The 57,671-nt window shown below is 38.8% G+C and carries 56 protein-coding genes, 1 pseudogene and 2 riboswitches (2 of these 59 only partly in view); of the genes and pseudogenes, 3 read left to right on the forward strand and 54 right to left on the reverse strand.

Annotated features, from left to right (window positions below):
- The 10 genes from IGK01_RS10585 to IGK01_RS10630 all read right to left on the reverse strand — a co-directional run.
- On the reverse strand, positions 1-986 hold the 5' portion of the coding sequence (locus tag IGK01_RS10585) for an amidohydrolase/deacetylase family metallohydrolase (protein WP_438840737.1). Its footprint begins 127 nt before the window's first position; the window shows 986 of its 1,113 coding nt (coding positions 1-986); its start codon is at positions 984-986; its stop codon lies off the left edge, out of view.
- 9 nt (positions 987-995) lie between these two features.
- Positions 996-2,084, reverse strand: a complete 1,089-nt coding sequence (locus IGK01_RS10590; protein ID WP_023520146.1) for a DUF871 domain-containing protein — start codon at positions 2,082-2,084, stop codon at positions 996-998.
- Positions 2,085-2,108: 24 nt separating this feature from the next.
- Positions 2,109-3,449 (reverse strand): PTS sugar transporter subunit IIC, encoded by a 1,341-nt coding sequence (locus IGK01_RS10595; RefSeq protein WP_409173556.1) that lies wholly within the window; start codon positions 3,447-3,449, stop codon positions 2,109-2,111.
- A gap of 278 nt (positions 3,450-3,727) precedes the next feature.
- Positions 3,728-4,429 (reverse strand): GntR family transcriptional regulator, encoded by a 702-nt coding sequence (locus IGK01_RS10600; RefSeq protein ID WP_438840738.1) that lies wholly within the window; start codon positions 4,427-4,429, stop codon positions 3,728-3,730.
- A 289-nt stretch (positions 4,430-4,718) separates the two neighbouring features.
- On the reverse strand, positions 4,719-6,164 hold the full coding sequence (locus IGK01_RS10605; RefSeq protein WP_010734697.1) for a glycoside hydrolase family 1 protein: 1,446 nt from the start codon (positions 6,162-6,164) through the stop codon (positions 4,719-4,721).
- Between the two features lie 16 nt (positions 6,165-6,180).
- Positions 6,181-8,052 carry a beta-glucoside-specific PTS transporter subunit IIABC gene (locus IGK01_RS10610; RefSeq protein ID WP_438840739.1) on the reverse strand — a complete coding sequence of 624 codons (1,872 nt, stop codon included), beginning with the start codon at positions 8,050-8,052 and terminating at the stop codon, positions 6,181-6,183.
- Between the two features lie 118 nt (positions 8,053-8,170).
- Positions 8,171-9,019, reverse strand: a complete 849-nt coding sequence (gene licT, locus IGK01_RS10615) for a BglG family transcription antiterminator LicT (protein ID WP_010734695.1) — start codon at positions 9,017-9,019, stop codon at positions 8,171-8,173.
- A gap of 516 nt (positions 9,020-9,535) precedes the next feature.
- Complete coding sequence (locus IGK01_RS10620; RefSeq protein ID WP_010734694.1) at positions 9,536-10,249, reverse strand: class A sortase; 714 nt, start codon at positions 10,247-10,249, stop codon at positions 9,536-9,538.
- Between the two features lie 28 nt (positions 10,250-10,277).
- Positions 10,278-10,610, reverse strand: a complete 333-nt coding sequence (locus IGK01_RS10625; RefSeq protein WP_010734693.1) for a nucleotide pyrophosphohydrolase — start codon at positions 10,608-10,610, stop codon at positions 10,278-10,280.
- Positions 10,611-10,911: 301 nt separating this feature from the next.
- On the reverse strand, positions 10,912-12,105 hold the full coding sequence (locus IGK01_RS10630; RefSeq protein WP_019722476.1) for an MFS transporter: 1,194 nt from the start codon (positions 12,103-12,105) through the stop codon (positions 10,912-10,914).
- 240 nt (positions 12,106-12,345) lie between these two features.
- Between IGK01_RS10630 and IGK01_RS10635 the strand changes: the two genes are divergently transcribed.
- Complete coding sequence (locus IGK01_RS10635) at positions 12,346-13,035, forward strand: N-acetylmannosamine-6-phosphate 2-epimerase (protein ID WP_438840740.1); 690 nt, start codon at positions 12,346-12,348, stop codon at positions 13,033-13,035.
- A gap of 304 nt (positions 13,036-13,339) precedes the next feature.
- On the opposite strand, the gene IGK01_RS10640 is transcribed toward IGK01_RS10635, so the two are convergent.
- The 26 genes and pseudogenes from IGK01_RS10640 to IGK01_RS10765 form a co-directional block, all read right to left on the reverse strand.
- Complete coding sequence (locus IGK01_RS10640; protein ID WP_023520150.1) at positions 13,340-14,176, reverse strand: PHP domain-containing protein; 837 nt, start codon at positions 14,174-14,176, stop codon at positions 13,340-13,342.
- A gap of 42 nt (positions 14,177-14,218) precedes the next feature.
- Complete coding sequence (locus tag IGK01_RS10645) at positions 14,219-15,109, reverse strand: PhnE/PtxC family ABC transporter permease (RefSeq protein ID WP_010734688.1); 891 nt, start codon at positions 15,107-15,109, stop codon at positions 14,219-14,221.
- A 1-nt stretch (position 15,110) separates the two neighbouring features.
- Positions 15,111-15,908: an ABC transporter permease subunit gene (locus IGK01_RS10650; protein WP_438840741.1), complete on the reverse strand. Its 798-nt coding sequence runs from the start codon at positions 15,906-15,908 to the stop codon at positions 15,111-15,113.
- Between the two features lie 11 nt (positions 15,909-15,919).
- Positions 15,920-16,672, reverse strand: a complete 753-nt coding sequence (phnC, locus tag IGK01_RS10655; protein ID WP_224434181.1) for a phosphonate ABC transporter ATP-binding protein — start codon at positions 16,670-16,672, stop codon at positions 15,920-15,922.
- 12 nt (positions 16,673-16,684) lie between these two features.
- On the reverse strand, positions 16,685-17,755 hold the full coding sequence (locus tag IGK01_RS10660; protein ID WP_428221906.1) for a phosphate/phosphite/phosphonate ABC transporter substrate-binding protein: 1,071 nt from the start codon (positions 17,753-17,755) through the stop codon (positions 16,685-16,687).
- Between the two features lie 307 nt (positions 17,756-18,062).
- On the reverse strand, positions 18,063-18,947 hold the full coding sequence (locus IGK01_RS10665) for a diacylglycerol/lipid kinase family protein (protein ID WP_010734684.1): 885 nt from the start codon (positions 18,945-18,947) through the stop codon (positions 18,063-18,065).
- 391 nt (positions 18,948-19,338) lie between these two features.
- The gene (locus tag IGK01_RS10670; RefSeq protein ID WP_409173560.1) at positions 19,339-19,782 is read right to left on the reverse strand and encodes a cupin domain-containing protein; all 444 of its coding nucleotides are present in this window, start codon (positions 19,780-19,782) and stop codon (positions 19,339-19,341) included.
- A 13-nt stretch (positions 19,783-19,795) separates the two neighbouring features.
- Positions 19,796-20,935 (reverse strand): ethanolamine utilization protein EutH, encoded by a 1,140-nt coding sequence (gene eutH, locus IGK01_RS10675; protein WP_438840742.1) that lies wholly within the window; start codon positions 20,933-20,935, stop codon positions 19,796-19,798.
- A 12-nt stretch (positions 20,936-20,947) separates the two neighbouring features.
- The gene (locus IGK01_RS10680) at positions 20,948-21,208 is read right to left on the reverse strand and encodes a EutN/CcmL family microcompartment protein (RefSeq protein WP_010734681.1); all 261 of its coding nucleotides are present in this window, start codon (positions 21,206-21,208) and stop codon (positions 20,948-20,950) included.
- A 13-nt stretch (positions 21,209-21,221) separates the two neighbouring features.
- Entirely contained in the window at positions 21,222-21,830 is a 609-nt protein-coding gene (locus IGK01_RS10685) for a hypothetical protein (protein ID WP_438840743.1), read from the reverse strand.
- 12 nt (positions 21,831-21,842) lie between these two features.
- Positions 21,843-22,475: an ethanolamine utilization phosphate acetyltransferase EutD gene (gene eutD / locus IGK01_RS10690; RefSeq protein WP_034691491.1), complete on the reverse strand. Its 633-nt coding sequence runs from the start codon at positions 22,473-22,475 to the stop codon at positions 21,843-21,845.
- A gap of 3 nt (positions 22,476-22,478) precedes the next feature.
- Positions 22,479-23,054 carry a hypothetical protein gene (locus IGK01_RS10695; RefSeq protein WP_438840744.1) on the reverse strand — a complete coding sequence of 192 codons (576 nt, stop codon included), beginning with the start codon at positions 23,052-23,054 and terminating at the stop codon, positions 22,479-22,481.
- 247 nt (positions 23,055-23,301) lie between these two features.
- Complete coding sequence (locus tag IGK01_RS10700) at positions 23,302-23,586, reverse strand: BMC domain-containing protein (RefSeq protein ID WP_010734677.1); 285 nt, start codon at positions 23,584-23,586, stop codon at positions 23,302-23,304.
- A gap of 48 nt (positions 23,587-23,634) precedes the next feature.
- On the reverse strand, positions 23,635-25,110 hold the full coding sequence (locus tag IGK01_RS10705) for an acetaldehyde dehydrogenase (acetylating) (RefSeq protein WP_409173939.1): 1,476 nt from the start codon (positions 25,108-25,110) through the stop codon (positions 23,635-23,637).
- Positions 25,100-25,639 (reverse strand): BMC domain-containing protein, encoded by a 540-nt coding sequence (locus tag IGK01_RS10710; RefSeq protein WP_010734673.1) that lies wholly within the window; start codon positions 25,637-25,639, stop codon positions 25,100-25,102. Before IGK01_RS10710 ends, IGK01_RS10705 begins: the two co-directional genes overlap by 11 nt.
- A 13-nt stretch (positions 25,640-25,652) precedes the next feature.
- A complete protein-coding gene (eutL, locus tag IGK01_RS10715; RefSeq protein ID WP_010734672.1) occupies positions 25,653-26,306 on the reverse strand; it encodes an ethanolamine utilization microcompartment protein EutL in 654 nt (217 codons plus the stop codon).
- 14 nt (positions 26,307-26,320) lie between these two features.
- The gene (gene eutC / locus IGK01_RS10720; protein ID WP_010734671.1) at positions 26,321-27,226 is read right to left on the reverse strand and encodes an ethanolamine ammonia-lyase subunit EutC; all 906 of its coding nucleotides are present in this window, start codon (positions 27,224-27,226) and stop codon (positions 26,321-26,323) included.
- An 18-nt stretch (positions 27,227-27,244) separates the two neighbouring features.
- A complete protein-coding gene (locus tag IGK01_RS10725) occupies positions 27,245-28,609 on the reverse strand; it encodes an ethanolamine ammonia-lyase subunit EutB (RefSeq protein WP_096081677.1) in 1,365 nt (454 codons plus the stop codon).
- 16 nt (positions 28,610-28,625) lie between these two features.
- Positions 28,626-30,050 (reverse strand): ethanolamine ammonia-lyase reactivating factor EutA, encoded by a 1,425-nt coding sequence (gene eutA, locus IGK01_RS10730; RefSeq protein WP_438840745.1) that lies wholly within the window; start codon positions 30,048-30,050, stop codon positions 28,626-28,628.
- 82 nt (positions 30,051-30,132) lie between these two features.
- Positions 30,133-31,560 carry a sensor histidine kinase gene (locus IGK01_RS10735; RefSeq protein ID WP_438840746.1) on the reverse strand — a complete coding sequence of 476 codons (1,428 nt, stop codon included), beginning with the start codon at positions 31,558-31,560 and terminating at the stop codon, positions 30,133-30,135.
- Positions 31,560-32,132, reverse strand: coding sequence for an ANTAR domain-containing response regulator (locus IGK01_RS10740; protein ID WP_034691823.1), 573 nt, complete (start codon positions 32,130-32,132; stop codon positions 31,560-31,562). Before IGK01_RS10740 ends, IGK01_RS10735 begins: the two co-directional genes overlap by 1 nt.
- Before the next feature lie 26 nt (positions 32,133-32,158).
- Positions 32,159-32,506, reverse strand: coding sequence for an ethanolamine utilization microcompartment protein EutS (gene eutS / locus IGK01_RS10745; protein WP_023520162.1), 348 nt, complete (start codon positions 32,504-32,506; stop codon positions 32,159-32,161).
- A gap of 159 nt (positions 32,507-32,665) precedes the next feature.
- Complete coding sequence (locus IGK01_RS10750) at positions 32,666-33,790, reverse strand: 1-propanol dehydrogenase PduQ (RefSeq protein ID WP_438840747.1); 1,125 nt, start codon at positions 33,788-33,790, stop codon at positions 32,666-32,668.
- 287 nt (positions 33,791-34,077) lie between these two features.
- Positions 34,078-34,227, reverse strand: a riboswitch (adenosylcobalamin (AdoCbl) riboswitch).
- Positions 34,228-34,274: 47 nt separating this feature from the next.
- The gene (locus IGK01_RS10755; RefSeq protein WP_023520164.1) at positions 34,275-34,856 is read right to left on the reverse strand and encodes a cob(I)yrinic acid a,c-diamide adenosyltransferase; all 582 of its coding nucleotides are present in this window, start codon (positions 34,854-34,856) and stop codon (positions 34,275-34,277) included.
- Positions 34,853-35,290 (reverse strand): EutP/PduV family microcompartment system protein, encoded by a 438-nt coding sequence (locus tag IGK01_RS10760; RefSeq protein ID WP_409173565.1) that lies wholly within the window; start codon positions 35,288-35,290, stop codon positions 34,853-34,855. The genes IGK01_RS10755 and IGK01_RS10760 overlap by 4 nt, the downstream gene beginning before the upstream one ends.
- Before the next feature lie 387 nt (positions 35,291-35,677).
- Positions 35,678-35,881 (reverse strand): annotated as a pseudogene (locus tag IGK01_RS10765) (DUF7916 family protein); the annotation flags it as partial.
- Here IGK01_RS10765 and IGK01_RS10770 point away from each other — a divergent pair.
- The gene (locus tag IGK01_RS10770) at positions 35,860-36,102 is read left to right on the forward strand and encodes a UTRA domain-containing protein (protein ID WP_023520167.1); all 243 of its coding nucleotides are present in this window, start codon (positions 35,860-35,862) and stop codon (positions 36,100-36,102) included. The pseudogene IGK01_RS10765 and the gene IGK01_RS10770 overlap by 22 nt on opposite strands.
- 66 nt (positions 36,103-36,168) lie before the next feature.
- Here the strand turns inward: IGK01_RS10770 and IGK01_RS10775 are convergent, their stop codons facing one another.
- The 6 genes from IGK01_RS10775 to IGK01_RS10800 form a co-directional block, all read right to left on the reverse strand.
- Positions 36,169-37,632, reverse strand: coding sequence for a peptidoglycan DD-metalloendopeptidase family protein (locus IGK01_RS10775; RefSeq protein WP_438840748.1), 1,464 nt, complete (start codon positions 37,630-37,632; stop codon positions 36,169-36,171).
- An 852-nt stretch (positions 37,633-38,484) separates the two neighbouring features.
- Positions 38,485-39,024 (reverse strand): hypothetical protein, encoded by a 540-nt coding sequence (locus IGK01_RS10780; RefSeq protein WP_224434193.1) that lies wholly within the window; start codon positions 39,022-39,024, stop codon positions 38,485-38,487.
- A gap of 55 nt (positions 39,025-39,079) precedes the next feature.
- Positions 39,080-39,862: an ABC transporter ATP-binding protein gene (locus IGK01_RS10785; RefSeq protein ID WP_153830160.1), complete on the reverse strand. Its 783-nt coding sequence runs from the start codon at positions 39,860-39,862 to the stop codon at positions 39,080-39,082.
- A gap of 13 nt (positions 39,863-39,875) precedes the next feature.
- Entirely contained in the window at positions 39,876-40,400 is a 525-nt protein-coding gene (locus IGK01_RS10790) for an ATP:cob(I)alamin adenosyltransferase (RefSeq protein WP_062804795.1), read from the reverse strand.
- 13 nt (positions 40,401-40,413) lie between these two features.
- On the reverse strand, positions 40,414-41,412 hold the full coding sequence (locus tag IGK01_RS10795; RefSeq protein ID WP_224434904.1) for a FecCD family ABC transporter permease: 999 nt from the start codon (positions 41,410-41,412) through the stop codon (positions 40,414-40,416).
- Positions 41,405-42,373, reverse strand: a complete 969-nt coding sequence (locus IGK01_RS10800) for an ABC transporter substrate-binding protein (protein ID WP_306795956.1) — start codon at positions 42,371-42,373, stop codon at positions 41,405-41,407. The genes IGK01_RS10795 and IGK01_RS10800 overlap by 8 nt, the downstream gene beginning before the upstream one ends.
- A 188-nt stretch (positions 42,374-42,561) precedes the next feature.
- Positions 42,562-42,733: riboswitch (cobalamin riboswitch) on the reverse strand.
- 618 nt (positions 42,734-43,351) lie between these two features.
- Between IGK01_RS10800 and IGK01_RS10805 the strand changes: the two genes are divergently transcribed.
- Positions 43,352-43,987: a VanZ family protein gene (locus tag IGK01_RS10805; RefSeq protein ID WP_153830158.1), complete on the forward strand. Its 636-nt coding sequence runs from the start codon at positions 43,352-43,354 to the stop codon at positions 43,985-43,987.
- 94 nt (positions 43,988-44,081) lie between these two features.
- Here IGK01_RS10805 and IGK01_RS10810 read toward each other — a convergent pair whose 3' ends face one another.
- From IGK01_RS10810 to IGK01_RS10865, 12 genes are all read right to left on the reverse strand, one after another.
- Positions 44,082-45,494, reverse strand: coding sequence for a family 1 glycosylhydrolase (locus IGK01_RS10810; RefSeq protein WP_438840749.1), 1,413 nt, complete (start codon positions 45,492-45,494; stop codon positions 44,082-44,084).
- A gap of 14 nt (positions 45,495-45,508) precedes the next feature.
- A complete protein-coding gene (locus tag IGK01_RS10815) occupies positions 45,509-47,344 on the reverse strand; it encodes a beta-glucoside-specific PTS transporter subunit IIABC (RefSeq protein WP_409173573.1) in 1,836 nt (611 codons plus the stop codon).
- On the reverse strand, positions 47,334-48,185 hold the full coding sequence (locus tag IGK01_RS10820; RefSeq protein WP_438840750.1) for a PRD domain-containing protein: 852 nt from the start codon (positions 48,183-48,185) through the stop codon (positions 47,334-47,336). The genes IGK01_RS10815 and IGK01_RS10820 overlap by 11 nt, the downstream gene beginning before the upstream one ends.
- A 266-nt stretch (positions 48,186-48,451) precedes the next feature.
- Positions 48,452-49,474, reverse strand: coding sequence for a hypothetical protein (locus IGK01_RS10825; RefSeq protein ID WP_409173575.1), 1,023 nt, complete (start codon positions 49,472-49,474; stop codon positions 48,452-48,454).
- Positions 49,475-50,506: 1,032 nt separating this feature from the next.
- Positions 50,507-50,992 (reverse strand): DUF2247 family protein, encoded by a 486-nt coding sequence (locus IGK01_RS10830; protein ID WP_438748537.1) that lies wholly within the window; start codon positions 50,990-50,992, stop codon positions 50,507-50,509.
- Between the two features lie 12 nt (positions 50,993-51,004).
- The gene (locus tag IGK01_RS10835; protein ID WP_409173577.1) at positions 51,005-51,511 is read right to left on the reverse strand and encodes a hypothetical protein; all 507 of its coding nucleotides are present in this window, start codon (positions 51,509-51,511) and stop codon (positions 51,005-51,007) included.
- 26 nt (positions 51,512-51,537) lie between these two features.
- Complete coding sequence (locus IGK01_RS10840; RefSeq protein ID WP_226075739.1) at positions 51,538-51,705, reverse strand: hypothetical protein; 168 nt, start codon at positions 51,703-51,705, stop codon at positions 51,538-51,540.
- Between the two features lie 240 nt (positions 51,706-51,945).
- A complete protein-coding gene (locus IGK01_RS10845) occupies positions 51,946-52,257 on the reverse strand; it encodes a hypothetical protein (protein WP_019723443.1) in 312 nt (103 codons plus the stop codon).
- A 25-nt stretch (positions 52,258-52,282) separates the two neighbouring features.
- Positions 52,283-53,692, reverse strand: coding sequence for an EndoU domain-containing protein (locus tag IGK01_RS10850; RefSeq protein WP_438840751.1), 1,410 nt, complete (start codon positions 53,690-53,692; stop codon positions 52,283-52,285).
- Entirely contained in the window at positions 53,683-54,030 is a 348-nt protein-coding gene (locus IGK01_RS10855; RefSeq protein WP_438840752.1) for a hypothetical protein, read from the reverse strand. The genes IGK01_RS10850 and IGK01_RS10855 overlap by 10 nt, the downstream gene beginning before the upstream one ends.
- A gap of 1,252 nt (positions 54,031-55,282) precedes the next feature.
- On the reverse strand, positions 55,283-56,509 hold the full coding sequence (locus tag IGK01_RS10860) for a Wadjet anti-phage system protein JetD domain-containing protein (RefSeq protein WP_207462965.1): 1,227 nt from the start codon (positions 56,507-56,509) through the stop codon (positions 55,283-55,285).
- A protein-coding gene (locus IGK01_RS10865; protein ID WP_438840753.1) for an SbcC/MukB-like Walker B domain-containing protein crosses the window boundary here: on the reverse strand, positions 56,499-57,671 show its 3' portion. It continues 1,896 nt past the right edge of the window; only the last 1,173 of its 3,069 coding nucleotides appear in the window; its start codon lies beyond the right edge, outside the window; it ends in the stop codon at positions 56,499-56,501. The genes IGK01_RS10860 and IGK01_RS10865 overlap by 11 nt, the downstream gene beginning before the upstream one ends.

Below are 57,671 nucleotides of genomic sequence, written 5' to 3' on the forward strand. Positions count from 1 at the left end.
GTAAAGTCTGCATCAAAGCCTTCTTTGATGTTGCCTTTTGTCGCTAGGTTGAACTGTCTCGCTGGTGCGCTGGTCACTTTTTCAAGGATTTCTTTCCAAGAATAACCGACAACGTAGAGTTTCTCCATCGTCGTTGCTAAATCATATACCGGACCATTTTTACGATTTCTGATATAGATATCTGTGCTGATCGAATCGGCTTTGATTCCCGCATGGAGCGCAGTTTCTGCCACATCAAAATTGAAACTATCAGTCCCATGTCCGATGTCGAACACCACACCATCAGCAATGGCTTTTTTGACGAAGGATTTGATTTCATTGGTCGCTGGATCAATGATGCCATTAGGCTTTCCATTGAAGCAATGAGTCATCACATCATTCTTTCCCATATGCGCTAAAATTTCATCTAAACGTGGAGGCGCAGAACCGATATGGACCATTAATGTTAATCCAGCATTTTGCTTTTGGATTTCTTTTGCTAACTTTAAAGGCGTAATCCCATTTTTACCCACGACTGTTTTACTCATCCGAGCTTTTAGCCCTACAATAAAATCAGGCAATTCTGTTAGTTTTTGATGAACCAGATCTGTTTGGATTTTTGATAAATCTGCCAACTCATCTTGTTCCACAATCCCCCATTTTGAAATATTCAATAAAGCAAAAACATTTGTCTTTGCTTGCTTTGCATATTCATAAAATGTATGGATGTTCTCCGCACCTGTCGTTCCAGCATCAATGACCGTGGTTACCCCTTTATCCACACCGATTTCATCGGGATAGTCGTAATATAATGTCATTTCTTCAAAACAATGGACATGATCATCGATCCACCCTGCGGAGAGATACTGTTCATCTGAAAGTACCAGTTCTTGTTTCCCAGATTCTTCGATATGCTTACTGATCAAGGCGATTTTGCCGTTCTTCACACCGATATCAACAGGTTCTTTGCCTAACTCCTGACTGTTTCTTATAATTAAATCAAACATGACAAACGCCTACTTTTCTTTAAATTTGAATTTTGACCAAGGGTGGACGAAGGATAGTAACAGTTGTTCATCCGCCACAATGGCACCCACTTTATTTTTTCTTGGATCTTGATGTGGCGTTAATACGATCTGTAACTCATTCTTGTATTTCCCAAAGGAATCATTTCCAATGACGACATCACCCACTTGAAACGTTTCTTCATTGTCATGAGGAGGATTAGCATCTGCTTGATACGTTTTTCTCACTTCTGTTGAACGGATCACTTGCGACGTGATATCTCCTCTGCGAACGTGTTGTTCGTTCAAAACGATTCCTCGTTCGACTTCATGGGTCTGAGGAAGAAACTCAATAGCAAAAACAGTTTGGTATCGATCAACTGTACCTAACGCTTGCAACTCTTCTTCTGAAGCATACGCATTGCCGATAATGACATCATCGATAAGATTAGTCGCAAATAAATGTTTAGCCGCTGGAACGACACCTAACTGGCGATGCATTTCCAATGTTGGTAAGCCATCGTTTACATCCCAAGGGCCGATTGTTCCCGTTTGAGAGGTAATAAAAGCGGCGGTACGGATGCCTTGGCGTTTAAATCGGCAACTGCACGTTTCAAAAAATTCATAAGGAAGTCCAGTTCCTGCTTGAGGATAAAAATTATGACACCCGTATAAAAACGGGGTATTCGCTTGGTGGCTCAAAATATTTTCTAAATAGGCCACATCATTACTCATATTCAATTCAATTGCTAACTGGTAAGGATTGTAAGTCAGTAGCGCTTCTTTTCTACCATCAAAGCCTAAATCTAAACGAATCCCATCTGCACCTAGTTCATGAAAAAAACTCATGTCATCATAAGAAATGTTCAACTGTTCGAAAATCGATGGTGCGACATCTAAAATCGTTTCAAAGCCAAGTGATGAAGCATATTCGATCAATTGTTGAAATTTCTGTTTGATTTGTTCTGTTTCCTCAGTCACTTCTAACATGCTCATAAAAATTCGAGTAAACCCATATTTATGTGCCATTTCGAGATAGGCACGATCTTCTTGCGGATTGCTATGATCAGGATAAAGAGAGATTCCTAGTGAACGTTTCATATTAACGCCTGCTTTCTTTTCTATTTACTCGTTCGTGATACCATCTGTGATCTGGACAGAGGCTTGTTCTGCTTGTTCTGCTTGTTCTGCTTTCTCCTGTGCCAACTGTTGTTTCTCAAATACTTTGAAGAATGGATAATAGATCGCCAAAGTGATAAAGAAGTTGAACACGACTAAGACACCCGCAACGACACTCCAATTGGTACTCATCCAAGCCGCAAATGGCGCTGGTATCGCGAAAGGCAGCCTTGCCACCATCATTGGCACTAAACCACTTACCGTAAGGACATAAGAAATTGTTGTCGTTACTAAGGGTGCGACAATAAATGGGATGCCTAATACTGGGTTCATGACGATCGGTGCACCAAAAATCATTGGTTCATTGATATTGAATAAACCGGGAAGGATCGACAGACGTCCTAAGCTTTTCAGATACTTGGATTTGGAAAACATGAACAGTACGACTAATGCAAGGGTCGTACCTGCCCCACCGATCCAGACAAACCATTGTAAAAATTGTTCTGTAAAGATATTTGGCATATCATGTGCATTGGTTCCTGCATTGAATGCGTCGATATTTTCAGCAATCGAGATATCCCAAAACGGACGAATCACCGGTCCCATGATAGCTGGTCCATGAATCCCTAATACCCAGAAGAAACAAATCAAGAAAACCGTAAGTAGTCCACCAAATAAACTGTTCCCTGCTAACACGCCTTTAAGTGGCATCAACAATTGACTCAAGAAACCATTCAAGTCAAAGCCAAGCAAATGACGGATGACCCAAAAGAAAATCAAGATCACTGCTCCTGGGATCAATGCGACAAAAGAATTCGTCACTTCTGGCGGCACACCATCTGGCATTTTTATCGTGATTTTCTTTTCAATAAAGAAACGATAGATCTCTACAGTCAAAATCGCTGTTACGATTGCCCCAAACAAAGAACCTGAACCAAGATTTGCAATATTGATATAGCGTCCAGCGGTTATCCCTTCAAGATCTTCCAACACTTGAGTTGGTGGCGCAGCTACGATCAGAAAGGACATCAAAGCTAAAATACCAGCAGTTAATGAATCTAAACGATAGCTCTTTGCTAATGAAGAGGCAATCCCAAATGTGGCATATAAAGCTAAGATCCCCACTGTATATCGAAATGGGATATCTAAAATTGCCCGATATGGTTCAATGACTGCTGCGACCGACGCAATCGGGATGTTCAATAATATCGTAAAAAATGAACCAACGATCGTTAATGGCATTGTCGCAATGATTCCTTTTCGAATCGCTGTCATGTGACGCTGTGTACCAATCCGATTCGCAACAGGCATGATTTTTTGTTCGATCAACCCTACAAATTTATCCATTTATTACTCCCCCTCATTTAAACATTATAATGTTTAAATAAAAGATAACATATCAACGATATAATGTAAACATTTTCATTAAAATATATGATTATTCTGACAAAAAGAGACTGAGACACCCAGCCTCTCCCACCTCCTGAAACCGAATAAACGGCGTGAACAGAAGTAACCTCTTCGAGAAACAAGGCGCCATCCACAAAAATTTGAAGAACAATTTTCATGGATGACGCCTTATTTCTCGAGGTTACACACTTCTGCCCCGACCTCATTGCGATTGTCTATGTTTCGTAGTTGATATGATAAGGATGTAGATTCGTATGATAAATTGCCTCTGAATACTCGACCACTTCTCGATCTTCCGTCGTTGATCGACGTACACGCTTGATCCCGATTTCTGAAGTCGTCTTTAATAGTGCTTTTTCTTCATCTGTTAAAAACGTGGCAGAAAAGTCATCTGAAAAAGAGTCGATAATGTGATTATTCTGTGTGAGCAATCGGTACAAAGATTCTTTATCAAATTCTTTTTGTTTCATTTTATTCATGTCTTTTGGTAAATAGTGAACAAAATAGATATATGGTTGGTCATTTAAATAGTACAAACGCTTGAAGCATACCGCAGCTGAACCAAACATCGAATATAATGGATGATCTTTTTTGATACTGATTTTTTCTAAACCAATCGTTTCTTTGCGAACCTCATATTGGGAATCTTTTAAGATCTGAGTAAAACTTTCGGCTTTAGATAAACGATTGTAAGGACGATTGCTTAATACTGTCGTTCCCCGACCACTTTTCTTTTCGACATATTCATCTGTAGCTAATAACTCGATGGCTTTTCGCACAGTGATTTTACTCACTTGGAACAATTCTTCTAACTCATTTTCAGTCGGTAACATACTCCCCACCGGATACTTTCCTGAAAAAATATCCTCTTTGATCTTGTCTGCTACTTCTAAATATAAAACACGCGTTCTTTTCATAGCTTCACCTTTCACCTTTATGTTAGTAAAAGAATAACATAAATAAACAAAAAAAAGAATAGAAATATTGATAATTGGTCTACCTATGTACAAATAATAAGCTTAGACATAACAAAACGTCTAAGCTTATTACCCTACTTTTTTCGTACCTTTGTTATATCCTTGTTTTAATAACATAATTACCGATTATAAAAACAAGGAGAATTTTATCAGAAATTTCAAATAATCATTAAATTTGTAAGGAATTTTGTGGTGAAAGGCCTTTCTATAAAAATGGCCCAGTCGTTATTTATCCTAATTCTTCGCCGTTCGTTTTAATGACTGCCTTGTACCAGTCAAAAGATTTTTTCTTGGTACGTGCTAACGTCCCATTTCCTTCATCATCAAGGTCGACATAAATAAATCCATAGCGTTTACTCATTTCCCCTGTAGATGCACTGACTAAATCGATACAGCCCCATGGTGTGTAGCCCATCAAATCGACCCCATCAGCAACTGCCTCAGCCATTGCTTCGATATGACGACGCAAGTAATCGATACGATAATCATCATTGATTGAGCCATCTTCTTCCACTTTATCGATCGCACCCAAGCCATTTTCAACAATAAACAGTGGTTTTTCATAGCGGTTATATAATTCATTCAACGCCACGCGCAATCCTTCAGGGTCGATTTGCCAGCCCCACTCACTTGCTTCAAGGAATGGATTCTTCACGCCGCCTAGTAGGTTTCCATTCGATGTATCGGCATCTGGATTGGTTTCATCGATAGCTGATGACATATAGTAACTAAACCCGATATAATCTACTGGATACTCTTTTAATAATTGGAAATCTTCTTCTGTTTGTTCTAGTTTTGCGACGTCAACTCCATATTTCTTATACGTACGTGCTGTATAGGCTGGATATTCGCCACGAACTTGCACATCTGTACAGAAGAAGTTGAACTCTTGATTTTGGATCAATGTAGCCACTTGATTGATCGGATTTGCATCAATACTATAGGTCGTTGCATAAATGATCATACAGCCTACTTGGATATCCGAACGCAAATCATGTGCGATCTTCACCGCTTTACTGCTAGCGACAAACTGATTATGCCATGCTTGGAAAATATTTTGGTAGTCACTTGCGCCATTGCTTTTGACCAATCCTTGACTCAATGCTGGGAAATGGAAAGCTGAATTGATTTCATTGAATGTCATCCAATATTTCACTTTGCTGCTGTAACGTTCTAACACTGTACGAGCAAAACGTTCATAAAACTCTATCAACTGACGATTTTTCCACCCACCGTATTCTTTTGCTAAATGTAATGGCATTTCATAATGAGAAATCGTAATGACTGGCTCGATATCATAGCTCAAGCACGTATCGATCAGTTCATCATAAAAAGCTAAGCCCGCTTCATTTGGTGTTTGCTCATCACCTTGAGGGAAAATTCGTGTCCAAGCAATGGAGAAACGATAACTTTTAAAGCCCATTTCTGCAAATAAAGCAATATCTTCTTTGAAGTGATCGTAATGTTCGATTCCACGATGATTCGGATAAAGGTATTTCTCCTCATCGATCGTCCAATCAAATTCTTCACTCCCGATGATTGCAAAACGTTGTTTACCACCAGGCATTGCATCGGCGACAGATAAGCCTTTCCCATCGCGGTCGAAAGCACCTTCTAATTGATTGGCGGCTGTTGCGCCACCCCATAAAAAGTCTTTTTTGAATCGTGCTGTCATGTTTGTTTTCCTCCTTTTATTTTACAATTGCCAGAAAATCTTCATTAGCAATAATTTCTTGTTGATCAAGTTCTAACACATCTGCAAAGTGATCGGTATTCGTTACGACCACAGGGGTGATCACGCTATAGCCTGCTGCTTTTATTTTCTCAATATCAAAGCGGACAAGCAAGTCCCCTGCTTTTACTTTGTCTCCTTGTTTGACAAATTTTGCAAATCCTTCACCATTTAATTCGACAGTATCCATCCCGATATGCATCAAAATCTCTACACCATCTGTGGTTGTCAAACCTACTGCATGACCTGTTGGGAAAATCGTCGTGATTTCGCCATCTGCCGGAGCAACTAATTCCCCCTTCTCAGGATCAATCGCAATCCCTTTTCCCATTGCCCCAGAAGAGAAGACTTTATCTGGTACTTCTGTCAGTGGTAAGACTTTTCCAGTCAATGGACTTTTCAAATTGTGACGTGCTGTGCTGATCGTATCCCCTGTGGTTGTTTCTGTTGCTTCTAATTTTTCATCTTGAACTTCTTCATCAAAACCAATCAAGTAAGTACCGACAAACCCAAGAACAAAAGCAACTGCTGTACCGATGATCGCCATAGTTACACTTGATTCAAGCGCTGGATCGGTACTAATAAATGTTGGGATGGTCAGTAAACTGATCAAACCACTAGAGAATGCTTTTACGCCAGCAAACCCGATGATTCCTCCACCGATCCCACCGGAAATACAGGCAACGATAAATGGTTTTTTCAAAGGTAAAGTCACACCGTAAACAGTCGGTTCAGTGATTCCAAAGAACGAAGTGATCATTGAAGAGATCCCTAATGAGCGTAATTTTGAATCTTTCGTACGTAAAGCCACACCTAATGCTGCACCACCTTGTGCCAAAATTGCTGGCAAAAGCATTGGCATCAAAACATCAAAGCCATATTGTTCGATATTCAAGAAGATGATTGGCACAAAGCCCCAGTGCATCCCAAACATCACTAATACTTGCCACATGCTACCCATGATGACCCCAGCAACTAATGGACTAAAGCTATAAATCGAATTGAACAACCCACCTAAGGCATTACCGATAACGGTTCCAATTGGCCCTAATACTAAGAAAGTCAAAGGCACCATGACTAACAAGACGATCATTGGCACAAAAATCATTTGTAAAAATTGTGGAATAACTTTCTTCACAAGTGGCTCAAACTTACTTTGTACCCAAACCGCTAAGATGATTGGAATAACAGAAGAAGTATAGCCTGATTGAGATAAGATCACTGGAAGACCAAAGAAATCAACTGCAACACCTGATCCTGCTAATTGCGTGATTGTTGGATAAACTAATGCCATCGCGATTGCTACGGACAAAAATTGATTGGTCTTGAATTTCTTTGCGGCTGTAAAGGCCAACATCACTGGTAGGAAAGTAAAGACTCCATCTGCTGCTGCAAACAAGATTTGGTAAGTACCACTATCTGCTGCCAACCAACCGAGAACTGTCGCCAGTGATAAGAAACCTTTCAATATCCCAGCAGCTGCCATAGCACCTAAGAACGGGGTGAAAATACTTGAAATAATATCGATCAAGCGATTCAAAGGATTTTTACTTGTATCCTCACTTTCTGAACTTGCCTCTTCGCCCAAGCCTTGTTCATCCACAATTGCTTGATAGACATCAGACACATTACTGCCGATCACGACTTGGTATTGTCCGCCACTTTGAACGACTTGGATGACATCTGGATCATTTTTTAATTTCTGAGTGTCGGCAATCGATTCATCTTTCAATTTGAAACGTAATCTTGTCGCACAATGCACTAAACTATTGACATTTTTTTCTCCACCTACGGCTTCCCAGACTCTCCGTCCTACTGCTTGATTATCCATATTCTGTCCTTCTTTCTTTTTGATAAAAATAAAAAACCTAGATTGAAAAAACGGTCACGTGATGAGACGTGTCCATATTTTCAATCTAGGTTTTGCCTGCTTGATCCAGTAACAATCCTTATGATTGGGTTTGTTTTTCTGTTACTACACGTTGGATGTGGATCGTCAGGTAGATTTGTTCCCCTGGTCCCATCTCTTTTTGTTGTGTTTGTATCAGGTATTCATTGATCCGTTCCACACAGCGAAACGCTTTTGGATATTTTCCTTGGACAAGCGCATAAAGAAATTCATCTTTCTCATCCGAAGCTTCATCTTTTAAGTATCGTTGTGTGAAAAATTGTAAATGTGTGATGATTCGTTGATAATTCAAGGAATCTTCGTCAAAGGCGATGCCGAAAAATTTACTGATGATACTTAGGATATCTCGCACCATTTTCGTTGCCGCCATCGTTACTTGCATGTCGCCATTTCCTTGTTCACTATTGACGAAATGAAAGGCTATGAAGCCTGCTTCATCCATTGGTAAGGTCACACCAAGCTTTTCTTCAACAAGTTGAAGGGCTTGTTTGGCTGCTCGATATTCTTTAGGATAAAACTTTTTTGTTTCAAATAATAAAGGATTCGGTAATTCGATGTTTTCCTTTGCTCGACTGATCGCATAATGGATATGATCGGTCAGTGTCAAATAGATGTTTGGCGATAATTGGATGTTTAGTTGTTCTTCGGCAAGGTCGACGATCTGCTTCACCAGCTCGACCTCTTCTAATGGGACATCTGCCATCAATTGTTGGAACTGATGCGTAGTAAAAGAATCTTTTAACACAAATTCTTTTTGGATCGATTCTTCAGAGATCGTATCGCCTGATTTTTTTTGAAAAGCAAGACCTTTTCCCATGCAGATGATTTCTTCGCCTAATTCATTTTTTGAAATGACGACGTTATTATTCAAGACTTTTTCTATGACCATCTACATCGACCTCCCAACTAAAAAATAAAAAAACCTAGAACCCGCCCGTAATTACTAGCTGAATTCTGGTTTTGCCTGCCGAACAGTAACAATCCGTTGTTTAACTACATTTACTATATCACTATTACATTCGTTATGCAACCCTTTTCATGGTTTTTATTTTTTCAAAAGGAGAAGAACTTTTAGCATTTTGTAACACTGAATCCAATATACATGCGATGAGAGTAACAAAAAAGGAGTGGGACATTCGTTCACCTCCCCCACCTATAACCGAATAAACGGCGGGAACAGAAGTAACCTCTTCGGAAATAAGGGTCTCCCTGAGAAAATATAGAAAACTATTTTCTCAGGGAGACCCTTATTACTTGGAGCTGAACGGCTTTTTCACAACCTCTAATAAACGGTGATCGAAAAACTGATTTTCATCACTAAGCTAAAAAATTGTAAAATATGAGAAGCTATTTTTCAATTTTCTATCTTACTGCTCAGATCAAAACGTTTTTCTCACAACCTCTTCTAAAACGTTCTCGTTGGCATGTCAAAGGCGTTTTTCATTTCTTGGGTGGCTTCTTTCATTGGTGTGATACTTTCGAGTTCTCCTTGGACGACTAGGCGTGTAATGGCATCCATATCACCACAAGTGATCAAGGTGATCAATTCTTTTCCTTCTTCGATGTTCAATAATTCTGTTGCTGAAGGGTCGACTTTTTCTTTGAATGTCGCTTTATACGTGTAGACGTTTTCCAAATCGACGATATAGATTTTATCCCCTAAGTTTAGATTTTCTAATGGAGTAAAAAGTAATTCCGGATTGTTGGCACGATGACTTGCTAAGGCATAGTTGCCTTTCCCCATTTCTTGATTTGGGTCTAACGTTCCGGCACCGTACAATAAGTTTGCATTATCTAACCCTCTAAAAATCGGCAAATTGATCGAGACGGATGGGACGGCGATACTTCCAATGACTGGTAGATCTGGTCGATTCAATTGGGCTCTTAACACCGCTTCTGAACTCATTGATTCAACTGAATCAAAGTCAAAGTTTGCCTCTTTTTGATTATTTTTGACAATATCATCACGAGTCACATTAGAGATAGCGTACGCATCTCCTGTATTTTTAACAAAAAAATCTTTGATCTGTTCATTAAAGATCAAGGCTAATCCTACTAATAATAGTAGAAACAATAGGAAATTGACCAGCCACTTTTTGACTCTTCCTTTTTTTTTCATGTATCTTCCACCTTCCACGCTTATCTTCCTATGATAATTCTGTATATTTTTCTTTGTTGTTTTTACTTTTTTCTACTGGGTATTTCTGATTGTTTTTTTCTAATTTTTCTTCAATGATCGTATCGATATCTAAATTTAGATTGTCGGCCATCATATAAGAGTATATCAACACATCTGCTAGTTCTTCTTTGATTCGTTCAAGCTGAGTGGTGGTGACTTCTTCTGGTTGCTTCCATTGGAATAACTCTAATAATTCTGAGGCTTCTAAAGAAATCGAAATTGCTAAATCTTTTTCATTATGAAATTGCCGCCAATTGCGATCATCTCTAAATTGATTGATTTTTTCCATGCTTTTTTCCATTGATCTTCTCCTAATTTTAAATCAAGTTACATTAATCATACCATGTTTAACGAAAAAATAGTTTAGACTTATTTTAATAATCTGTTCTATTTTTCAGAAAAAAGAAATATCTTATCGCCGGTTTTAAATCAAAGAAAAGGTTCATTTACGTCTCATCCACGCTAAGTTCACCGTTTGGATTGGTTGGTCGGTGCTTTATGTAAAACTGGGGCTGTGACATTCGTCTTCTCCAACTTAGAACAAACGCTTCTGTCACAGCCTCAATTTAATCATATGTTAGAATATCACTTTGATCCATTTACTATTGTTGTAAACTTGTTTTCAGATCTCTTACACCTGATAAAGTCATCAAGACGAGTAAACTGATTAAATAAATTCCACTCAGAAATAGAATAACAGCCGTCAAACTATAATGGTCCATTAGAAAGCCGATCACGATCGATGAAAAACCACCTACTGCTCGTCCTAGGTTCATGATAAAGTTATTCGCCGTGGCACGGATCTCTGTTGGATACAAACTACTGATGATCGCTCCATAACCACCATACATTCCGTTGATGAAGTAACCTACGACTACTGCTGCAGCAACTAAACTCCATTGACTGTGTGCAAGTACGAGTAAAAAGACAGACAAAGAGGAGCAAATCAGAAACAAACCAAATGCGAGGGTTGGACCAACTTTATCCATGATGATCCCAAACGTCATCATCCCTAATGACATCCCCAAAATCGTGCTGATCATCCATAAAGAGGAACCCGATACTGATAGACCTAATTGTGCTTGCATGATTGAAGGCAACCAATTCATCAAGCCGAAATAACCAGCAATCTGTACAGTAACCATCAGACTAAGACCTGTCGTTTGCCATGCCATGTGTTTCGTTTGGAACAAATGACTAAGCTTTGTCTTTTTCCCAGTTTCTTTTGTTTCTTCAAATGCCTCTGGTTCTTTTAGCCCTCTTCGAATAAACAAAACCATCAAGACCGGCAAGACACCGATGACATAAAGCATTTTCCAGCCAAACAAAGGAATGATCACTGCTGCTAAGATGGCGGCCAAAGCTGCACCAACTTGTGCGCCGATTGCAGCGACAGAAGATGCACGACCAATTTGTTTCTTTGAAAAGCTTTCAGAAATCAAAGACATACATGCGCCGTATTCCCCGCCAGCGCCGATTCCTGCGATAAAACGAAACAGATAAACAAGATAAATATTCGAAGCAAAATACATGAGTAAAGAAGCAATCGAGAATAAAATGACGGTTTGCGAAAATACTTTGACTCGCCCATATTTATCCGCCATCAATCCAAAAAAAATACCTCCAACGAGCATCCCTAAATTAGTGATCGTTGCAATCAACCCTGCTTGCGTTCCACTAATATTAAAAGTTGCGATCATTGAAGATAATGAAAAAGCTAAAAACATAATATCCATATTTTCTAAAGCAATACCCGCCGATGTTGATAATAATACCTTTCGTTGATACTTCGTCATTTTTCTTCCCCTTTTCTTTAAATCACCCTAAATTGTTAAAATCATATCCAAAATCCAAGAAAAAATCAAGAACTTTTTCAGTATATGCGAAAAAATTTTGATCCTTCTTTTGTAAACGAATGATTTTTCCAATGGAAGGTGCTGTGAATAAAGCCCTTTCTCTTTACACGCATGAAAGCGGATGCTATATTTCTTGGTAGAAATTGCTTACTATTGTTTTCAGATTGGAGTTTTTGACAAATGGACAAACAAGAATTTTTAGAACAAATCAGTCATGGATTGATCGTTTCTTGCCAAGCATTACCTGGCGAAGTTTTTTATTCAGAAGAAGGTGGCTTGATGCCTTATTTTGCACTAGCTGCAAAGAAAGCTGGCGCAGTCGGTATTCGGGCAAATTCAGTCAGAGATATTTTAGAGATCAAAGAGAAAGTTGATTTACCGATGATCGGTATCATCAAACGGGACTATCCACCTGAAAAACCGTTTATCACTGCAACGATGAAAGAAGTGGATGAATTAGTCGCCACTGGCGTAGAAGTGATTGCACTTGATTGTACCCTGCGTAAACGACACGATGGCTTATCGATCAACGCATTCATTGAACAAATCAAAACGAAATATCCTCATCAATTATTCATGGCAGATATTGCGACCTTTCAAGAAGGAATCAATGCTTATAAAGCCGGGATCGATTTTGTCGGGACGACATTGAGCGGCTATACCGAAGAAAGTGAAGAAACAGAAGGGCCTGATGTGCAGTTGATCAAACGCCTTCTTGAAGCAGATGTGTGCGTGATTGCAGAAGGAAAGATCCACACGCCCCAACAAGCCAAGGAAATCCAAGCGTTAGGTGTAGCTGGTATCGTGGTTGGGGGCGCCATTACCCGCCCACAAGAGATCACGCAACGATTTGTTGCTGCGTTAGATTGACAACACTTGAAAACAAAAAAACCACTGTCTTGAAGTAACGGTTCACACTGATCAGGGAATGGGACATTCGTTCACCTCCCCCACCTATAACCGAATAAACGGCGGGAACAGAAGTACCCTCTTATTATTAAAGTGCCCCTTCTTGAACTCCGTTTATTCCATTCTAGACAGTAATGGCGTACTAGATACTTTTTACCTACACAAAAAACGGTCTTTCAACACGTGCAAGGATGATCGCACGAATGGAAAGACCGTCTTTTCAGCCAGGGGGCTAAATAAAATATAGGATAAAAAAGAAAAAAATTTAGTTGGCTTTCATATGTGCATCGAGTAATAACTCGTCAGGAAATTCACGAACATTAGCCATGGCACACTCACCAAAATAATCTGGCCCGTTCTTCCCTTTAAAATCAGATCCTCCAAAACAGTGGATATTGAAACGATCAACTAATTCCTGTACTTTTCGTTGATCTTTCAAACTATGTTCTGGATGATATTTTTCGATACCATCAATACCAAACGAAGCCAGTTCAGGGATCAACTCGAAACTGTCGAGCTTTCCCGGATGGGCAACGACGGACATCCCGCCGCCGATCTTGATTGCTTGGATCACTTCGTAGACATCGATCATCTCTGCCTCTTCTTGACCAAAATCATTATATTTGAATAATTTACGGTAAAGATGTCCATCAATCGATGTATCGTATCCTGCTTTGATCAACGCAGACATGATGTGTTGTTTGTAAAGAGCGGTCGCCTGTTTCGCAAACTGTCTTACTTGCTCTTCTTTGATACGAAATCCTTCAGTTTGGATACGTCTCAACTGACGTAAGGTATTTCTTGTTCGCGCCGCACGCAACGGTTCACATAACTGTTCGATATACTGATAATTCAGTAAATTATACCCCAAGATATGTACCTGTTGCCGGCGTTTGAAATCATAAGCGGTCACTTCGATGCCTTCAATAAAATTGATTGGGGAAGGAGCGAAGACCTGTCTTATGTGAGCTAATCCCGCCGAGGTATCTTGATCTACGACGGACAGGATATTCATGTGATGATTCAATGCTAATTTGAGTAGTTCTTCTGGTGAACTGCTACCATCTGAAAAGTAACTATGGACATGCAAATCTGCTTTCACTCGACGTTCTCCTCTCCTTTTTTCCAGTCAATTTCATCTCAATCAAGCGTGAATGATATATTTTTTTCGTAGTCTGATCGCCACGACTTCTAAGATCGCAACTACTGCTAAAATCATATACACTAATACGCCGATCTCATGAAAATCAAAATAAAAACTACTTGTCATCGCAAGTTGGAACCCTAAACCACCCGCTCCTGCGGCGGCACCTACGGCAATCGCATTAGTAAAGTTGATCTCAAAACGAATGAACAACCAAGAAAGCAAAGCGGTCATACAAGAAGGTAAAATTGCTTGGAACACCACCTGCCACCAACTTGCCCCACATGCACGCAATGCTTCGATCACACCAGAATCGATTTCTTCAATACTCTCAGAAAAGACCTTTGTGAGGTAAGCAATCGTGTGAAAAGACATGCCAATGATTGCCGCATTCGCACCCAATCCAATCAAGATCGAGAAAATCATGACCCACAAGATCGTTGGCACCGCACGGATGAAGGACATCACTGTTCGGATCGCGTTTGATGGGCCTGAATGGCTGATATTTCTTGCTGTAAATAACGCCATCAAGAAGGCTGTCACACCTCCAAGCAATGTGGTGATCACCGCCAAACCTACCGTCATACCTAAAGCTTGGAGCAATGTCTCAAAAGAAAAACGTCCAGAGAGTCTTGGCTGGAGAAAAATCCGTTGCAAGTCTGTAAAAAATTGTCGCGTCGCATCCAGCAATACAACCTCGCCATAATCCATCGTGAGTAAGGTGTAGATCGATATACTAGTCAGTAGCGTAAACAAGACCCAAGGGACGATCCGATAGGTTTTCCACACGCGAATACGGATTTTCTTTTTAGCATTTCGTCTGATTTTTGTCGGTTGGGCTAAGACGGTTTCTGTCACCGCTAATTCAAGTTCACTTTGTCGTTGGACCATATCAATGAATCATCCTCCTAATTTTATTGGACGAAAGTTCCAGTGCGATCACGATGACAACGATCGTCAAGATGACCATTCCTGCCATATCGTAGCGAAATTTCTTATAATAGAGGTCAAATAGAAAACCGATCCCCGTTCCGGTCAATATGCCGACCAATGTTGCATCACGGATGTTGTTTTCGATCATGAACAATATCCAACTGATCAGCTTACCAAAGACCATCGGTAAGACGCCTTGAAAAATGATCGCAAAGTAAGAAGCACCAGTCGCCGTCATCGCTTCTGTGATACTTCCTGCCACTTCATCGATCGTTTCCATAAACGAGCGTGTCAAGTAACCGTACGTTGTAAAGGTGATGGCTAAATAACCAGTAAATTCATTTTGTTTGAAACTCAACAGTAGGACCATTGCCCAAACCACGATCGGGATATTTCTAAAAAAACTAGCAAAGACCCGTGCCACTGTTTTTGTTCCCTTATTCAGGCCAGTTGTCTCTGAACCAATGATTGCCGTGATCAATGAAAATACTGTGGCAGTCATCGTTGCTGTGATCGACAACAAAACCGTCTCAAGTAATTTAGATAAGATCAATGGCAAGGATTGGATCGAATTTTCCGTTGGGATAAAATTGGTGAACAACCAGACAAAACTCTGGGGAATCGCCGCAATAGCTGCACCAAATTGAAAGCCAACAAATTGTGAAAAGGCAACGTACACGACAACAAAGCTAAAGAGTGTCACAAATAAAAACTGCTTCTTTTTACGAAAGAGATCTTGATTCAGTTTTTTATCCATCCAAGCCCTCCCTATACTAACAATTCATCAGACTGATAAATCTGATTGATTTGATTTGTTGTCAGTTCATCTGGGTTCCCAGAGAACACGACATTGCCACTGTTTACGCCAATGATCCGATCGGAATAATCGATCGCAACCTCTACTTGGTGAAGATTCACTAGACAAGCGATATCTAATTCTTTCGTCACTTGCCGTAAGTAATCCATAACGACTTTCGAAGATTTGGGGTCTAAAGATGCAATCGGTTCGTCACATAAGATCAACGCAGGACGTTGCATCAACGCTCGAGCAATCCCGACACGTTGTTTTTGTCCACCACTCAATTCATCACAACGTGTGTAAGCAAACTCTGATAATCCGACTTTTTCTAACAAATCGAAGGCTTCCTGTTTTTCCTCTTCATTGTAGACACCAATCGAGCCTTTCACGGCAGACTTGTATCCAAGTCTACCGTGAAGGACATTCTCAATAGCTGTGAGGCGACTGACTAAATTATAATGCTGGAAAATCATACCGATTCTTCTTCTTTTTAAGCGCAAAGACTTCTTCTTTAGACGTTGCATGTCCTCATCTTCAAAGAAGACAGCCCCTTCATTGGCAGAAATCAACTGATTGATACAACGTAGAATCGTGGATTTTCCTGCCCCAGATGGTCCGATGATCGAAACAAATTCTCCTTTTTCTAGTTGAAAGGAAATGTCCTTTAACGCTTGTTTCCCGTTACTATAGGTTTTTGAAATCGAGTCTACTTGTAATAGCATGGCTCGTCCTTTCTACTTCGAGCGAAGTGGGTCATAGAAACTATCAGTGACTTCTACAAATTGTTCATCGGCTTCTTTCTGATATAGACCCACAGATTCTGAGTCTTTTGGTGAAAAGATCGCTTCATTATTCGTCACTTCTTCACTCATCATGGCTTGAGTGATTTTATCGACTGTTTCTTCATCCAGATTATCTTTGTTGACAACAAATGGTCCATTTAACACTGGGATCGAATGGATCACACGGACTTTTTCGCCTCTGACTGTATCAAATGGTGCCTCTGCATCAGCTTTTACTTGGTAAACGACACCAGCTTTGTTTTCTTCCCCCTCCACGACATCAAAATATTGAGCCATGTTCATAAATGCTGCTGCATCCGCATCTCCCTTAAGCAAGTTGACGGCAGAGCCTTGATGGGAACCTCCGAAAAGTACTTTGTTGAAGAAATCGCCATCGATGATCAATTCATCCGAACTACCAAGTCCAAACTGATCAACGATTGCTTGACTTGGTACTCTAAACCCAGAAGTCGAAGAATTAGAGACAAAGGAAAACGCTTTGCCTTCGATCGGTTCCAACGTATAGCCATCACCCTCTTGATACTCCGCTGTATCTTCTTCATTGACGACAATAAAACTGTAATAGACGGCATCTTCCAGAGTGCCACTTGCACCCGAATTTGTTAAAATCGCTTGAACATTTTCGTTTTTTCTATTTGCTTCAATATAGCCATCGGGCCCCATATATGCCAAATCTACTTGTCCGTTGGCAATGGATTCGATCACGATATTATAGTCCGTACTTATGACGATTTCGACGTCTCTACCTGTTGCTTCTGATACGATCGATTGGATTTCATTTCTTGATTGTTCAAATTCACTTGCTGATTCATTGGGATAAAAAGCAATCTTGATTGGCTCAGAAGAATGTTGACTTTCGCCATCCGCTTGAGCATTAGAATTACACCCAGCTAATAAAAATAAACCGGTCATGAAAAACATCGCACTAATAAGTTTCAATCGTCTTTTATTCCAAAACATGTGTGGTAAGCTCCCTTGTTTTTTATTTGGTACATCTTCCATTTTATGGACTCAATGTAAATTTCTAATGGACTTCGCGATAGGAGTAGATGAAGATTGTAAATCATTTGTAAAACAAGGGTTCTTTTCTTTGATCAACCAACACCTTGGTACATCTGCGTCTTTTTTTGAAATAAATGAAAACCATAAAAAATCCTCTTAACAAATTCATCCAATGTTTACAAAAAAACGCAAAAAATAAAGGATGACTCGGTTGATTTGTTTCATCATCGAGTCACCCTTTTCTATTTTTATCTTTCATATTCGTGGTTTTAGGTAGTTGGTCTAGTTGATTTTGTTTAATTTGATTCTAACAATAAACGGATAGATGAGACGGTAATACTTCGATCGTTACTGGAAGTTTTGTTCCTTCATCTCCATCGATATTTGTTGCCAGTTCTTCTTCGTCCACTAAAGAAATCACTAGTTTTTCTGCGGTCTGATACGCAAGATTCTCCGTTGTCGCATCGACCCCTTTGATCAAATCAGGCACTGCTTTTAAGGTATCAAAAAATGAGCGGTCTTTTAAATATACAAAATGAAGCTTGCCATCATTGATTTCTGCCTCTGGTAAGAGCGTCTCAAAACCACCGACTGAGTTTGTCAAACCAATCAGCAGTGTGCTACTTTCGATTTCTTCCTCTACGCCATCAGCTTCCACACGGAACGTATAGGATTGGGTATTCGTCAGTTGTTTGAAGCCAGAAATAAAATAAGCCATCTTTCCTAGTTTGGTTTTCTTTTCAGGATCAACGTCATTGATCGCTTCTGGAATCGTTCCAATGGCAACGACGTTCATAAAGTATTGATCATTGATTTTCCCGATATCTAACGGTTTCGTGTGGTCGATCGAGAATTGTTGGATGGCTTCTTCTGGATCAATCGGCATATTCAATGCTCGGGCTAGATCATTGACCGTTCCTAAAGGAAAGAAGCCAAAATTTGGTCGTTCCTCTTGCTCTGCGAGACCGCTGATTGCCTCATTGACTGTTCCATCACCGCCCATCGCAAAGACACTATCGACTTTTTCCAACGCCCCTTCACGAGCAAAATTTGTTGCATCGCCACTTTTTTCAGTGTGCAAGACTTGGACTTCCTCAAAAATGGTACGCAATTTATTTTCTGCCATTTCTTCATATTCTTTTGCTTTTTCTCCTCCAGAACTAGGGTTAACGATCAACAACGCTTTTTTCATCCGATTTCTTCCTTTCTTGTTTGTTCTTTCTCTTACAATAACATAAAACAAGAAAATTCTAAGGAATGATGCTATTGGGAAAAGCAACAAAAAAGCGGTAAATCCTGAATCAACAGAATTTACCACTTCACTTTTCAGATCATTTATGCGACAAAAAATACTGCCGCTTCAAAACGTGCCACTTGACTCATTAAACCTAAACTATTCAGAAGCACCGGTTATTCGGCTTTAGTACATTCTAGACCTTCTTCCGCACTCTCATGTAACGATACTTGAAATAAAAAATAGCCACTCACTTAAATTGATTATTTGCACCTATTCATTGTTACCTGAGATCATGAAGCCCGACCAGCCATAAAACCAAATAACCGGTACTTCCGAAATACTTTGTTTATTGCGATTGCCAATCGGCTGGATAAGTGACATAGATAAAGCGTGCTTCACCAGTTACTGAGAACTGGATACTCGTACTTTTCGGGATCAAGATCAATTCGCCAGCTTTTGCAGAGACTTTGCGTCCATCGATCAATACATCTAACTGACCAGAAATCACATAATCGATTTCATCATATTCTAACGTCCAATCAAAAGTCGTATCGGTCATTTCCATAATGCCACAACCTAGACGTGGGCTTTCTTGTAATGAAAAAAGATCTTTTGTATACACACGGTCAGCAGGGTTACCTGTATCAAGGCGATCTTCCTCAGAAACAGTCATTTCTGCTAGTCTAATGGAAGCAACACCACTAGGATCGACCTGTTTTGCCGGCATCAATTTTTCCATCACTAATCGTCGTACTAAGTTTTCGATCATTTGACGATCTAATTCTGCCATTTTCGCCACGCTCCTATTCTACGATCGTTTGCTCTTTCGTTGTTGTTTGCTCACTTACGGTTACTTCTTTTTCTTTTCCTAATAAACGATTGGCCATGAATACTGCGACAAAGATTGCAGTGATCCCACCAACGATTTTTCCAACCATCATCGAGAAAATCATTTCTTTCGCCACGCCCGCAGTAAAGCCTAAATGATCACCTAAAATAAATGAAGCAGAAACTGCAAATGCTACATTGATGATTTTTCCACGACGGTCCATATCTTTTAACATTTGGAACATTGGGATATTGTTTGCTAAAGTAGCCACCATGCCGGCAGCTGCAATTTCATTCATACCTAAAACTTTTCCTAATTTCATCAATGGTTTGTTGAACACTCGTGTGATGACAGCTACTAAACAGAATGCGCCAGCCAATGTCAACGCAATGTCACCCACTACTTCGATACCTTCTGTCACCGGAGCAATTCCTGGAATCAATGTGATGTCAACTAATTGTTGGATTGCACCAATGACCAAGCCAGCAATTGCGACGATTACTACACCTTTACCAAAGACATTGAATCCTTTGATCATTCCTTGTGGCGCTAACCATAGACCAACGATGATCAAAGCAGCCACTATCACGATCGGCAATAAGTTTGGTAAGATCATACTCATTGGCATACCAGCGACTAAGCCACCTGCTAACAAACCTAATGGAATCGTAATTATCCCGCTCAGCACACCTGTTGCTAAGTATTGTTGATCTTCTTTTTCAATGATCCCTAAGGCAACGGGAATCGTGAAAACTAATGTTGGGCCCATCATTGCACCTAGAATCGCACCGGCAAACAAGCCAGCTTGTGGATCATGTGCCATTTGTTGTGCTAAGGCGAAGCCACCCATATCGTTTGCTAACAAAGTCGTCGCAAACATCGAAGGATCCGCACCTAAGAATTCATACACAGGTACAACGATTGGGCTAAGAACTGTTGCAAGAACAGGTGCTAATGTGATGATCCCGACCATTGACAAAGCTAATGAACCCATCGCCATCAAGCCTTCTTCAAATTGTTCCCCTAAACCTAATTTGTTCCCGATACATTTATCGATCCCGCCGATAACCATAAAAAGAACCATGATATACATAATGATTTCATTGATACTCATCGTAAATCTCCTTTATTCTTCAATTGAATCAATCACACCGACAATCATTGCATCAATGGGTGTATCTGGATCACCAGCTGAAATTCTGGCTGCTTGTCCTTTGCTGATCAATACCTTGTCACCAACTCCGGCACCGGCATTGTCTGCTGCGACAATAAATCCGATTTTTGTTTCTTTCTCGTCTAGTACATCGACCATCAGTAGTTTCCAACCATTTAGTTTTTCATCTTTTCTGGTCGACCATAGACTTCCAGTCACTTCACCTAATAGCATCTGTGATCCCTCCTCATTTGAATAAACGATTTCTTAGCGCATACTCCTCTGCTAAGGGTGTCAACCGTTCCTGATTCATTAAATCTATTCCATTTGTTTGTTGTAGTCGCTGGATCAATTGCTTCTCTGTGATATACTTTCGCTTTGGCAACTCATTTGCTAACACCTTTTTTCGGCAAGCCGCTAAAAATGAGTCATAGCTTGCATTTTCTTCTTCGAAAAAATACATCCCATAACGTTGGCATTGCACTGTTGATTCAGTGATTTTCTTTTTCAGATGGTACTTCATTTTGTTTGGACTGGTCACTGACTCTGTTTGCAGAACCAAGACAGGCTTTCCTGCGAACAAAAAAGAAAGGATACTCGCCGTTTTACGATCAATCGGTAGCAACTGAGCAATCGCGGCCAATTGAGGAAAACTGACATGTTGGACGACTAAGCCATCGCTTTTCGTTGGATCTTGCGTTTCTATCCAATCGACCATCGATCGTTCAGCGAATAACGTTGTAGGATAACTTGCTTTTTCGTCCATCCATGCTAACTGATAGTAAGCTGCGGGCAATCGGTTCATCAGCATTTCGGTGACTTGCTGAATGACTTTTTCAATCTCCGTTACCTTCACGAAATCCCCTCCCTATTTACAAATGTAACCACGATCTCCTTTGTTCAAGCCACACGCATTTGCTTCATCGTAATCAATGTGCATATACGTCGCAAAATCTGGACTGACACGGACAACCACATCATCAAAGATCAGCGGACGACTTGCTTCCACACGTACTTTCACCGTTTGACCATTCACTACTTGGTTTTTGTTTGCATCTTCTGGCGTCATATGGACATGGCGCTTTGCCACGATCAACCCTTTATCTAATTGAACAGCTGATTCACCGTTCATCAAGACCACACTTGGTGTTCCTTCGATTTTGCCGCTTTCTCTGACAGGCACGCGACTGCCTAAAATACGTGTATCCGTCATCGAAACTTCGACTTGTGACTCCGCACGTTCTGGGCCTAAAATAACCACATTTTGGAATAAGCCTTTGGGACCTGCGACAGTGATCCGCTCTTTGCAGACATACTGACCTGGTTGGGACAATTCTTTTACTTTGGTCAATTGGTATCCTGGACCAAATAATGCGTCGATATCTTTGCGACTCAAATGCACGTGTCTTCCTGAAGCTTCTACTTCGAAAGAATGTTGTTGTGACTGGATACGTTGTACCACTTCATTGATAATTTCATTTAAATGATCCAATCGGTTCATCTCCTACTCATTTTTCGGCAGTTGAATCATACGTTGCAATTCTTCTGCCCATAACATAAAAATAGCTAAATCTGTCGGAAATTCTTCTAACAATTGACTGCTTTTCTCTATTTGATACTCGATCTCATTGATTGAATAGCGCAAGGTTCTTTTTTGCAAGGAGGAACGATACATCATTCCTGAAAGTCGTTTTGGATGAGTTGAGAGCTTTTCCCCATCCAATCGACTAAAGCTTACTAACCAATCTTGCTGATACTCTAAATACAACCAACCTTCGGCATAAATATCGTTTTCTTCCAATAAATGAAAGAAGAGTAGATTTTTCAGTTTTTTTATTTCTAAACAGATTTTTCGTCGCACACTGGGCATCAACGATTCTTGTTCAAACATAGGTTGCTTAGGTTTCTCCATTGGAGAAGAAACGAGGTTTTCTCGCATAAGCGGAATATGATGCTCACGTAAATAGCTAGAAGCTGCGGGAGTCAAAAGACAATCCTTTGGCACAACGAAAGTGATTCCTGTTTGTATTTCTTTTTTCCGAAACATGTGCCGTAACTGGTCTTCTGTAATCACACTCATAGGACGCTCTCCTTTCTCCAATGGATTATTTCCAAGCATTGATCTCGTCTTGGAAACAAGCCTATAACAATAATATCCACTTTACTTCCACAACATAGATAAACGGCATTCCAGAAGCAACTCCTTCAAAAATAAGGGCGAAAAGCCAAAAATATGAGAAAATATTTTCGGCTTTTCGCCCTTATTTCTCGGAGCTGAACCCTTCTGTCACAACCTCTTGTTTCATTTTAGATGTCTATAACGATGATTATTCAGCCACTTTTGGTAAAATCGCATCTACTTCAGTGTGAGGACGTGGGATCACGTGTACAGATAATAATTCGCCAACACGTTCAGCTGCTGCTGCACCTGCATCTGTTGCTGCTTTTACAGCCCCAACATCACCACGAACCATGATTGTTACTAAGCCGCCACCTACTTGTTCTTTGCCGATCAATGTTACGTTTGCTGCTTTCACCATTGCATCTGCTGCTTCAACAGCACCTACTAATCCACGAGTTTCGATCATTCCTAAAGCGTTTGTACTTGACATTATAATTTCCTCCTATTGTGTGTGTTTTCAATTAATATATATTACATATTATTGTAATCGAGCTAATACTTGGGCAACGAGTGTATCGATCAACTCATCTTTGTTGCCCCCTTGGTTGTTTGTTTCTTGGACTGGCATTTGAGCGCCAGCGCCAAATTCTTGACGGATGTCCGCTAGATCAGTGACACCGTAAGCGACATGACGAACATTGAATAGGTTTTCTACTCCGATATTGTCAGATGTAGAACTTCCACCAACGGCGCCACACCCTAGTGTCAACGCTGGAACTAAGCCAGTTGAAGCCCCGATTCCGCCTAATGAACCTGCGGTGTTGATCAACAGACGAGAAACTGGTTTTCTTAAGCCAAATTCACGAACGACTTCTTTGTTTTCAGTATGGATACACATTGTGTGTCCTGCACCTTCACCTTTTAAGATTTCTACCGATAGATCACAAGCTTCTTGCCAGTTTTCTACCGTGTAAAAAGCAATGATCGGTGCTAATTTTTCTCTTGAGAATGGATACTTGATGCCAACGTTGCTTTCTTCTGCCACGATCAGACGACGATCAAATGGAATATTCAACCCAACTAATGAAGCGATATGACGAACCGAACGTCCAACGATTTGTGGGTTCATCGTGCCGTTAGGTCGTAAGATAAAGCGAGACAATTTATCTGCTTCGTCTGGACTCAAGAAGTAAGCACCTTGTTTGATCAATTCAGCTTTGACTGCTTCACGATTGACTTTTTCCACGATGATCGACTGTTCTGATGCACAGATCGTTCCATTATCAAATGTTTTAGAATCCATGATCCGTTTCACCGCCATTGGGATCAATGCGCTACGTTCAATATATGCTGGACCATTGCCTGGGCCTACGCCGATCGCCGGTGTTCCTGAAGAATACGCAGCTTTGACCATCGCATTGCCACCAGTGGCTAAGATCAAGTTTGTATCTTTGTGGGTCATCAATTCTTTTGTTGCTTGCATCGTTGGTGTCGTGATCACTGAAACACTCTCTTTTGGTCCACCCGCAGATTCGATCGCTGAACGAATGATCTCCACTGTCGCTTGGATCGATTGTAATGCGTTGGGATGTGGGGAGAAGACGATACTATTCGCAGCTTTCAATGCGATCAATGCTTTGTAGATCACTGTTGAAGTTGGGTTTGTCGATGGGATCAACCCAGCAACTACGCCAACAGGTACGGCAATCTCCGTTACCTTTTTCTGTGGGTCTTCATTGATGACACCCACTGTTTTCGTATGTTTGAATTCTTCATAAACGATTTTTGAAGCAAAAGCATTTTTGATGATTTTGTCTTCATAGATGCCGAAGCCAGTTTCTTCATTCGCCATTTTCGCTAGACGTTCACGTTGTGCAAATGTAGCGTCTGAAACGGCTTTGACGATTTGATCAATCTGCGTTTGCGAAAATGTTTCTAATACTTTTTGCGCCTTTTTTGCAGCTTCGATCAAATCACGGGTTTCTTGGATCGAGCGTAAATCTTTATCCACGATGGGTCACTCCTTTAATTTCTGCCATGATCGCCTCTACTAATGATTGTTTGCTTGCAGATTTGATTTCTGATGGTTTTAAATGTTTCACATTCAATTTGTAAGCTTCTTTTCGTAGCTCTGCGACACGTTTTGCTTGTAACTCCGCACGACGATCGTTTGTTTCACTGATCTGGGTGGCTTCAACCTTCGTTTCGACTTTCGTCGGCTCGGCTGGTTCTTCTAAACGATCAGGTGTTACTTCAGTGACACGTTCTTCTGTTTTCGGTTGTTGAAAAAGGATGTGCGTCTGTTCATCCACCCGTGAAATCACATGATGTGAGATCAGACAGTTCAACGCCTTCGCTACGACGACCCCTGCATCGACTGCTGCATTCACAGCAGCAACATCACCACTTAGTTGGACAGTGGTTAGTCCACCTTTGATGATCTCCGCATTCAACAAGGTCACATCTGCGGATTTCAACGCAGCATCGCTGACACTGACAGCGCCTAAAAATCCGCGAACTTCGATCATTCCAATCGCATTCATTCGTGACACTCCCTTAGTAGCTCAACGGATTTTCTGCAATCCGTTGAACGACCTGTTCAAAAGCTGTACAAGCTGCTTTACATGCTGATTGACTACCCGTTAAAAGCGCCCCACCAAAGTTTGTTTCAGATGGTGGTCCAAAGAAACTGCAGATTTCAACATCCGCCGCTTTCAATGCTGCATCTAGTGCAACCATCGCTTCTAAAGGTGGCGCAATCAAGTAAGCAATTGCTTCGCCTTCACGAATGTTCGCTTCTTTTGATAAGTATCTTCCAGAACGAGAAACCACATGGGCAAAGTACACGATGCTGTCATCGTCATTTGCACTGATAAAGCTTGCTTCTTGTTCAATGACTTGTGTCACGACAGATAGTCCACTGGTGATCTCAGCCGGACTTGGTCCAGCAATGATCCCAATCACTTCACCCGCAAGTTTCGTAGAGGCATTCGCCGCTCCTGCATACATACTTTTTGCATAAACAACTTCTACTTCCGCTGCCTTTGTTGCTTCATCTAAAGCCACATAAGTCACATCATCACAATCTGATGTCACGATACCTAATGAGCGCATCCCTGGTGTCAACCCAAATTGCTCCGCTAATGCAGCATCTACATTAGGAATGACTTGAACACTTAAGACGTTTGCGCCTAAACGATCATTTTTCATTGATGTTTCTCCTCCTATTCGGCTTCTTTCAACTCAATACCAGATTTTTTCTTATCTAACATTTTCTTGATCAATTCCGCAATATATGCACCGGCCTCGACCGCTGGTGTCCCACCTTTATGGATGTTTGAGATCACTGTACGACGAGCTTCTGGCATTCCGACAGTTGGACGGTAAGCAACATACGCACTCATCGATTCTGCTGTTACAAGCCCAGGACGTTCACCAACTAATAAACAAACGACCTCTGCATCGGTGATTTCGCCGATTTGATCCATTGATGGTACACGACAATATTTTACGAATACGACTTGATCAAAATCTAAGCCATACATTTTCAAGCCTTGTTTGATTGCTGGTAGTACTTCTTTGATATTTGCTCCGATAGCCGCAGAACTTAATCCGTCCCCAACAACGATCTGTACTTTGGCTTTTGCGGTCGTTTGTTGTTTGATTTTTGTGCTATTTTCTTCGTCAAATTGACGACCAAAATCTGGACGAGTCAAGTATTCGTCTTTTGTTTTACAAATCGTTTGTGTTGAAATGAAGCCCATTTCCTCAACCAATTGCGGATCAACATCAGAGAATACGGCATCTTGTGCTGCTGCATGGTCCGCACGGAAACGTAAGGTAGAATCAGTCATATAGCGAGTGCCTGTACGTCCCACTCCGATACGAGCAGGTGTAAATGCCTTCATACGCAAGTATCCTGTTTCGTCTTTTGCATCTTTGACCAAAAGCTGTTTCCGCAGATCTAACTCTGTGATGTCATCGATCATCCCTTCTTCTACTACTGGCATGGTTGTTGTCATCGTATTTGTTGTTGCGGCTGGTGCTTTCGGTTGTTCTATTGTTTTTTCACCGGCTACCATTTCACTTAGCATGGAAGTGATCATTTCTTTCAATTGTTGTTCGTTCATTTTTTTCTTGCACCCCACTTATTTGATAAATACTGAAGCATCGCCGGCTAGGCTTGTTAATTTCCCATTTTCCATCAAGCCCATTTTCTCCATCCAACCTTCAAATTCTTTAATTGGACGTAAACCGAACAATTCACGGACTGTTGCTGTTTCATGGAAACCTGTCGTTTGGTAGTTCAACATCACATCATCCCCATGAGGAATCCCCATAATATACGTACACCCGGCTGATGTTAGTAACACAGCTAAGTTTTCCATATCATTTTGATCTGCTTTCATGTGGTTTGTATAACATACGTCACAACCCATTGATAAACCTGTTAGTTTACCCATGAAGTGATCTTCTAAGCCTGCACGAATGACTTGTTTTGAATCATACAAGTATTCTGGTCCAATAAAGCCGACAACAGTATTCACAAGGAATGGATCAAATTTCTTCGCTAATCCATAGCAACGTGCTTCCATCGTTACTTGGTCTGCACCAAAATGAGCTTCAGATGATAACTCAGAACCTTGACCAGTTTCAAAATACATCACGTTCGGTCCAGCTGCTTGGCCATTGCTCAATGCTAATGCTTGCGCTTCAGCTAACATATCCGCATTCAAACCAAACGCAGTGTTTCCTTTTTCTGATCCAGCAATGGATTGGAAAACTAAACCAGTCGGTGCGCCTTGACGCATGGCTTCCATCTGGGTCGTCACGTGAGCCAAGACACAGGTTTGTGTTGGAATCTCCCATTCGCTACGAAATTCTTCAAATTTATCTAAACAACGTTTCACGCTTTCTGTCGAATCATCCACTGGATTCAATCCGATCAGTGCATCGCCGGCCCCGTACGATAATCCTTCCATTACAGAAGCCATGATTCCGTCTACGTCATCTGTTGGATGATTTGGTTGTAGACGATTGGAGAAAGTACCTGCGCGACCGATTGTTGTGTTGGCTGTTTTTTCAATGTGGATTTTTTTTGCGCCTACGATCAAGTCCATATTTGACATCAATTTGCAGACTGCCGCAATCATTTCCGCAGTCAATCCACGAGAGAGATATTTGATTTCAAAATCTCCTGTTTTGTCTGAAAGGATATATTCTCTTAATTCGGCAACTGTCCAATGTTTGATCATGCCGAAAATACGCATGTTGACTTGGTCGATGATGATACGTGTGACTTCATCTTCCTCATAATCAACCACTGGATTGTTGAATAAATCGTTTAAAGTCAGATGAGATAGCACGACTTTGGCTGCCACTCGTTCTTCCGCAGAAGTTGCTGCCACACCCGCTAATTTATCTCCTGATTTTTCTTCATTTGCTTTAGCCAATACTTCTTTGACTGAAGAAAATTGATAGGTTTTGCCAAATAATTTTGTTTTTAAAATCATTTTTCTTGTCGCTCCCTTAATTAAATACTAATGTTTTGACAACTACCGGTAACACTGCACCTTCGGCAACAGGTTGACCAATATCGATATAATCCCCATTTTCTACTTTGACGGAATCAATGCAGATGAACGGATAATTCCCCGGTAAATACGCATATAATGCATGACCTAATGCTTTTGCCATGTCCTCGCCCACCATGATGACTAGTGGGATATTTTCATTGATCAAGGCAGATAACCCCCGAACGATGCCTTCCCCATATCGTTGGACGTCTGCGAATGTCGGATTCACGAGCCCCTTCATCGCTAAAGCGATTTGCGGTGTTTCTTCCAAACGATGCCAAGCCAGCTTTTCATTGATTCGCTCACCCATTGCTTCCGCAGGCAAGGACTCATCTTCTTGGGAAACTTTCAAGATCGGAATATTTTTGATTGGCAGGATCTGCTCATGATAAGCGATCGTACTGCCACTAATATCAGCGGTATGGGAACCTGCACCGACCACCGTTGCCCGAATCGTTTCATTACTTTGTAAGACTTCTTTTTCAACAAAAATTTGCGATTTTCGTAAAGCCGTACCTAATAACAGACCGATATCCCCATACTTGAATATATCTGTCACTTCTTCGATCAAGCAATCCGCTACGCCACCAGAAAAAGTGACGATTGGTAGTTCGCCATCTAGCCGTAATCCTCGGTTCGTAATGAATAACTCATAAAAGGGACTTCGTTCTCCGATACCCACACTATTCGCCAAAACTTTTACTAACTCATCGATCACTGGTTGGATGGCAGTAACAGAAGCTTTTGTTCCAACTTTCAAGGGTAATCTCAACTGCTCGACCATTTCTGTGATCTTTGGTGAAATATACGAAATATTCCCTGCTTGGTCGACCTTGATCAACCGACCACCGATATCAAAACAGGCGGTATCATCGATTTCCCCATCGGTGAAGACGACTAAATTACTCGTGCCGCCGCCGATATCGATGTTGACGACCGAAGCATGACGCTTTGTCGAATACTCTTGCGCGCCTGCCCCTTTTCCGGCAATGATACTTTCAAGATCTGGGCCAGCTGTCGCGACCACGAAATCTCCAGCAAAGCCACTCAGTGCTTGTAATACTTTGCTCGCATTGGCTTTACGAGCTGTTTCACCGGTGATGATCACCGCACCCATTTGGATTTGCTGCTTTTCTATCCCTGCTTGGTGATATTGTCGGGAAACAAACGCTTTGATTGCTTCATCATCAATCATTGTCTGATTGATCAAAGGAGTGAAGATGATTTCACTACGGTAGATCACTTCCTTATCTGAGATCGTGATCCGAGGAACAGAAAACGCAGAGGCGAAATTTTCGATCGTCAACTCAGATAAAACAAGCTGAGTCGTCGAGGTACCTAAATCGATCCCTACAGTAAGAATTTTTTCTTTTGCCATCTTTTTTCTCCTTTCTGCAAACAAAAAATGCTTAAAGACAGCCTAGAATCTCTTCTACGCATCTTTAAGCATCGTTGCTTTTTCACCGAACAACATCTTTGGTGTTCTGTTCAAAATAGAAACAAGTTTTTGTTCCTTTATTGGATGATTCAATTTTTACTTTTCCTTTTAGCTTATCTTTGATATAGCTATTCACGATCATCAAACCTAAACTGGTCTCTTTGTTTCGGTTGATATCGTAGCCATTGCCATTATCTGTGACAGTGATCGTAATGACTCTATTTTCGATTTCCCCGCTGACTTCAACTACGCCATTTTGATCTGCCTCAAAGGCATGATCAAAGATATTTTGGAGTAATTCGTTAACGACTAAGGAAATGGAAACCATTTGATCGCTAGAAACAGTGATCGTCGGATCAACGGTTAGATTCAATCGCACTTTCTCCGGATTGAAAATATGCCGGAAATTGTACATCACTGCCTCAAGCATTTGTCGCAAGGAAACATTATCTTCCACTTGCTTCGACAATAATTCATGTGTCATCGCGATCGCCATGATCCGGTTCACACTTTCTTTTAGTACTTTACTAGCCTCTTTGCTAGTGGTACGGCGTGCTTGGATCCTCAATAACGAAACGACGGACTGTAAATTATTTTTGACACGGTGATGGATCTCGCGGATCGCCACCGATTTTGAGACGATTTCATCTTCTTTCTTTTTCACTTCTGTATTATCTTGAATAATCATTGCTACTCTCGATCCTGCATCAATCCAAACTTTTCGAATATTAAAGTAATAATTTAAATACGCTGTCTCTAATTCGATCAACCGATTTTCGGTCTGATCGTTCATCTGATAAAGAACATATTCGAACGTTGTATAATCAAGGTAGAGATTGTCATAGTGTAAATCGTTGATCATTTCGCGATAGCCTAGTTTTCGGTATAATTCTTTGGCCCGATGATTTGCTAAGACCAAATTTCCTGTGGTCGTATCAAAAATCAAGACCGCTTCGGCTAACTGGTCCATGATTAGAGGATCAACTGTCGATTCGATTGCTATTGTCCCTTGCTCGTTTGACTGTAATTCTTGTCGTTCAACTGCCCCAATCGGTTGCTCGACTCCCTCTTCTACGATGATCACACCAATTGTTCGTTGTTCATTACGAATCGGAAAAATGTTTTGTTTGATCAAGCGATTCTCTTGCGTGACTGCTAACAAACCAATGCTATTCAAGCTTGTTTCCATGGTCCGTAAAACGCCAGGTTCATTTTTTAATAACGCTTCTTTTCCGACAACTTCATGTTTATATAATGAGGGAATATATTTTGGCTTTTTGTGATAGACAACTAATGCTTCTTTCGTCATTTCATTAAAGACATCGATGAACACATCTGCCATCTCATAATGCTTAGACTCTGCTAAATAAACACTCGTCCGACAAAGCTCTTGGATATCTGACTGGGTTAAGTTGGTATAACGCTGACATAATGTATTGATCCGTTCCATTATTCATCATCCATAATAATCAATTCTGCGATGTCACTCATCCGTGCGCGTTTGTTCATACTTAATGCGCGCAACATCTGATAAGCTTCTTCTTCAGAAATATTATTTTCTTTTGCTAAGATCCCTTTTGCCTTCTCTATAACTTTTCGTTCTTCCAATTTCAACTGTAGTTTATCGATCTGCTGCAGCAAGTTTTGGGTTTCTTTTCCTCTAGCGATCCCCATTTCAATGGTCGGGATCAATGATTTTGCATCTAATGGTTTTACCAGATAACCGATTGCTCCTAATTTCTTCGCTTTCTCCGTATTCTCATGATCACTGTAAGCAGAAAGAAACACGATACTCCCTGCTAACTGATCTTGGATGATTTTTTTACCGGATTTTAGACCATCTAAAATCGGCATTTGGATATCCATCAATACGAGATCCGGCTTGTTCTCTTTACAAACTTCGATTGCTTCAAATCCATCTGCGGCTTCCCCAACAACTTCATAACCAGCTTCCAGTAGAATATCTCGAGTGTCCAATCGTGTGATTGGTTCATCGTCTACTATCACAATTCTGCCCTTCATATTCAATACGCTTTGTCTCCCCCGAACTAAGTTCTTGTAATTTCACACGTCACAGAGAATTGCAAAATCTGTTTGAGTCCATCCAATACAGCATGTAATGCTGCTTCAACAGAACTCACGTCGCCAGAAATAACTACTGAACCAGAGAAACGATCGATAAAACCAATGGTAATGTCGCCACTTTTCGTTGCAATATCCACAGCGATGATTGCGGCTTCACTTGGCGTGATCGTCAAAATCCCTAACGCATTGCTTGTGCCTGCCGGTAATCCTAATTTTGTATAGACTTCCTTGTCGGGACTCGCAATGATGTGGGCTAAAGTGACTTGTTTTCCTGGGACGTATTCTTGGATCATTCGTTGTTTTTCTTCCAAACAAGACTCGCTCCTTCATTTTAAGCAATAAAAAATCCTCAATAATAAGCCATAAAGTGTTCACTTTACGCTTGTTATTAAGGGCCCCATTGCTCTTAAATTTTGAAGCACTCCGTTGTGCTCATTCATTATATGTTAACCTTTTCACGATGTCAATCTTTATAAAATGGCTTTTAATATTGTTCTAACGCCTTTTTCATCTGCCTTACGAGGATTCGTTCTCGTGCAACCATCTGCTAAGGCAGAGGTGGTAATTGCTTCTTCTTGTACTAATACTTCTTTTGAAGACAAGCCGTATTCACTCAACGTCGCTGGCATCTCTAATTTTTCTCGCAGCTGTTTGATCATACGAATCAAATTCTGCACACCTAAACGAGGATTTTTCGTTTGCGTATTGCTTATGCAGTTTGCTAATGCCGCATATCGTTCAGCCACTTTGATTTCAGTCACTTGACCATTTTCTAAACCACTATTGTAAGCAATCACTTCTGGCAGTAAGATCCCATTGATCCGTCCATGTGGCACATGTAAACGAGCGCCAGCTGCATGAGCGATTCCATGATTCAACCCTAATGAAGTTGAATTGAACGCCATCCCTGCCATACAAGAGGCTAAGTGCATTTGCTCTCTTGCTTCTTTGTCTTGCCCATTTTTGTAGGCTCGCTCTAAATATTCGAAAACTAAAACAACCACTTTCTCACATAAGGCACCTGCTACCCCATTTGCTTCTGTAGAAACGTAGGATTCAATCACATGGGTCAGCACATCCATTCCCGTATCGGCAGTGATTTTTGGTGGGACACTCATGACCAGTCCAGTGTCTAATATCGCTATATCCGGTTGGATCTCTTCTGTTACTAAAGGGATCTTCAACCCCAATTCACTGATCGTGATCACTGAGAAGTTTGTCACCTCAGACCCTGTCCCACTGGTGGTTGGGATTGCAATAAATTGGGCAGTCAAGAGATCCATTGTCTTTTGCCCAAAATATTTCATTGCTTTCGCTGCATCGATGGCTGAACCGCCACCGATTGCTACGATGACTTCACTTTGAAATCTTTCCATTTCTTTGATTCCTGAAACGATTTTATCAAGTGGTGGATCAGGAACAATATCACTAAATACGTGATACTGATTTAAATAAGTCATGACTTTTTCTACCAGACCATTTTCTACCATAAAGGGATCAGTAACGATGAAAACACGCTTATCTTTGACACTCTCAAGACTTCGTAACGCATCTTCTCCCACAATGATCTGTGTCGAGAATTGTATACTTTCCACGAACATTCCTCCTTGAAACCAAAATAAAAGAGGCTTCAAACCAATGGAAATCACAAGATCCATTTGTCTGAAGCCCCTTTGCTTCTTTTACAATCCATACAACAGTGTATGGTGTCTATTCTGTAATTATTAATCAACACATGCGCTGGGAATCAGCAGTACGCCATTGTACTTGAAATCTCTTTCCCCATTGAAAGACCAGCCCAATATTCCCATACACATCATCGTGCTATGTGTGGGATTGAATCAAATATTCTTGGGCTGACTTTCAAAAAACGTCATTTTTTTAGCAACACCCTGTTTTGCCTCGAAACAGTTTGCCCAATAATGAAAAATAAGAAAAGACCTGACTTAAAAGCTCGAACGCTTTATCACAGTGGCGGGACCGTGCCAGCATCTCACTGGCTTCCATTCGTATCTCTCATAAACATTTGATTAATCTAACAGCACTTTACCACACTGTTTGTGAAAAATCAAACACTTTTTATAAACCTTCTTCTTTTATCTTATGGAAGACCTTCTCTCCTCTTGTATAAAAAACATCCTCTTGCCCCATTTGCACATTCATATAACGCGCCAACGCATAAAAATAGTCAGACAAGCGATTCACAAACACGATCACTTCAGGATTGATCGCCGCAGTCGCACTTAAACGGACGATATGTCGTTCCCCGCGACGAGCAATTGTTCGCGCCACATGGACCATGCTCGCTCCTTGACAGCCCCCTGGTAAAATAAATCGTTCGATATCCGGCGATTGCTGTGTATAAAAATCAATCCGTTCTTCCAACCAAGTAACGCTCTCTTGTTGGACTTTCAGCGGTCGTCCATCTTCCAAGACCGTTGATAAATCAGTCCCTACATCGAATAAAAGTTGTTGTAGTTCTTCCAATTCTTTCTTAAAAACCTCTTGTTCTTTTGACAATTGACTGATCGTATAGCCCAACCATGAGTTCAATTCATCGATCGTTCCATAACTTTCCACACGATCTGAATCTTTCGATACACTATGACCGCCAACTAATTTTGTCATTCCCTTGTCGCCTGTTTTTGTGTAGATTTTCATGATTCTCCTCCTAAGTACTCAATCAATTCTGCTAGTCCCGTTTTTTCGACTGATGAGACTTCAAACAGCTTCGTTGCTCCAGCTGCAAGCAATTGTTCATGTACACGCGTCAACTCTTTCTCGTCTTTCACTAGATCAACTTTGGTCATGATCCCGATGACTTCTTTTGGAAAGATGTGGCCAAATCCTGGTGAAAAAATCTGTTCTTGGTCTAAAGCACTTTGCACCAAACCAATGACATCTGCTTCTGCTGCTGTTACAGTCAAAGCAGCGTAGTATTGGCGATGTAGAATAAATTCCCCTGGTGTATCGATCATCTCAGGATGAAATTCTACCGCTTGGGTCTTATCATAAACGATCGCTTCTCCTCGCAAGGCTTGACAAAGAGTTGTCTTTCCACAGCCAATCGCACCCATTAAAATGATTCTCCTCATTTACCTCTCCTCCATAAAAAAAGCCTAAAAAAGCAGAAAAAGCTCTACTTTTTTAGGCGTCATTGCCGTATTCATACGCACACATCGTTGTGTGCTTCTTTTCACTAGTGTAATCGCTTCTTTCAAGTTTGTCAAAATAAATCTTAGCATCTAACTATGTGAATAGTAAAATCCCTCACACTTATATTAAAATTTGAAGTTAACTTCAGATAGTCTATAAAATTGTGATTACTGATAGAAATCACAACACAAAGCAAATTGCCGCTATACCAATTGTATATATTGTTAATTAGTTGCTTGAACAATAGTAATAAAAAAAGGACCTCCACTTTCACTTTTTAGAATATATCTAAAATGAAAGTAGGGTCCATTTAATCACTTAAATTTCTAACGCACGATCGAGCGTGACATCATCGCGATCGTATGACGGTTTCCACGGATCGCACGGCTCATCGCCATGATATTTTCTACCGGAGCGATTCCCGAGTAGCCCGCATCCCCGATATGTTGGATATCCACACCACAAATTTTATTTTGGATCGCAATTTGTTTGATCGTGTCTGAATCGGATGATTCTTGGCTCATACCAATTACATTTGAAATTGAACTGTTCAAAAAAAGAAATTTCTGTTGAGAATATCACCCCTTCGATCGCACAATATTTAGATTTAGGAAAACATAACAAAAACATCTTTGTTGTTAGGAACTGGGCATATTTGACTGATTATACCCACTTTCAATACACAGAAAGTTGGCATCAAGTCGATTCATTCAAATTCGTTTTGTTGGCTGATCGGCCGATGAATCACTAATTGAGTCAAATAAAAATGCCATTGGAAGAGAGAACTCTTCCAATGGCATTTTTTCATTATCACTAATTAAAACAAAACAGTTGCTGGATCAATCAATTGCGCTTGAGCTAAGCTGTTGTCACGACTGATCTCAAAATGCAGATGGCTGCCTGTACTATTACCAGTAGAACCGACAAACCCAATGATTTGTCCTTGTTCAACTTCATCATCAACTTTCACAACGTATTCTTGTTGATGAGCATAAAGCGCTGTTGTGCCATCTTCATGTTCAATGGCAACATAATTTCCCCATGAAGGATGGAATTCTGCTTTGATCACAGTACCCGCTTTACTAGCATAGATTGGCTCCCCTTGAGGTGCCGCAAAATCTAATCCACGGTGGAATTCACCACCACGAGGACCAAATGGGCTAGAAATCGTATAATTTCTTAATGGCACGATATATCCTTCTTTATTCACTTCAGGTCCGGCAACTTCTTTGTCATATTGTTCTAAATCATAAGTTTCGATCAGACCATTTAGTTTTTCGTTATATCTTGTATCTGTTGCGTAACGGCCTGTTAAAAATTCTGTTGCTTCTTTATAAGTTTCTGCATTGGATTTCCAAGCACCTGAATAGAACTCACTATTTCCAGTCAATCCTTCAGTCATTAATTTAGCATAGTCTTCAAGACTTTCTTCATAGTTGGCATATTTTCTGAATGTTGCTTGGATCGTATACAATGTACCATCACCAGCATCTTCTTGTGTGGCAAAAGTCACACCATTGCCCTCGTGTGTACCTTTGATCCCAAAAAGATTGTAGTTAGGGGCTTGCGCCAACTGGCTTTGTCCACTAGCTGATTCTAAAATCGCTTGGGCGATCATCACTGATGCGTATAAATCATGTTCTTGCCCGATTTCTCGAGAAGATTCACCGATTTTGCGAATGAAGCTCTCAACTGATTCATCTTTTTCAAAATGGATCGATCCTTCATCCGTTTCTTGACTTGATGGTACAAGATCTTGAATCGGTGTAGTTGCAGAAGGTTGACGTACCTCTTGAGCAACTGGCGCTGCAGGAGCAGGCGTTGGTGCCACAGGTGCAGCTGGTTGTGTCGGCTGACTCGGCTGTGGTGTAGTTGGTTGTGTTTCTCCAGTAGAACCGCCAGTTGATGGTGGCGTTGGTTTTTGTGGCTGACTCGGCTCTGTCGGCTTCGTCGGTTCTGTTGGTTTTGTCGGCTCCATTGGTTTTGTTTCCTCCGGTGTGCTTGGCTCTGTCGGTTCTGAAGTATCAGGTGTGGTTGGTTCACTTGAATCACCAGTAGACGGTGGCGTTGATTCTTCTGTACCATCTGTTGTTGTATCTGTTGTGTTATCTTCACCTGTGGTATCAGACGAATCCGTCGTTGTTTCTGTTTGGGCTTCCGCTGTTACTGGTTGGTCCGCAGAAAAAACTTGTTCATCTGCTAATACTTGTAAAGGCGTAGTTAGTAACATTTGTGAAAGAAATACAAATGAAACTAATTTATACGTAGACTTTTTTTTCAATTTTCTTACATCCTTTTCTTTAGTTATTTTTAAGATACATGTTAGTTATGAATTTTTTGTTAAAAAAATAATAATTTTTATAAAGTAATAACAATTATTTATCTCATATTAATGCTTCGTTCCACTACTAATAACAAACGTTAAGTGAAAATATCTAGCGAACACTGAGATAATACGACAGACTTTTACTTTATTATAATTCATTTTAACAGGAATAAGAAGAGTTAAGCAGTCCATATTTTTTCATCATTAAGAGCAAAATTTGAACTTGACATTGATTTTTCCCCATTTTTTTTACCGAGTAATATCAAATAATCTATAAAAAAAGCCCTCCAAATATTGCTATTCAACTATTTGGAGGACAGTCTCTGCTAAATTTGCTATCGCTAAAAAAGATAGAGTAGATAACCATCTAAGTTGCGGTGGCTACAAAAAAATTTCAGGTAATTCTGGTAGTGCGGTGATTTCTTCATAATAACTAGCGGAAGCCTTATTGATTGTGAGGGTCTTTCCCTTCAGTGAGACAGTAATCATCATGGTAGAGCACTTTGCACCTTACTCCTTTAGATACGTCAAAAGCTAAAATAAAGGACATGCGACTTCTCCTTTATTATTTGATTGAAAAACCTTCACTGATTAATCCCGATTCAACTTATCTTTACACGGATTACCAACATACTTAAAACAGATTCTAGAATGGTAGTGTAGAAGCTCGTTTTATGATTCGGACTCAAAATCCGTGAGGTCATGTCCGAGCTTTCTTTCACTCTTACTATACTTGATGACAAAAAAATAGTGGGTAAAATATTTCGTCAAATATCTTACCCACCAATCTTAGTATGTTTAGTATATTTATAAGTGATCCAACAATTTCTGAAATTCCTTCTGTAAGCGAAGCAATTTCGCACGTGCAGAAGTTTGAGTTTTATCCTTCACTGAATAATAAATCTTAAACTTTGGTTCTGTACCTGATGGTCGTAGACAGAACCATGAACCATCTGTGAATATATACTTTAAGACATTGGAAGTGGGTAGGTCAATCGTAGATGATTGTTGATTTGGCGTCGTTCTTAGTGACGTAGCATAATCTTCTGTACAGGAAAGGACAAACTCTCCTAAATGCGAAAATGATTGTTCTCTCAGACGATCCAGTCGTTGGTTCATTTGGATGATTCGATCTTTCCCAGAAAAAATCTGTGTTTCCAAATGTTCTTCATAGTAGCCGTATTCTTCATACAGTTCATGTAAGCGATCAATCAAATCCTGCCCTGATAAATGGCGATCTAACGCAGCTTCCGCTAATAATACCGCCGCTTGGATCGCATCTTTGTCTCTAACAAAAGGGGCGATCAGATAGCCATAACTTTCTTCTATAATCGTTATATAAAACAAGAAATCCTGAGATTTATTACAATTAATCTCAGGATTTCTATAATTATTTAGTAATTTACAATAACCCTTCCCCCAACTTCTCCCAAATCTCACTCTGCTCCTGAAAATGCTTCACTAAATCCACATCAAAGATATCTTTGAGTAGTTTCCTTGAAGCTGTTTCCAAAAATGGGCCTTGCTTGATGACTTGGCCTGCTTTCATGAATAGGACTTGATCACTTAATGACAGGGCTAAACGGATGTCGTGGAAGACGCCAATGATTGTTTTGTCTTGGTTCTTGCCCCAGTCTTTTAAATAGCCAATGAGTTCGAGCTGGTGCTTGATATCGAGATGGTTATTGGGTTCGTCTAGTAATAAGATATCTGGGTCTTGGGCTAGTACTTTAGCTAGGAAGACGCGTTGCTTTTGGCCACCGGAAAGTTGATTGACGGGGTGGTCTTTCAATTCCAACAAATTGGTTAGTGTCAGGCACTCCATGACTTTTTCTCGGTCTTCTGCTGTGGTGACTGACCATAGTCCTTGTTTGATGTGCGTATAGCGGCCCATCATGACAGTTTCATAGACGGTGTAGTCAAAGGCAATGGTTGAAAACTGGCTGAGTAAGGCGACTTTGCGTGCAGCTTCTTTGCGTTTCATCGTGCGGACTTCTTTTCCATCGATCGTGATCGATCCTTCGTAGGAAAGGATGCCTGCAATTGATTTCAATACGGTCGTCTTGCCACAGCCGTTAGGTCCTAGGATACATAGGTTCTCACCTTTGTTCAGCTCGAAGGAAACTTCTTTGATGATTTTTACTGAGCCATAGCCAGCTTTGACTTGCGATAGCTTCAATGTCATCACTTTTCCTCCTTTAGCGGTAATTTCTGCTGACAAAAGGAATTTCTGCTACGTCGTCTTCTCGGTTGAATTTCAGCGCAATCATGAAGAAGTAACCCGACAATAAATTGAAAAAGTCTAGCAAGCCTGAATCGACTTTTTTACCTTGATAAAGATGGCGATACAGCAAACGAACGATTACTTTACAATCGACACGTAAAATATGAGCTAATGCACCTCGTTCACTTCCTTGAGGTAAGAAGAATGGTCCACTTTGGTTTGTTCTTTCTGCATTCAATTCATCGACACGACTCTTTAACCAGTCGACTTCTTCTTGCGTGATCGTCATTTTTGTACGCACGCACGCATTTGCATGGTAAACCAATTCACCGATTTTTTCTAACTCCTTGTAAAAAGGAGAATCTTCACACTTTGCGCGTAGTAACCCGATTTCTGAAGATAAGCGATCGGTGTGTAATTCATAATCGCAACGTAAATCATCTGCATCGTCTGCTAAAAATGGATAAGCCTCATAAGGACTTCGATAAATATCTTTCATAATTGTAAAACACTCACTTTCGTTTGAAATAAACATAGGCAAAAAAGGGCGCACCAATCAGTGCTGTAACAGCGCCGATCGGGATTTCTTGGGGAGATAATAGCGTTCGAGAAATCGTATCGCCGACGACCATCATACTGCCACCTAACAGTGCTGCTCCTGGAATGACCCAACGATGACTGGCACCGAAGTAACGTCGGATGACATGGGGGGCAATCAAATCAACAAATCCGATCACGCCGACAAATGAAACCGCACTTCCTGCAAGTAAAGCCGCAAGAACCATCACCCATAGCTTGATCGTTCGAACATCTACACCAGAGATTAACGCCTCTTCTTCACCTAAAGATAACACATCTAAACTTCTAGCAGAGAACCAAAGAGCGATTGTTCCAAATAGTAAGATAGGTAAAAAGATATGGATTTTTGCCCACGTGCTTCCTGAAAAGCTACCCATTTGCCAGAAGACTAATTGCTGCAAATGATCTTTGAACAGTGCCGTGACGATCGTCAACATTGCGCCCACAAATAAGGTCATAACCATTCCCACTAAAATAACTGTTTGGTTCGATAATTGCTGATCCAATCTTTGACTCATCGCCAAAACAATAAACACAGTTGCTAAACCAAAAATAAAGCCTGTCAGAGGTAATGTGAAATTCGGGAACAACGGTAAAGTGATTCCTGAAACAATGATCAACGCAGCGCCAAGTGATGCCCCTGATGACACACCTAGCGTATAAGCAGAAGCCAACGGATTACCTAATAAGGATTGCATGACCGTTCCACTAACAGCCAAAGCAGCTCCTACAAGAAACGCCAAAACCACTCTCGGCAAGCGAACCTGCCAAAGAATGGTGACAACCGTTTCATCTAGCTGTTTGTCTCCTCTTGAAAATAATGCTTGGATCAAGGTATCAAAAGGAATGGATACACTCCCGATTTTGATCCCAAATAATACCACGATGATACTTAAGACCACTGCTATCAGCAACCGACTTTGTTTATTCATTTTCCAACGATTGGTATTCATCAGGGTAGATTGCTAATGCCATTTCTTTTAAGGCTTTTGTCATATGGTGGTTTGGTAAAGAGCTCGCAGCGTTATCGATATAGAATACTGCTTCATTTTTCACCGCAGGAACGTCTTTCCAGTTGCCACGATCTAAGATTTCTTGCACTGCATCATCCAAGTAATTCACGTTCGTCAAAATCACATCTGGCTTGCTAGCAATCGCTGCTTCTTCTGTTACTGGAATCCAGCTTTCTTGATCCGCTAAGACATTTTCTGCACCTACAAGTTCGATCATTTCATTCAAGTAAACGCCTTTACCAAAGCTATAGATTTCAGGTAATGCGCTAATCTCAAACAATACTTTTTTCTTATCCGTAATCGTTTCACCAATTTCTTTGATTTCATCGATCTCTTTGTTCATTGTATCGACTAATTCTTGTCCTTTTTCATGCTCTTGTAAAGTATCCGCGATAAATTGGACATCTAAAGCAATATCTTCAATGGTATTACTTGTTGGAACGTTCACGACAGTAATTCCTGCATCTTTTACTTGTGACCAAACATTTTCAGAGCCATGCAGACTAATATCTGAAACATAGATCACTTGTGGGTTCAATGAAATCAATGTTTCTGCATCCACAGCCATCATATCAATTTGTGGCAACTCATCAATATCTTTTGTCATTGCTGGGCTTTGTGTGTCAACCGCTACTAATTGATCTTTACGTCCTAGATCATCGATCACTTGTGTAACTGAAGGAACTAAAGAAACCATTTTATCCACTTCTTCAGGAATCTCGATTTCTTCACCGCCACGATCTTTCGTCGGCAAAGCAACTTCTGAAGCTGTCGTTGTTTCTGCTGTTTCGCTTGTTTCGTTGTTATTATTTGAGCAAGCACTCAACCCAAAGACTACACTCAATCCCAATACAGCAACTAATTTCGATAATTTTTTCATCATCTTTTCCCACTTTCTTTGACTCATTTTTACTTTTCCCAGTGATTACTTTTTTACGATAACCCTTTCATTTCCATTTTCTTATCAAACAACTTTTTTTAAAAGTAAATAAAAACTGCCTTTCCTTTTACAGGAGAAGACAGTTTGATTGATCACACAAAAAAACGCTTGATCTTTCTCCTACAAAAGAACATGATTGCCGTTAAACCGGTCTCCTGACTTGGCTTCCATTTACTCCCAACCCTTCCAGAATTATCTGTGGTCCTATTGGTTTCATCCACCTTACAGTAGGTAGGTCTGTAGAGGACTTTCACCTCTTTCCCTGACATCTAATCGACTATTTTATTTTAAATTCACTTTTATTCACTCATTTATCTCTTGGAAATTTTAGCTCTATCAACAAAAGTATCTCCGCCAATACTTTAACATATGGATTTCATAAAAGATAGACGAAAATCAAGCGAAAAGAGCTACAAAATACATGAATTTCAACAAAAATATATTATTTTCTGTTTTTTAAAATGGTATTCATTTATACTATAAAAACTGACGACACTGTATCATTCGTTGATTTATCTAACGTTTTTTATTTTAATAAAACAAAGCTATTGATAGTCATTCCTATCATGTAAGTGTAAGATAAAAGGACAAGAATTTGCTAAAAACCATGCAAAAATTTCCTATGTTATTCATTAGAAAAAAGAATAGATTTATCAGATTAAGGCGATTCATTTTAATAATAAAGTCAAAGATTACATTGAGATAGATGCCGAGATCCAAGTTTTGGGCTATCTTTTCTACCTGCCATAATTATTATCCAGTACTAACCAATCGACTTCACTTTGTATCATTTACCATTTTGGCATTATACTCAAATAATTTCTAAAATAAGTCTACAGGCTGATGGATCGATTCTCCTTCTATGAGATTATTAACTTTACTAATTACCCATTAACTTAAGGAAAGAAGGCGGAAAATATGACGCAACAAATCGGGTTCTGGGAGTCCATAGTAGATATCTTGACTTTAAAACCAGTATTCTTGATAGGTCTACTGATTTTGGCAAGTTTTTTATTCTGGCTCACTAGAAAAAATAAAGATTCCTCTAAATTGATAAACATTCTATCAGCACTTTTACTATTTTATTATATGAGTTTCACATTCTTCAATGTGTTCGGTGTTCCTACGCTTCGTGAGTTGAATAGGATCAGTGGATTTGGTGAGAGTATTTTCAATCCGAATATCAATCTTATCCCTTTTATAGATGGAATAAATGCAGGTTATATTCTTAATATTCTTTGCTTTATACCCATCGGGTTCTTGTGTCCGTTAATTAGCAACAAGTATAGAAAATTCAGTTATTCTCTTTTACTTGGATTTGGTACCTCATTGTTGATTGAAATAAGCCAACTATTTACGATAGCTAGAGCAACAGACATTGATGATTTAATTTCAAATGTACTAGGAATGATTCTAGGTTATTTTCTGATTGAGGTCATCTCAAGAATGATCAATCATTCGTCAAACAAAATCCTTGATAAAACGTATGGTTTTTCATGGATGATTCCTGTATTGGTCGTTTTTATTGCTTTCGCTAATACATTTTTTAGTTAATGCTTAAAGCTTAATATCTTAGAAACAATTCCTCTATAAAAAAAATAAGAACCCCAAAAATTGTTCTTCCAATTTTTGGGTTTTTTGCTTTTTATCATCCTATTCCGTTTGTTTCAATCACACTTTTATACCAATCAAACGATTTCTTTTTGTATCTGTTTCCGGTGCCTTTTCCTTCATCATCCAAGTCAACATAAATGAATCCATACCGTTTCGACATTTCACCAGTAGAGGCACTGACTAGGTCAATTGGTCCCCAAGAGAGATAACCGAGACATTCGACATAATCTTCAGTGATTGCCTTTTTCATTTCTGAAATGTGGCGATTTAGATAATCGATACGGTAGTCATCATTGACAACATTTCCTAGTTCTAACACATCTTCAGCGCCTAGTCCATTTTCAGTAATCATTAACGGCAATTGGTATCTTCTGTACAACCAGTTCATCGTATAACGTAAACCAACGGAATCAATGGCCCAGCCCCAGTCTGAAAGTTCTAGATACGGATTTTGGATACCACCAAAGAAAGCTTCATTCTTTTTTTGTTCATTCGGAGTGACACTGGACATATAATAATTCAAGCCAATATAGTCGATCGTTCCTTGTTGAAAATCTTTCACATCCGTTTCTTGTTGTTCGATCACGATACCTTGCGCTGAAAATTCTTTTAATTTGTATTGTGGAAATTTGCCACGACACATTACATCCATTTGATACAATTCTTTTTCATTTTCCAGCAAGTTGTTTAACATCGTTTCTGGTTTACACGTTTCTGGATATTGCGGATTGATACCAAAGACACAACCAATTTTGAATTCGGGATTGATTTGATGGCCCAACTTAACGACTTTTGAACTAGCAAGTGCCGTATTGTACGCAATTTGTGCGATCGCTTGTTTCGGATTTTCGAGTTCTTCAAATTTAAGACCAGAAATATAGTACGTAAAAAATTCTGCCGCTTTCGAGTTCGGGTCTAAATGATTGATTTCATTGAATGTTGCCCAATAAGTTACTTTACCATTCAGACGTTCAAACAATGTTTCAGCATACTTTTCAAATAAATCGACTAGTTTGCGACTCGTCCAACCTTGGTATTTTACAATCAAGTTAGCTGGTAATTCAAAATGAAAGAACGTGATGATCGGCTCAATCCCATGTGCGAGCAATGTATCGACTACCTCTTCATAAAAGTTCAATCCTTGTTCATTTGGTTCTGGATTATCACCGTTTGGAAAAATCCGTGTCCAATCGATCGAGATTCTTAATGCTGTAAAACCCATTTCCGCAAATAGTTTGATATCCTCTTTATAGCGATGATAAAAATCAATCCCCGTATGAGAAGGATAAATGAATCCTTCTTTCAGTTCTTTGTGGATTTCTCGTGGAGTGTACCGGGTTCCTTTCGTGACTAGATCCATATTGGAAATTCCTTTGCTGCCTTGATCCCATCCACCTTCACTTTGATGGGCTGCAATACTACCGCCCCATAAAAAATCTGTTTTCATCCTTCTTACGCCTCCTAAATAATCACTGCTAAAATTTGATTCGTACTGTCATCAGCCAACGGTACAACATCCAAAAAGTCTGCACTATTTGTGACAACGACCATCACTGTTGGATCAAAACCAGCTGCTTTGATGGCAGAAAAATCAACTGTTGCCAAGACATCACCAGTCTTTACCTGATCGCCGACTTTTACATAACTAGTAAATCCTTTTCCTTCAAGGTTGACTGTATCAACCCCAACATGGATCAATACTTCTACTCCATCTTCTGTCTTGATCCCATACGCATGTTTTGTGGGGAAAACTACGGTAACTTCTCCTGCGATCGGTGCAAAAATTTCACCATTTTCTTCATGAGGAATCACTGCAAAACCCTTACCTAAAGCGCCTGAAGCAAACGCACTATCTGAAACTTGACTCAACTGGATGACCTCACCTGAGCTGACATTTTCCAGTGCGATTTGACCAGCTTTAGTCAGTGTTTTTTCCTTTTTAACATCTTTTCCTTCTTGTGGCATCCCAAGCCCATAGGCAACAGCTCCCGCTAGGAGAAATGCGGTAACGCATGAAATGATCATCCAAATAAAATTCGCCGTGCCACCAATCAAAAAAGCAGGTAAGCCTGCTAACCCCCAAGCCATTGTCCATGCTTTGACCCCAGCTAATCCTGCAATCAAACCGCCAATCCCACCACCAACGATTACCGCAATAAATGGTCGGCGATATTTTAAGAAGACCCCAAAAATAGCTGGTTCTGTGATTCCCATGACCGCTGAAAAACCAATCGTTCCAAATGTCGCTTTTTCTTTCTCTTTTTTCGTCTTCAAGAAATAACCAATCATCGCTCCAGCAACGGCAATATCTGAAATCGTGGCAGCTCCAGTAATCACTGGATCGTAGCCTAATTCAGCAAAGAAAGTCAATCCGATCGGGAATAGGAAATTCGCAGCCCCCAAGACGATCAAGAACGGTTGGAAAGCTGCATAAAGCATCACTACGATCCAATAACCAATGTTTTCAGACAACATCGTAAATACCCAAGAAATGCACGAACCAATCCACATACCAACCGGACCAAAAACGGTTAAGAGAACGGGCAATACGATCATCAAGGAAACTGCTGGAACAAAAAACAGCTGAATCGCTTTCGGCACTACTTTTTCTAACTGAGTAGTCACAAATTTCAACAAGGCGATCGCTAATAAAATCGGAATGAATGTATGGGAATAATCAATCACAGGTAATTGATAACCAAACAAACTTAACCCTTCCGCACCAGTAATATTTGAAGACATCACAGTTGTTGCTAAAACAGTCGCGACATAAGGATTGACATTCAACCTTCTAGCCGATGAAAAAGCGAAAAAGATTGGTAAGAACGTAAAAATCGACGTCTGTAATGTTTGAAAAATTTGATACGTTGGACTTTCCGCCGAAACGATTCCCGTCAAAGAAAGCAAACTCAAAATCCCAGCAATCATTCCTGCCGCAATCAACACTTCGATAATTGAAGTCATTGATTCAGAAACGACCGATAATACGGCTGTCGGGATTTTCTTCCATGATAATTTTTCTTTCTCAGAAGTAGCCTCACTCCCACCCCCTAAGCCTGTCAATGACATGAAATCATTGTAGACTTCAGTGACATGTGTACCAATAATGACCTGATACGCCACGTCATTAGAGACGACGTCAATCACTCCGTCTACTTCTTTGATTTCTTCTGTTTTCGCTAAGTTGCGATTATTTAACGTCAAACGTAAACGTGTGACACAATGGGCCGCAGCCACAATATTTTCTTTTCCGCCAACCAATTCAATAATTGCTTTATTTAACTTTTCATATTTCATCTGTTTTTTCAATCCTTTCTGTTAATCGATTGATGTGCATCATCAAATACGTTTCTTCATTCATGGAAAGATCTGCTTTAAATTGATGCTTGATATAAATTTTGATTTTTTGGACCGCTTTGAAAGCCTCTGGATATAACTGACTGATTTGTTGATACAATAAAGAGATACTTCCTTCTGGCTGTGTCAACTCACTTTTGATGATCCGCTGGATAAAGTATTGCAAATGAGTTGAGAACCGCATAAAGTTCGTCGAAGATTCATCGATTTTAAATGTATAGTGTTTTTCAATAATAGAGACAATATCACTCAATGTCTGCATTTCCAATAACTGATCAGATTTCTTATTGTCCCAAAAGTTGATGAAATGTAAAGCGATAGAAGCCGCTTCATCATTAGGAATACTTAGATTTTTTTCTTTCTCGATCATCTCAAGACTCTCCAGTGCGAGATCAAAATGACGATGATAAAACCGGCGAATATCCCAAATCAACGGACTTGCAATAAACTGGCTCTTTTCAGCCCGTTCTAAAAGAAACTCTAAATGATCCAGTAATGTTAGTGTTAAATAATCACTCACTTTGATGCCAAGTTTCCCCTCTGCATTTTCAATGATCCGACTAATCAAAAGAATGTCATTGGAATCCGACTTTGACAGTAAGTAGCTAAAATGCTCCAACATTTCATAAGAATCCAAAATATACATTTTCTCGATCTCGTCTTCTGAAACCTGTTGACCTTTTTTCTTTCGAAAGCCGATTCCCTTGGAAACAATAAAGACCTCATGTCCGCCCTTCTTGATCAATGCCACATTGTTGTTGATTATCTGTATTATTTTCACTTGCCCTATTCTCCTTTCCTAAAAAAAAGAACTCAAAAAAGATTTAAGGGCTTGTGCCTTAAAATCTTTTTTGAGTTCTGCCTGCGTTGCAGTAACATACTCGCATTTAATACTGCCGCGTATTAAATGGGTTCTTCTTTTTATTGATAATATAATTATATGATAAATGGGTTTTGCGGAAATGTCAACGTTTTCTTAATTGGTGCATATGGATATTTACTTAATTCAGTAAAAGTATGTTCTGATTACTTTATTATATCGAAAAATCAATCATCTTCATACCCTATCTCTGTAATGATAAAATCTTTTTTTAAATCATTAAAGTTTGCACAGATTTGCTTATCAATATGAAACAACTCACCTTTTTGATATCTTTTTATATTGTCTTTGACTAATACATCAAATAAAAATCCATGAAACTGTACAGATGAAGCTGGATTTAGTTTGAACTGAGGAACCTTTACAATTGTCGATTCTACACATTTATCACTATATTTTATTTTTTTATTGTGATAATAATATTCAATTGAATAATCTATTTGGCAAGATTCATTTGGTAATACATGTATATCAATTTCTTTCATCTGGTTTATAGATATTTCTAAATTCAAATTATTGAAAACATACAATTCTCTATAATCGCTAACATCCAGCTCAATCAAATTTATCCTTGGTAAAGAACTTCCTCCTCCCATTCCACCATAACAAAAAAGTCCTGTTTCTCTAATAAAATAGCAAACCATACATTCCGTTGAAACGTTATTTACAATAATTTTGTGAAACAATCCGATATAGTTATTGTTTCTCATGAAAATTTTCTTCATTTCAGATTCTAGGTTTTCTTCTAACACACATTTGATTTCTCCGTCCAACAATTGGAATTCAGTATTAAAAGATTGTATAAATTTTTTATTTCCACCTTCCAAGTAAGCATAAGTTTCTATTGTTACATATTTTTTTGTACTTGCCAAATTCCCATTGTTTACGGCATAAATTATGGACGATTGCTCATTTAAACCGTAATTAAATATAATTTCTTCATACTCATATTTCTTTAAACAATTAATATAAAATCTAGCTGTATTAATTAGAATATTTTTGTTACTTTTATTACTGATTATTGTTCTATTATGTATAAAGTTATACAAATTATCATATTTTCTAGGTTTATTAAACAATTTTTCTTTATAGTAGTCATTATCTAGTACAATATTTTGTTCTACTTCAGGTATTCGATTATTAATACTAGTGAAAACTTCAAATATTTCTCGTAGGTCAGTTAGTTTCATATTATTTACCTTTCAATTGCATATTCATTTTGATTATACACGATATATACAGACAATTATAGACTTGAGATAGCATACACTAAACCTATCTAAAAACAGTTACATTGTTTAGTAACCATAATTCCTTCGCACATGTATATATCTTTTTTTAGTAAACAACTATTCCAATGTGCTAATTGATTATATAAAAAAGAACCCTCACTTCTTCCTATTGACCAAATGAACGTCCTCTTTGCTCATTCCTTCTTTGGAAAGAAATAGAAATATTTTGACCTCAAAAAATCAGGTAACCTTCACGAAATTTTTCTTTATGCTTTCGTAGAGGTTACCTGATTTTCCAAAGAGGTTATTTCTATTCCCACCATTTACTCGATTTTATTTTTGTCTTAAACTCACTATTCTGCCGACATCACTGCCATTGTGATGTAGTTATAGGGTTGATTGAAGTGTTGCAAGAAGAAGAAGATATCAATAGTTTCAACTCGTCGATCGTTATACTTTTGCTCTATTAACTATATATAAATAAAAATATTTACATATACAAGTTTTTTCAATCCATAAAAAACTATTACTTACCTCAACAATTGATCCAGTAATTCTAAAATATCTTGTCGACCAAAGGCAATGACATCATTTTGAGGAATCACTTCACTATTTAACTGCAACAAACTAAGAAATTCTTTCATATTATCATGAACGGATTCTGCATCTCCAGTTCGTTAGCATTCTCTAGTGAACCTAATAGACGAGCAATATCATTTAAATGTTTTTTTATTTCTACTGTCAACTCTAGTTCAAAATATTTGGTACCAAATATTAAACCAACTATTTAAACTATCAATATATACTGACATTACCAAAAGTTATGATAATTCACATTATTTTTGACAAACCCCTTCAACTTTTGTATCTTGATTCAAAATAAAGATTAGGTGGAAATACAAATTAATAAGAAAAAGAAGCAAATACTTACTTTGTACAATCAATTAACTATCAAAAAAAGAACAACAGTTTTAAAGAGAAAAATTCATTTTACCTATCATTAATTTTTTCATTTTCTGATTCTAAGAATTGATGGAATCTTTCTATCAATTCTTTTTTTGTAGTAGGAACTTCTTGAGGCATATAATTTATGAAGCTAACCATATCTTCTGGATACCCATTGCTACTATAGAATTCTGCAATTCCATTTAACAAATCATCTTCATCATTCATGGTATCATTTAGTTTAGATAAATAAATAAATCTAAGTTTTTGTTCTTCAAATTTATAATCATTACCGCCTTCATCCACATTAGGAAAGTACTTTCTTTTCAATTCAAATAACACTGATTGTAATTCGTCAGGTTTTATTCCCCATGCAAGTTCATTAATAAAATCATCATCATTTCCCTGATCCATTAGCTCTATCGCATAGTCAGAAATTACTTTTAGATCGAAAAATTTTTGAATTACTCCAATATAGATAGTTTTCCAACTATAGTTCACATCTTTTTCTTTAAAACATGCTAAATTCATTATTTTCTCCTTTTATTTTTTAGGAACTTGATTTGGTTTTCCAGTCAACGCACCACCATTTATAAATCTTCTATGGCTTATATTACCATTAGGTTCGACAATCCATTCAAAAACACCTATTTTTCCATTGTTACTTCCTTCAATTTGAAAAAATCTTCTACTAATTCCATCTCCACCAACTAAAGAATACTCATTTGCAACAGTTGGATAATTGTCAACAATGTTGCTAAATCCATGTTCTTTTAGAACATGTGGAAATTCCTTATCTATAATTGGTTTGCCTAAAGGATCTTTTCCACAAATTGGTTTTATATCATCAACTGTTGTTCCACCCCCGACTCGCTTGCCATCTAACACAGAACTCTTAAATTCAGAAATAACTTTCTGAGTAGCCCCACCAGTACTCTCACTATTAGACTTTTTCTTGACACTCCCAACATCATCGATGCCATCTAAAGCATATTCAGCAACCTCAGCATTATCGTTTACTAGCTCTAACAACAAGTTGAAGCCATTCATACCAGTATCCTCTTCAATAGAATAAGCTAATCTAATTTTATATCTATCATTCTTTTTTTTACAGATTGCATTAACGCTCTCCAATCGCTCTCAGTAAAATTTCCTAGTAATTCTTCAGTATAGATACATCCATCATCATACCAAGAATCCTCTGAACTATCTTCAGATAATATTTTATCTAACTCATCATACATATTTTAACACTCCTTATTTACTAAATCCTATAGGAGGAGGTCCATTAACTGTTCCAGTAGGATAAGCACTAATTATTTTAGCTCCTTGTTTTATTACATCAATTTTGACGCCACAAATAATACTTCCATGCCATGTAGCACCATCACTAGTTAACTAGATTGCTATTACCAATAGTCTTTGAACTTTCAATGATTTTCGTATCAATGCAGCTCTCTGGAAATGCTGTACTGGTTTTTATTTTAATTTTTTATGTAACTTTCAGCATCAGAAATAAAAAAGGTTAGCTTCAAATCAGGATATTTTTTATCAAGTTCCCTTAAACAAGAGATGAATCTTTTACTTTGTAATTTTTCAGAAACATCAGCAAAAACTGAGCTAATCAATAATAAGTCTTCCTTAGAACAATTTTTCAAATAATTAATTGTTTTATCTTCACTCATAGATAGTATAGTGGTTAATTCTGTCCAACTTTTTTCAAGTCCAAAGTCGTCTTCTTCATGTAAACTTCTTCGTTCTTCTAAGTTTTTATTTATTTGATTAAATATATCCATAATTTTTTCTCCTTTAAATAGTTATTTATGGTTGTTTCGTGCCATCTGAAAAAATGGTTCCAATATTCCCATCAGTTTTTATTACACCCACTCGTACACCATTATAATCCCCAAAAATAACATCCCCATTTTGAGCACCTACAAAATTTGATTGGTTAGCAATATGCTGTGCTGCACGTTTTATCTCTTTATTTGTCCAATTTTCAGGAAACCAAGATTGACCTGTGCCTATACGTTTCGACGGTGTCTTGTGGTGTGGTACATTTCCAGCTCTGACACCATTAGAGTAAGTTTTTTCAATGTTTACTTCAAACCCATTTTCCTTTAGAAAGTCAATGTTAGCTTGGCCATGTCCCCCACCCTTCATTTTGGAAACTTTTCCTGTGGAAGGATTAACAGTAAAATCTCCGACATCAGCATGTTTCAAACTTTGTTCCGGAATTTCAAGTTTAAAGACTGTAGCTCCTCCCTCTTTCTCACTAAACGACTTTTTATTGACACTCCCAACATCATCGATGCCATCTAATCTCGAAGCACCTTTATTTCCATAATACGCCCCCATCACTGTGTCGCCAATATTCGTAAATGTTCCTGACCATGCAGCGTACTTGAATTTATTCGCTTCTTCTTGGCTGATTTTCTTTCCTGTGTAGGGATTGATTCTTATATTCGCACAAGCAAGTGTTTTGCGATTGATTTCTTCTAGACTATCTGTTTCTTTGATTAACTCAATCTCTTGATCGCCTGATTCAATAACCAAAGATACGTCTTTTTTTATTTTCTCAAAATAACTTTTATTTGTACCTTTTGGTAATGAGTATGAGCCCTCACTTTTGATTGTCGTATTATTTAATATCAATACACCTTGCATCGCTATCTTCAACTCATTTAGACTATTAGCAAATAAACCACTTGTTTGTGTATTGAAATCCTGTAGTTTTCTTAGTTGATTTTGTAAATGATCGATATCTTGTTGAAAGCTATCAGTCATTCGCTGCAAATCTCTTTCAACATTCAACAAGGTATCTAGTACACTTGCGATTGGGTTCAGTGTCGTTTGTAATCGGACGAAAAATAAGGTCTTGTCTACTGAGTTTTTCATTGTACGTGTGACTTGTATCTGTTGATTTAACTTATCTTCATTCAATTCGCCTTCACTTGCCACTATTTTATCGGCATTTTGGTATTTTTTCAATTCTTGTTCAATCTGTTCAATGGCATTTGTTGTGCGGGTGATCGTTGGAATGATCAAATCCGCAAACAAGCCTTTGCCTGCTGTATACGCCGCACCAGATAATTGCTTGCCATCTACTGCTGAGACAACTTTTTGACTACCCGATTTCAATTGACTTACAGTTTCTTTACCACTTTCTAAATTACTTTTAAGCGCAGACATAAAGTCTGAAGATTCACTACTGACATAAATCAATCCCATGAGAGCTTTCTCCTTTGCGCCTGTAATTCTTCTCGTTCCGTTTCTAATTTCTGAATGGCTTTATTATATGTATGATTTAATTCCTCATTGGCTTGTCTTAACTGACGTTGAAAAATATGTTGTTTTGTTTCATTATTTTTATGTAACCACTGTGTTGAGGTATAACCTCGTTGCAATGCCTCATGGTTTGATTCAGCTAATTGTTGAAAACCTCTTTGAAGTACATCTTGCAACTGAAGCAGTTTTTCTTCTAATACACGTTTTTCATTCGATAATTTTTCTTGATGTTTTTCTACTTTGACAATTTCTTGTTGATTTTTTAGCATTTCATCATTCATTTACTTACCTCCATTCAATCTCATACATTTGATTTGAACCTTCCTAGAAGTAATGATTTTTACCGCTTTAGAGAACATTTCGTTACTTCCAAGATATAAATCGTATCACTATCGACCTTTGCAAAGAAAGCGCATTCTACGTAAAGCTTACCAAATATACAAATCGAAAAACGAAAAATCTCATAAAATATAGTTTTGATATCATAATCGTTCAATTCGTTGTAATTGTTCTTTAAAGTAGAAAAAAATGCAAAAGAAAAACGCTTACGCCCTTTACCAAAAAACTATGCGGAGTGTCTCTCTCTACGCCATGCGATTGCAATGTTATTCAGTCACACATTCTACAATACCGTACCAGTCGGAGCGACCGCTGGCATATTGCAGCTTTACGAGATGTGGTCAGGCATGACAGCCTACAAATTCCACAGGGGCATTCGGTATATTTTGATTATGAATAGTATCAACATATACCGCCTTCTGCTACTCTCACGCGTTTCTTGTCTTATAGATTATTTCTAATCACTTCACGGCGAAGGACTTCTTTGGATGTTTCCGCCAGTGTGAAATGCCGATCCCTTAGCAAATCTCTTCACGGAGAGGCTAAGTCTTATCAACTTAGCTTTCTATTGTTGTCCCGACAAGTTCGCTACCTTACATTTGGTCACACTTTGCACACGATCTTTGCGTTCCAATGCTTTTACACTGGCTTTCCTCTTGTTACCAAGAATACTCACTTGATACGCAACAGTATCCCATTACGACATCAACAACGACTGATTCCCAAACGCTCCTTGACGAGTTGCTTAAACTCTCATACACAAGGTACTGCATTAGTTTTTTGATAAAAAGAATAAACCTTTTAATATTTCTAGGATAACTATTATCCCATATATTTAACTGACACCAACGATATCATTCTTTCTCGACTTTATCATGAGTTAAAAAATTTTTCGTTCCTTAAATTTAAAAAAACGAAAAAAAGTGGGACAGTCATCAGATATTTTCTGATGATCGTTCCACCCTCTTTTACTTGATTGAACGCATCAGCAGTTCTTATTGACAAAGAGACCGCATGATTCATTTACTTAACCCACAGACCCTTCCAGTAAAGGGATAATGTTTTCTATAAGTTTCAACAGCTTCAAAATACTGATATATCCACCTCTGTTATTTTAGATGGTTTCCTGAAGTTCTGATGATTTTTCGGGATCGGAGCTAGTTTGGATGTTAGTTTTAATAGACCTACGCAACTTCAAAAGTATAGCTCCGCTTCTTGCTCAAGAATCTGCTTCGTTTCCACAATTTTTATCAAAGACTCTCTAAAAAGAGCAAACTCTTTCTTTTCAAGTGCAGCTTTAACTTTTTGAATATATTCATTACTAACCTTTTTACGAACATTTGAATATTTTTCAAAAGTCGCTACATTCATTTTTAATGGTTGAATTTCAGGCCAAATCTTTTGAATCTGAAGTAATATTCGAAACCCACCTAAATCAATGTCACCCCAATGATACAGTTCAGAAAGATCTTCTATTTTAAGCATTTTAAAAAACAAAGTTTGATGTCTAGTTAAAAAGCCCCCAGTATAAATAATAAAAGTTTCGTGTTCTCTTTCATTTTGTATATACCAATAGTAATTAGCTAAATTTTCAATGGTAACAATCTTATTATAAAAACAATTGATTGTTTCTATCTCTGCCAACATATCAGCCCCTAAATAGCTACCTTTTGACAGGAATTCACAATTGACCTTCTCACCATTTTTCAAAACTAATTCAACGGGGCCTGTAAAATATAGGAGTTCTGGAGCGAAACCAATCCCTATTTGTTGAAGCTTTTCTCGATCGGTCAAAGTACTACTACAATCAAATAAGTAACGCGTTATTAGCTGTAACAGTTTTGTTTGGACATTTTGCTCAAAATATTTACTATCCGAAAATAAATTCACACTCAAAATACGCTTATCTATATTGGTTCCTTGATAATCATCCAGCAATTCTAGTACATTACAAACTTCACTTGTCTGTTTGGGTGATAAAATAAACTTCCAACTTTTCCCAATGCTGTCAGCTTCTCCCAAAATAATTGAAAAAAGCTCAAGCATCCATGGTGTCTTAATAGTTAGCTGTTTCTCTCGAAGTATTTTAATGCTTTGAGTAGCTATTTTATCTTTTGAGACACGTTGACAAAGTGCATAAGCATTTACCAAAGAAGCTTCTTCTGTAATTAGCCATATTTCACTAATCAAATTATTTTCTTCAAATTTCTCCCATTTAAAATCGATTACCTTTTCTTCTTTTAGTTTATTTATCACTTTAAAAAACACTCTTTTTTCAATAGGATCTTCTAATTTTCTACTTAATTTGAGATCTTTTTCCGGTTTATAAAGCACACGTCTTAGACTAACTCCATTTACAAACCCTACAGAAGCTTCATATTTATTCAATAATTGACTAAGAAGATACACATCATACTTCATAAGGTTCACCAATCATTTCATACAATGATGAAAACTCTCGTAATGTTGCCTGATTTTGATTTCTGAATACAACAAGTGCTTTATCTGCTTCTTCCATAATTTCAGAAATTTTTTCTGGCGGTGTTGAAAAAATCGCTTGAAGACCGAAGCCTTTAATCATTTGAATACATTGCTTGATTTTTTCTCCGTCAATTTTATTAAAAGCCTCATCCATTATAATCAGCCTAAGTGTATTATTCCTACGCGTGTTATTCACTCGATAAACTTGTGAGAATGCTGCTAACAATGATATATATAATGGAATTTGCGTTTCTCCACCAGATTTTTGCTCATAAGTTTTAGATAATCGTTGTGTACTATCTCCTTTTGTAACTATCATATCGAAGGTCAAATAAGTTTTGTAATCAGAAAAAGCTTGAATTCTACTCTCTTTACTTTGCCCATTATCCAAGTCGTTTCCAGATAAAATAGAAAATAACACTTCTATCTGTTGAGCATATTTACTTTCAAAAGCAGCACTCAATAAATTCCACTCTCCATTGTCCATTAACATTTCATCCATAATCATTTCATAATATTCTTTATTATTACTAGCCGCTGTAATTTTAAATCTATAGGTGTCCTCTCCAAATTTTCGATTCTTTAAAGCGTCATTAATTTCATTTACTTGCCGCTGTATATTCTCAATATTACTTTTTAACTTACCTAAAAATTCATACCTGAATTCATAGACAGCTTTTTCTTTGGCATCTTTAATATCCAATTCAAACTTTGGCAATTCACTATTCGTAAATTTTTCGTATTCTTCCAAATACAGATTAGACTGTTTAAGATTAATTGACAAATTTTCAGTAAACATTTGATTATAATCATTCATTTTTTCTCTTATTTTTTCTTCTAATTCATTAATACTCACTTGTGTTTGTTTCTGATTATTTTCGTAATTTGTAATAAATTTTTGATAGACAAGAATATCTAATTTATTAACTGCCACTCTATACGCTTCTTCAAAACTTGGTAGTTGTTGGCATGATTCAAATTTGGTTTGAAAAATTTTTTCTTGTGCCATGATTTTTTCTAAACATTGAGGAAGGAGGGTCTGATTTATTTGATTCATTGTTTCTTGGCTAGTATTTGAATTTGTTGTTATTTTAGTAATCTG

Origin of the sequence: Enterococcus sp. AZ080 (genome assembly GCF_051714945.1) — a bacterium.
GTDB lineage: Bacteria > Bacillota > Bacilli > Lactobacillales > Enterococcaceae > Enterococcus_B > Enterococcus_B pernyi.

What these genes read in the sequence shown, in the direction of transcription:
- IGK01_RS10590 (WP_023520146.1), bottom strand. Translation starts at nt 2,084, where the DNA reads ATGAAACGTTCACTAGGAATCTCTCTTTATCCTGATCATAGCAATCCG.
- IGK01_RS10595 (WP_409173556.1), bottom strand. Translation starts at nt 3,449, where the DNA reads ATGGATAAATTTGTAGGGTTGATCGAACAAAAAATCATGCCTGTTGCG.
- IGK01_RS10600 (WP_438840738.1), bottom strand. Translation starts at nt 4,429, where the DNA reads ATGAAAAGAACGCGTGTTTTATATTTAGAAGTAGCAGACAAGATCAAA.
- IGK01_RS10605 (WP_010734697.1), bottom strand. Translation starts at nt 6,164, where the DNA reads ATGACAGCACGATTCAAAAAAGACTTTTTATGGGGTGGCGCAACAGCC.
- IGK01_RS10610 (WP_438840739.1), bottom strand. Translation starts at nt 8,052, where the DNA reads ATGGATAATCAAGCAGTAGGACGGAGAGTCTGGGAAGCCGTAGGTGGA.
- licT (WP_010734695.1), bottom strand. Translation starts at nt 9,019, where the DNA reads ATGGTCATAGAAAAAGTCTTGAATAATAACGTCGTCATTTCAAAAAAT.
- IGK01_RS10620 (WP_010734694.1), bottom strand. Translation starts at nt 10,249, where the DNA reads ATGAAAAAAAAAGGAAGAGTCAAAAAGTGGCTGGTCAATTTCCTATTG.
- IGK01_RS10625 (WP_010734693.1), bottom strand. Translation starts at nt 10,610, where the DNA reads ATGGAAAAAAGCATGGAAAAAATCAATCAATTTAGAGATGATCGCAAT.
- IGK01_RS10630 (WP_019722476.1), bottom strand. Translation starts at nt 12,105, where the DNA reads ATGACGAAGTATCAACGAAAGGTATTATTATCAACATCGGCGGGTATT.
- IGK01_RS10635 (WP_438840740.1), top strand. Translation starts at nt 12,346, where the DNA reads ATGGACAAACAAGAATTTTTAGAACAAATCAGTCATGGATTGATCGTT.
- IGK01_RS10645 (WP_010734688.1), bottom strand. Translation starts at nt 15,109, where the DNA reads ATGGTCCAACGACAAAGTGAACTTGAATTAGCGGTGACAGAAACCGTC.
- IGK01_RS10650 (WP_438840741.1), bottom strand. Translation starts at nt 15,908, where the DNA reads ATGGATAAAAAACTGAATCAAGATCTCTTTCGTAAAAAGAAGCAGTTT.
- phnC (WP_224434181.1), bottom strand. Translation starts at nt 16,672, where the DNA reads ATGCTATTACAAGTAGACTCGATTTCAAAAACCTATAGTAACGGGAAA.
- IGK01_RS10660 (WP_428221906.1), bottom strand. Translation starts at nt 17,755, where the DNA reads ATGGAAGATGTACCAAATAAAAAACAAGGGAGCTTACCACACATGTTT.
- IGK01_RS10665 (WP_010734684.1), bottom strand. Translation starts at nt 18,947, where the DNA reads ATGAAAAAAGCGTTGTTGATCGTTAACCCTAGTTCTGGAGGAGAAAAA.
- IGK01_RS10670 (WP_409173560.1), bottom strand. Translation starts at nt 19,782, where the DNA reads ATGGCAGAATTAGATCGTCAAATGATCGAAAACTTAGTACGACGATTA.
- eutH (WP_438840742.1), bottom strand. Translation starts at nt 20,935, where the DNA reads ATGAGTATCAATGAAATCATTATGTATATCATGGTTCTTTTTATGGTT.
- IGK01_RS10680 (WP_010734681.1), bottom strand. Translation starts at nt 21,208, where the DNA reads ATGCTATTAGGTGAAGTGACTGGAAGTCTATGGTCGACCAGAAAAGAT.
- eutD (WP_034691491.1), bottom strand. Translation starts at nt 22,475, where the DNA reads ATGAACCGATTGGATCATTTAAATGAAATTATCAATGAAGTGGTACAA.
- IGK01_RS10695 (WP_438840744.1), bottom strand. Translation starts at nt 23,054, where the DNA reads ATGAGTGTGATTACAGAAGACCAGTTACGGCACATGTTTCGGAAAAAA.
- IGK01_RS10700 (WP_010734677.1), bottom strand. Translation starts at nt 23,586, where the DNA reads ATGTCAAGTACAAACGCTTTAGGAATGATCGAAACTCGTGGATTAGTA.
- IGK01_RS10710 (WP_010734673.1), bottom strand. Translation starts at nt 25,639, where the DNA reads ATGAATGCGATTGGAATGATCGAAGTTCGCGGATTTTTAGGCGCTGTC.
- eutL (WP_010734672.1), bottom strand. Translation starts at nt 26,306, where the DNA reads ATGAAAAATGATCGTTTAGGCGCAAACGTCTTAAGTGTTCAAGTCATT.
- eutC (WP_010734671.1), bottom strand. Translation starts at nt 27,226, where the DNA reads ATGAACGAACAACAATTGAAAGAAATGATCACTTCCATGCTAAGTGAA.
- IGK01_RS10725 (WP_096081677.1), bottom strand. Translation starts at nt 28,609, where the DNA reads ATGATTTTAAAAACAAAATTATTTGGCAAAACCTATCAATTTTCTTCA.
- eutA (WP_438840745.1), bottom strand. Translation starts at nt 30,050, where the DNA reads ATGGCAAAAGAAAAAATTCTTACTGTAGGGATCGATTTAGGTACCTCG.
- IGK01_RS10735 (WP_438840746.1), bottom strand. Translation starts at nt 31,560, where the DNA reads ATGGAACGGATCAATACATTATGTCAGCGTTATACCAACTTAACCCAG.
- IGK01_RS10740 (WP_034691823.1), bottom strand. Translation starts at nt 32,132, where the DNA reads ATGAAGGGCAGAATTGTGATAGTAGACGATGAACCAATCACACGATTG.
- IGK01_RS10755 (WP_023520164.1), bottom strand. Translation starts at nt 34,856, where the DNA reads ATGAAAATCTACACAAAAACAGGCGACAAGGGAATGACAAAATTAGTT.
- IGK01_RS10760 (WP_409173565.1), bottom strand. Translation starts at nt 35,290, where the DNA reads ATGAGGAGAATCATTTTAATGGGTGCGATTGGCTGTGGAAAGACAACT.
- IGK01_RS10770 (WP_023520167.1), top strand. Translation starts at nt 35,860, where the DNA reads ATGATTCTTGGCTCATACCAATTACATTTGAAATTGAACTGTTCAAAA.
- IGK01_RS10785 (WP_153830160.1), bottom strand. Translation starts at nt 39,862, where the DNA reads ATGACATTGAAGCTATCGCAAGTCAAAGCTGGCTATGGCTCAGTAAAA.
- IGK01_RS10790 (WP_062804795.1), bottom strand. Translation starts at nt 40,400, where the DNA reads ATGAAAGATATTTATCGAAGTCCTTATGAGGCTTATCCATTTTTAGCA.
- IGK01_RS10795 (WP_224434904.1), bottom strand. Translation starts at nt 41,412, where the DNA reads ATGAATAAACAAAGTCGGTTGCTGATAGCAGTGGTCTTAAGTATCATC.
- IGK01_RS10800 (WP_306795956.1), bottom strand. Translation starts at nt 42,373, where the DNA reads ATGAAAAAATTATCGAAATTAGTTGCTGTATTGGGATTGAGTGTAGTC.
- IGK01_RS10805 (WP_153830158.1), top strand. Translation starts at nt 43,352, where the DNA reads ATGACGCAACAAATCGGGTTCTGGGAGTCCATAGTAGATATCTTGACT.
- IGK01_RS10810 (WP_438840749.1), bottom strand. Translation starts at nt 45,494, where the DNA reads ATGAAAACAGATTTTTTATGGGGCGGTAGTATTGCAGCCCATCAAAGT.
- IGK01_RS10815 (WP_409173573.1), bottom strand. Translation starts at nt 47,344, where the DNA reads ATGAAATATGAAAAGTTAAATAAAGCAATTATTGAATTGGTTGGCGGA.
- IGK01_RS10825 (WP_409173575.1), bottom strand. Translation starts at nt 49,474, where the DNA reads ATGAAACTAACTGACCTACGAGAAATATTTGAAGTTTTCACTAGTATT.
- IGK01_RS10830 (WP_438748537.1), bottom strand. Translation starts at nt 50,992, where the DNA reads ATGAATTTAGCATGTTTTAAAGAAAAAGATGTGAACTATAGTTGGAAA.
- IGK01_RS10835 (WP_409173577.1), bottom strand. Translation starts at nt 51,511, where the DNA reads ATGAATGGCTTCAACTTGTTGTTAGAGCTAGTAAACGATAATGCTGAG.
- IGK01_RS10840 (WP_226075739.1), bottom strand. Translation starts at nt 51,705, where the DNA reads ATGTATGATGAGTTAGATAAAATATTATCTGAAGATAGTTCAGAGGAT.
- IGK01_RS10845 (WP_019723443.1), bottom strand. Translation starts at nt 52,257, where the DNA reads ATGGATATATTTAATCAAATAAATAAAAACTTAGAAGAACGAAGAAGT.
- IGK01_RS10850 (WP_438840751.1), bottom strand. Translation starts at nt 53,692, where the DNA reads ATGGGATTGATTTATGTCAGTAGTGAATCTTCAGACTTTATGTCTGCG.
- IGK01_RS10855 (WP_438840752.1), bottom strand. Translation starts at nt 54,030, where the DNA reads ATGAATGATGAAATGCTAAAAAATCAACAAGAAATTGTCAAAGTAGAA.
- IGK01_RS10860 (WP_207462965.1), bottom strand. Translation starts at nt 56,509, where the DNA reads ATGAAGTATGATGTGTATCTTCTTAGTCAATTATTGAATAAATATGAA.